The sequence below is a fragment of the Roseobacter sp. OBYS 0001 genome (assembly GCF_019654895.1).
GTDB classification, from domain to species: Bacteria; Pseudomonadota; Alphaproteobacteria; order Rhodobacterales; family Rhodobacteraceae; genus Roseobacter; species Roseobacter litoralis.
Genome location: NZ_BPES01000020.1, coordinates 1 through 57,671 on the forward strand (window position 1 = coordinate 1; position 57,671 = coordinate 57,671).

Annotated in this window: 50 protein-coding genes and 1 pseudogene (1 of these 51 running past the window's edge); 39 read left to right on the forward strand and 12 right to left on the reverse strand. The window is 56.9% G+C overall.

The annotated features are described in order from the left end of the window. Window positions 1–490 precede the first annotated feature (490 nt). Window positions 491–1,174 (reverse strand): helix-turn-helix transcriptional regulator, encoded by a 684-nt coding sequence (locus tag K5Q35_RS21765; RefSeq protein WP_220801344.1) that lies wholly within the window; start codon window positions 1,172–1,174, stop codon window positions 491–493. Between the two features lie 77 nt (window positions 1,175–1,251). Here K5Q35_RS21765 and K5Q35_RS21770 point away from each other — a divergent pair, with 77 nt between their 5' ends. From K5Q35_RS21770 to K5Q35_RS21780, 4 genes and pseudogenes are all read left to right on the forward strand, one after another. Then, complete coding sequence (locus tag K5Q35_RS21770; RefSeq protein WP_013963605.1) at window positions 1,252–1,584, forward strand: NIPSNAP family protein; 333 nt, start codon at window positions 1,252–1,254, stop codon at window positions 1,582–1,584. Continuing rightward, window positions 1,581–2,423 (forward strand): annotated as a pseudogene (locus K5Q35_RS21775) (alpha/beta hydrolase); the annotation flags it as partial. The gene K5Q35_RS21770 and the pseudogene K5Q35_RS21775, both read left to right, overlap by 4 nt. Window positions 2,424–2,516: 93 nt before the next feature. Then, on the forward strand, window positions 2,517–2,861 hold the full coding sequence (locus K5Q35_RS22810; RefSeq protein WP_044025748.1) for an antibiotic biosynthesis monooxygenase: 345 nt from the start codon (window positions 2,517–2,519) through the stop codon (window positions 2,859–2,861). 382 nt (window positions 2,862–3,243) lie between these two features. Further along, the gene (locus K5Q35_RS21780) at window positions 3,244–4,119 is read left to right on the forward strand and encodes a lysophospholipid acyltransferase family protein (protein WP_044025433.1); all 876 of its coding nucleotides are present in this window, start codon (window positions 3,244–3,246) and stop codon (window positions 4,117–4,119) included. A gap of 129 nt (window positions 4,120–4,248) precedes the next feature. Here K5Q35_RS21780 and K5Q35_RS21785 read toward each other — a convergent pair whose 3' ends face one another. Further along, window positions 4,249–4,464, reverse strand: a complete 216-nt coding sequence (locus tag K5Q35_RS21785; RefSeq protein ID WP_220801346.1) for a DUF2805 domain-containing protein — start codon at window positions 4,462–4,464, stop codon at window positions 4,249–4,251. A 242-nt stretch (window positions 4,465–4,706) separates the two neighbouring features. On the opposite strand from K5Q35_RS21785, the gene K5Q35_RS23005 reads away from it, so the two are divergent. Then, window positions 4,707–4,865, forward strand: a complete 159-nt coding sequence (locus K5Q35_RS23005) for a DDE-type integrase/transposase/recombinase (protein ID WP_201766493.1) — start codon at window positions 4,707–4,709, stop codon at window positions 4,863–4,865. A gap of 73 nt (window positions 4,866–4,938) precedes the next feature. On the opposite strand, the gene K5Q35_RS21795 is transcribed toward K5Q35_RS23005, so the two are convergent. Then, window positions 4,939–5,091, reverse strand: coding sequence for a LysR family transcriptional regulator (locus K5Q35_RS21795; protein WP_308443361.1), 153 nt, complete (start codon window positions 5,089–5,091; stop codon window positions 4,939–4,941). A gap of 209 nt (window positions 5,092–5,300) precedes the next feature. Between K5Q35_RS21795 and K5Q35_RS21800 the strand changes: the two genes are divergently transcribed. The 3 genes from K5Q35_RS21800 to K5Q35_RS21810 all read left to right on the forward strand — a co-directional run bounded on the left by K5Q35_RS21800 (window position 5,301) and on the right by K5Q35_RS21810 (window position 8,791). After that, the gene (locus K5Q35_RS21800; RefSeq protein ID WP_259650636.1) at window positions 5,301–6,092 is read left to right on the forward strand and encodes an endonuclease/exonuclease/phosphatase family protein; all 792 of its coding nucleotides are present in this window, start codon (window positions 5,301–5,303) and stop codon (window positions 6,090–6,092) included. A 574-nt stretch (window positions 6,093–6,666) separates the two neighbouring features. Then, window positions 6,667–7,317 (forward strand): hypothetical protein, encoded by a 651-nt coding sequence (locus K5Q35_RS21805; protein WP_220801348.1) that lies wholly within the window; start codon window positions 6,667–6,669, stop codon window positions 7,315–7,317. 1 nt (window position 7,318) lies between these two features. Continuing rightward, window positions 7,319–8,791, forward strand: coding sequence for a serine protease (locus tag K5Q35_RS21810; RefSeq protein ID WP_220801349.1), 1,473 nt, complete (start codon window positions 7,319–7,321; stop codon window positions 8,789–8,791). 537 nt (window positions 8,792–9,328) lie between these two features. Here K5Q35_RS21810 and K5Q35_RS21815 read toward each other — a convergent pair. Beyond that, entirely contained in the window at window positions 9,329–10,972 is a 1,644-nt protein-coding gene (locus tag K5Q35_RS21815; RefSeq protein ID WP_259650633.1) for a DUF6044 family protein, read from the reverse strand. Between the two features lie 315 nt (window positions 10,973–11,287). Between K5Q35_RS21815 and rffA the strand changes: the two genes are divergently transcribed. The 8 genes from rffA to K5Q35_RS21855 all read left to right on the forward strand — a co-directional run bounded on the left by rffA (window position 11,288) and on the right by K5Q35_RS21855 (window position 19,598). Then, on the forward strand, window positions 11,288–12,454 hold the full coding sequence (rffA, locus tag K5Q35_RS21820) for a dTDP-4-amino-4,6-dideoxygalactose transaminase (RefSeq protein WP_220801350.1): 1,167 nt from the start codon (window positions 11,288–11,290) through the stop codon (window positions 12,452–12,454). A 4-nt stretch (window positions 12,455–12,458) separates the two neighbouring features. Continuing rightward, complete coding sequence (locus K5Q35_RS21825; RefSeq protein ID WP_220801351.1) at window positions 12,459–13,481, forward strand: sulfotransferase; 1,023 nt, start codon at window positions 12,459–12,461, stop codon at window positions 13,479–13,481. Beyond that, window positions 13,478–14,431 (forward strand): lysylphosphatidylglycerol synthase transmembrane domain-containing protein, encoded by a 954-nt coding sequence (locus K5Q35_RS21830; protein ID WP_259650634.1) that lies wholly within the window; start codon window positions 13,478–13,480, stop codon window positions 14,429–14,431. Before K5Q35_RS21825 ends, K5Q35_RS21830 begins: the two co-directional genes overlap by 4 nt. A gap of 69 nt (window positions 14,432–14,500) precedes the next feature. Beyond that, window positions 14,501–15,199, forward strand: coding sequence for a WbqC family protein (locus tag K5Q35_RS21835; RefSeq protein WP_220801352.1), 699 nt, complete (start codon window positions 14,501–14,503; stop codon window positions 15,197–15,199). A 7-nt stretch (window positions 15,200–15,206) separates the two neighbouring features. Beyond that, entirely contained in the window at window positions 15,207–16,301 is a 1,095-nt protein-coding gene (locus K5Q35_RS21840) for a sulfotransferase (protein WP_220801353.1), read from the forward strand. A 54-nt stretch (window positions 16,302–16,355) separates the two neighbouring features. Next, complete coding sequence (locus tag K5Q35_RS21845; RefSeq protein ID WP_220801354.1) at window positions 16,356–17,231, forward strand: bifunctional 2-polyprenyl-6-hydroxyphenol methylase/3-demethylubiquinol 3-O-methyltransferase UbiG; 876 nt, start codon at window positions 16,356–16,358, stop codon at window positions 17,229–17,231. Further along, the gene (locus K5Q35_RS21850) at window positions 17,231–18,157 is read left to right on the forward strand and encodes a glycosyltransferase family 2 protein (RefSeq protein WP_220801355.1); all 927 of its coding nucleotides are present in this window, start codon (window positions 17,231–17,233) and stop codon (window positions 18,155–18,157) included. The genes K5Q35_RS21845 and K5Q35_RS21850 overlap by 1 nt, the downstream gene beginning before the upstream one ends. A gap of 376 nt (window positions 18,158–18,533) precedes the next feature. Beyond that, window positions 18,534–19,598 (forward strand): alpha/beta fold hydrolase, encoded by a 1,065-nt coding sequence (locus K5Q35_RS21855; RefSeq protein ID WP_220801356.1) that lies wholly within the window; start codon window positions 18,534–18,536, stop codon window positions 19,596–19,598. A gap of 66 nt (window positions 19,599–19,664) precedes the next feature. On the opposite strand, the gene K5Q35_RS21860 is transcribed toward K5Q35_RS21855, so the two are convergent. Further along, a complete protein-coding gene (locus K5Q35_RS21860; RefSeq protein WP_220801357.1) occupies window positions 19,665–20,435 on the reverse strand; it encodes a FadR/GntR family transcriptional regulator in 771 nt (256 codons plus the stop codon). A gap of 292 nt (window positions 20,436–20,727) precedes the next feature. On the opposite strand from K5Q35_RS21860, the gene K5Q35_RS21865 reads away from it, so the two are divergent. The 8 genes from K5Q35_RS21865 to K5Q35_RS21900 all read left to right on the forward strand — a co-directional run bounded on the left by K5Q35_RS21865 (window position 20,728) and on the right by K5Q35_RS21900 (window position 30,447). Continuing rightward, the gene (locus tag K5Q35_RS21865; RefSeq protein WP_220801358.1) at window positions 20,728–21,708 is read left to right on the forward strand and encodes a substrate-binding domain-containing protein; all 981 of its coding nucleotides are present in this window, start codon (window positions 20,728–20,730) and stop codon (window positions 21,706–21,708) included. A gap of 53 nt (window positions 21,709–21,761) precedes the next feature. Next, window positions 21,762–23,663: a sugar ABC transporter ATP-binding protein gene (locus K5Q35_RS21870; protein ID WP_220801359.1), complete on the forward strand. Its 1,902-nt coding sequence runs from the start codon at window positions 21,762–21,764 to the stop codon at window positions 23,661–23,663. Next, window positions 23,656–24,633, forward strand: a complete 978-nt coding sequence (locus tag K5Q35_RS21875; RefSeq protein WP_220801360.1) for an ABC transporter permease — start codon at window positions 23,656–23,658, stop codon at window positions 24,631–24,633. Before K5Q35_RS21870 ends, K5Q35_RS21875 begins: the two co-directional genes overlap by 8 nt. 12 nt (window positions 24,634–24,645) lie before the next feature. Then, complete coding sequence (locus tag K5Q35_RS21880) at window positions 24,646–26,583, forward strand: hypothetical protein (protein ID WP_220801361.1); 1,938 nt, start codon at window positions 24,646–24,648, stop codon at window positions 26,581–26,583. Between the two features lie 4 nt (window positions 26,584–26,587). After that, window positions 26,588–27,577 (forward strand): D-erythronate dehydrogenase, encoded by a 990-nt coding sequence (denD, locus tag K5Q35_RS21885; RefSeq protein ID WP_220801362.1) that lies wholly within the window; start codon window positions 26,588–26,590, stop codon window positions 27,575–27,577. A 45-nt stretch (window positions 27,578–27,622) separates the two neighbouring features. Continuing rightward, on the forward strand, window positions 27,623–28,591 hold the full coding sequence (locus K5Q35_RS21890; protein ID WP_220801363.1) for a TRAP transporter substrate-binding protein: 969 nt from the start codon (window positions 27,623–27,625) through the stop codon (window positions 28,589–28,591). 72 nt (window positions 28,592–28,663) lie between these two features. Continuing rightward, complete coding sequence (locus tag K5Q35_RS21895; protein ID WP_220801364.1) at window positions 28,664–29,170, forward strand: TRAP transporter small permease; 507 nt, start codon at window positions 28,664–28,666, stop codon at window positions 29,168–29,170. Continuing rightward, window positions 29,167–30,447, forward strand: coding sequence for a TRAP transporter large permease (locus K5Q35_RS21900; protein ID WP_220801365.1), 1,281 nt, complete (start codon window positions 29,167–29,169; stop codon window positions 30,445–30,447). The genes K5Q35_RS21895 and K5Q35_RS21900 overlap by 4 nt, the downstream gene beginning before the upstream one ends. A 56-nt stretch (window positions 30,448–30,503) precedes the next feature. Here K5Q35_RS21900 and K5Q35_RS21905 read toward each other — a convergent pair whose 3' ends face one another. The 4 genes from K5Q35_RS21905 to K5Q35_RS21920 all read right to left on the reverse strand — a co-directional run bounded on the left by K5Q35_RS21905 (window position 30,504) and on the right by K5Q35_RS21920 (window position 35,908). Then, the gene (locus K5Q35_RS21905; protein ID WP_220801366.1) at window positions 30,504–32,138 is read right to left on the reverse strand and encodes a cytidylyltransferase domain-containing protein; all 1,635 of its coding nucleotides are present in this window, start codon (window positions 32,136–32,138) and stop codon (window positions 30,504–30,506) included. 132 nt (window positions 32,139–32,270) lie between these two features. Further along, window positions 32,271–33,287: a polysaccharide pyruvyl transferase family protein gene (locus K5Q35_RS21910; RefSeq protein WP_220801367.1), complete on the reverse strand. Its 1,017-nt coding sequence runs from the start codon at window positions 33,285–33,287 to the stop codon at window positions 32,271–32,273. Then, window positions 33,284–34,345, reverse strand: coding sequence for an N-acetylneuraminate synthase family protein (locus K5Q35_RS21915; protein ID WP_259650635.1), 1,062 nt, complete (start codon window positions 34,343–34,345; stop codon window positions 33,284–33,286). The genes K5Q35_RS21910 and K5Q35_RS21915 overlap by 4 nt, the downstream gene beginning before the upstream one ends. 12 nt (window positions 34,346–34,357) lie before the next feature. Next, entirely contained in the window at window positions 34,358–35,908 is a 1,551-nt protein-coding gene (locus K5Q35_RS21920) for a hypothetical protein (protein WP_220801368.1), read from the reverse strand. A 431-nt stretch (window positions 35,909–36,339) separates the two neighbouring features. Here K5Q35_RS21920 and galE point away from each other — a divergent pair, with 431 nt between their 5' ends. From galE to K5Q35_RS21935, 3 genes are all read left to right on the forward strand, one after another. Continuing rightward, the gene (galE, locus tag K5Q35_RS21925; protein ID WP_220801369.1) at window positions 36,340–37,347 is read left to right on the forward strand and encodes a UDP-glucose 4-epimerase GalE; all 1,008 of its coding nucleotides are present in this window, start codon (window positions 36,340–36,342) and stop codon (window positions 37,345–37,347) included. A gap of 790 nt (window positions 37,348–38,137) precedes the next feature. Further along, the gene (locus tag K5Q35_RS21930) at window positions 38,138–39,442 is read left to right on the forward strand and encodes an amidohydrolase family protein (protein WP_220801370.1); all 1,305 of its coding nucleotides are present in this window, start codon (window positions 38,138–38,140) and stop codon (window positions 39,440–39,442) included. Further along, window positions 39,439–40,218: an HpcH/HpaI aldolase/citrate lyase family protein gene (locus tag K5Q35_RS21935; protein WP_220801371.1), complete on the forward strand. Its 780-nt coding sequence runs from the start codon at window positions 39,439–39,441 to the stop codon at window positions 40,216–40,218. The genes K5Q35_RS21930 and K5Q35_RS21935 overlap by 4 nt, the downstream gene beginning before the upstream one ends. 79 nt (window positions 40,219–40,297) lie before the next feature. On the opposite strand, the gene K5Q35_RS21940 is transcribed toward K5Q35_RS21935, so the two are convergent. Both K5Q35_RS21940 and K5Q35_RS21945 read right to left on the reverse strand, forming a co-directional pair. After that, window positions 40,298–41,524, reverse strand: a complete 1,227-nt coding sequence (locus tag K5Q35_RS21940; protein WP_220801372.1) for a catalase family protein — start codon at window positions 41,522–41,524, stop codon at window positions 40,298–40,300. Window positions 41,525–41,734: 210 nt separating this feature from the next. Next, window positions 41,735–42,928 carry an alpha-D-ribose 1-methylphosphonate 5-triphosphate diphosphatase gene (locus K5Q35_RS21945; RefSeq protein ID WP_220801373.1) on the reverse strand — a complete coding sequence of 398 codons (1,194 nt, stop codon included), beginning with the start codon at window positions 42,926–42,928 and terminating at the stop codon, window positions 41,735–41,737. A 637-nt stretch (window positions 42,929–43,565) separates the two neighbouring features. Between K5Q35_RS21945 and K5Q35_RS21950 the strand changes: the two genes are divergently transcribed. The 5 genes from K5Q35_RS21950 to K5Q35_RS21970 all read left to right on the forward strand — a co-directional run bounded on the left by K5Q35_RS21950 (window position 43,566) and on the right by K5Q35_RS21970 (window position 49,343). Next, on the forward strand, window positions 43,566–44,702 hold the full coding sequence (locus K5Q35_RS21950; RefSeq protein WP_013963591.1) for a sugar ABC transporter substrate-binding protein: 1,137 nt from the start codon (window positions 43,566–43,568) through the stop codon (window positions 44,700–44,702). An 84-nt stretch (window positions 44,703–44,786) separates the two neighbouring features. Continuing rightward, window positions 44,787–46,355: a sugar ABC transporter ATP-binding protein gene (locus K5Q35_RS21955; RefSeq protein ID WP_220801374.1), complete on the forward strand. Its 1,569-nt coding sequence runs from the start codon at window positions 44,787–44,789 to the stop codon at window positions 46,353–46,355. Continuing rightward, window positions 46,352–47,407, forward strand: a complete 1,056-nt coding sequence (locus tag K5Q35_RS21960; RefSeq protein WP_220801375.1) for an ABC transporter permease — start codon at window positions 46,352–46,354, stop codon at window positions 47,405–47,407. The genes K5Q35_RS21955 and K5Q35_RS21960 overlap by 4 nt, the downstream gene beginning before the upstream one ends. A gap of 6 nt (window positions 47,408–47,413) precedes the next feature. Next, the gene (locus K5Q35_RS21965; RefSeq protein ID WP_013963588.1) at window positions 47,414–48,394 is read left to right on the forward strand and encodes an ABC transporter permease; all 981 of its coding nucleotides are present in this window, start codon (window positions 47,414–47,416) and stop codon (window positions 48,392–48,394) included. Between the two features lie 13 nt (window positions 48,395–48,407). Further along, window positions 48,408–49,343 carry an SMP-30/gluconolactonase/LRE family protein gene (locus tag K5Q35_RS21970; RefSeq protein ID WP_220801376.1) on the forward strand — a complete coding sequence of 312 codons (936 nt, stop codon included), beginning with the start codon at window positions 48,408–48,410 and terminating at the stop codon, window positions 49,341–49,343. Here K5Q35_RS21970 and K5Q35_RS21975 read toward each other — a convergent pair. Next, window positions 49,333–52,257 (reverse strand): calcium-binding protein, encoded by a 2,925-nt coding sequence (locus K5Q35_RS21975; protein WP_220801377.1) that lies wholly within the window; start codon window positions 52,255–52,257, stop codon window positions 49,333–49,335. The genes K5Q35_RS21970 and K5Q35_RS21975 overlap by 11 nt on opposite strands. 279 nt (window positions 52,258–52,536) lie before the next feature. Between K5Q35_RS21975 and K5Q35_RS21980 the strand changes: the two genes are divergently transcribed. From K5Q35_RS21980 to K5Q35_RS22010, 7 genes are all read left to right on the forward strand, one after another. Then, window positions 52,537–53,454, forward strand: a complete 918-nt coding sequence (locus tag K5Q35_RS21980) for a hypothetical protein (protein WP_220801378.1) — start codon at window positions 52,537–52,539, stop codon at window positions 53,452–53,454. A gap of 87 nt (window positions 53,455–53,541) precedes the next feature. Next, window positions 53,542–54,498: a MoxR family ATPase gene (locus tag K5Q35_RS21985; RefSeq protein WP_013963584.1), complete on the forward strand. Its 957-nt coding sequence runs from the start codon at window positions 53,542–53,544 to the stop codon at window positions 54,496–54,498. Next, window positions 54,495–55,400, forward strand: a complete 906-nt coding sequence (locus K5Q35_RS21990; protein WP_220801379.1) for a DUF58 domain-containing protein — start codon at window positions 54,495–54,497, stop codon at window positions 55,398–55,400. Before K5Q35_RS21985 ends, K5Q35_RS21990 begins: the two co-directional genes overlap by 4 nt. Next, window positions 55,397–55,768 carry a hypothetical protein gene (locus K5Q35_RS21995; protein ID WP_220801380.1) on the forward strand — a complete coding sequence of 124 codons (372 nt, stop codon included), beginning with the start codon at window positions 55,397–55,399 and terminating at the stop codon, window positions 55,766–55,768. Before K5Q35_RS21990 ends, K5Q35_RS21995 begins: the two co-directional genes overlap by 4 nt. Next, entirely contained in the window at window positions 55,761–56,723 is a 963-nt protein-coding gene (locus K5Q35_RS22000; protein ID WP_220801381.1) for a VWA domain-containing protein, read from the forward strand. Before K5Q35_RS21995 ends, K5Q35_RS22000 begins: the two co-directional genes overlap by 8 nt. Then, window positions 56,720–57,619 carry a VWA domain-containing protein gene (locus K5Q35_RS22005; RefSeq protein WP_220801382.1) on the forward strand — a complete coding sequence of 300 codons (900 nt, stop codon included), beginning with the start codon at window positions 56,720–56,722 and terminating at the stop codon, window positions 57,617–57,619. Before K5Q35_RS22000 ends, K5Q35_RS22005 begins: the two co-directional genes overlap by 4 nt. Continuing rightward, window positions 57,616–57,671, forward strand: partial view of a tol-pal system YbgF family protein gene (locus tag K5Q35_RS22010; protein ID WP_220801383.1) — the start only. 619 nt of this gene lie beyond the right edge of the window; the window shows 56 of its 675 coding nt (coding positions 1–56); the start codon lies at window positions 57,616–57,618; the stop codon falls past the right edge of the window. Before K5Q35_RS22005 ends, K5Q35_RS22010 begins: the two co-directional genes overlap by 4 nt.

Here is a 57,671-nt window from a genome sequence, read left to right on the forward strand (position 1 = left end):
CCAAAACCCGAACAGAGCTAACGTAAATTAGCGGACTCAAAGGGGAGCAGGTCAGCCGCCTTCGCATCCCGCCGTATCGTGAGGCGGAAGTCGACCATCTGGCCGATCGCATCGACAGCCCGCCAAAGATCGCGCCGCTCACTGCCTGGCAGTCGCTACTTGCAGTGAAGAGAAAGGGCCACCCACGCGAATATAGGTTTCATCCACTGACCGACAGGCGATTTGCAAAGCAAACCTGCCGAGAGGGGACATGCAAGTCGACACGCGCTCGGCGCAGATTCTTTTCTGTTGGTTCGGTTAACTCAGGCCCGAATTTCCGGACCCAGCGATAAACCGTGGACCTACCTACACTGGCGCCGCGCTCACCCAGAAGGTCCCCGACATCCTGATAGGACAATAGATACCGCAAATACCGCAAAGGATGATCTCAAGTGGAAAACGTGGTGCTTGAACGGAGATTTGCGGGGCATGCTGAACCTCAAAAGTCCCCTCATTTCATAGCAAACAGACGCTCGAACTCTTGCGCTCCAATTTGCGAAAACGTCACGACCCGAGTTTTCTGATCGCGTGATGCCCATGATAAATCTTCGAAGCGACTCAAGAATGCCCGACCAAGACTGCCAGCTAAATGTGATCTACGCTCGCTCCAGTCCAAACACTCGCGACAAAGTGGCGTTCTGTTGCTGCGTAGACTATCGAGGTCGATATCGAAGCCAGTTGCGAAGTTTGCGCCAGTCGTGGTCAAGATCAGGTCTTCACCATTTATAGCCAGATGCTCTTGCGCCATGAGACTATCGAACAGCTGCGTTCCCATGTCTCCAGCCAGATGATTATAGCAAACGCGTGCTTTGCGCAGTTCGATATCTTTCGGACCAGTTCGTTTGCGAAGATGGCCAGATCCGGCAGCAAGACCCATCAAACCTTCCAGAACATGAGCCACTTCGTCGTTCGCCAGCGAGAAATATTTATGCCGCCCCTGCTTGCGCGGGCGCAGCAAGCCGCCGGCATCCAGCTTTGACAGATGCGAGCTTGCGGTTTGAATCGTAACGCCTGCCTCTTCGGACAATTCACTAACCGTCAATGCTTTCCCACTCATCAGCGCCGTCAACATATTTGCACGGGCTGGATCACCAATCAGCGCGGCGATGTGGGCGATATCAGGACCTTCTTTCATACTTCGAGCGTAGTCGAAGCATTTCCACACAGCAATAGCATAGAATACACACAACAGTCTTTGAAAAGGAAATTGCCGTGCTGACCTGTGTAATCCGCTACCACATCGACCCCACAAAAAAAGCCGAGTTTGGCGAGTATGCTCGCAACTGGGGCCAGGCAATCCCGCGCTGCGGCGCTGATCTGATCGGCTATTATGCGCCGCACGAAGGTTCCAGCACTTTAGCCTACGGTATCTACAATGTGACGAGTCTTGCTGACTATGAGGTCTATCGCGCTAGACTTGCAGATGATCCGCTTGGGCGCGAAAACTACGAGTTTGCCCAAAAAGATAAATTCATTCTCCGCGAAGACAGAACCTTTCTGAAACTCGCCTCCACGCCGCATGGGACTGGGAGCATAACACCATGATATCAATAGATGTTTGTGGCCCGAACGGTCTTAAACTTGCGCTGCACCATTACACTAGCGATCACGGCCTGCCGATTTACCCACCCGTACTTTATATTCACGGCGCAACATTCCCCTGCGCATTGTCCGTAGGCTTCAAGTTCGACGGACGATCCTGGGCCGATGATCTTGCGGATGCGGGGTATGACGTGTGGGGCCTCGACTTTATCGGTTTTGGATCATCTGATCGCGCCAACGACAATCAAGATAGTTCAATATCGGGACGTTTTGGGAACGCAGTTGAACAGATTGAAGCGGCGGTCCAAGAAATTCAGAAACAAACCGCCGCTGAAAGTATATCCCTACTCGCACATTTTTGGGGGACGCTTCCTGCTGGTGGCTTCGCGGCATCCCACCCCGATCTCGTTGACCGATTGATCTTGTTCGGCCCGATATCACGCCGAGACAATCCAGTAACCGAAACAACAATGTCGCCGACGCGAGCCATCACGTTGCAAAGCCAATATGACCGTTTCACCGCCGATGTCCCGGACGGCAAAGCTGCGGTTCTATCTGATGCCCATTTTTCTGAATGGGGCCAGGCTTATCTGGACACAGACTACGACAGCCAAACGGTATCGCCGCCGGCAGTAACTGTGCCTTCTGGTCCCGCTGCAGACATCTCCGCCGCCTGGAGCGGCAAGTTTCCATATGACCCATCACAGGTGCATTGCCCGGTTCTGATTGTGAGGGGCGAATGGGATAGCCTGGTTCCAGACAAAGATGCGGCTTGGCTGTATGATGCGTTTACAAACGCTGCTGACAAACAGGACATCAAACTGGCGCGTGCAACGCATCTTGCACATCTGGAATCTGGCCGCTTTCGACTTCACGATACTACGCGGGCATTTTTAGGAGCCAAATCCGAAGACACCGCCGGTGCAAATACTCAAATTGCAGTTATCTTTGAAGTTGAGCCAGCGGAAGGTCGCAAAGACGAATACCTCGCTATCGCTGCTGAAATGCGTCCTATGCTGAACGAAGTGGATGGTTTCATCTCTGTTGAGCGGTTTCAAAGCCTTACCAACCCACACCGGGTTCTCTCGCTTTCCTTCTTTGAGGACGAAGCGGCAATCGCGCGGTGGCGCACTTTGAGCGCACATCGCGGTGCACAGACCAAAGGCAGGGACGGTGTTTTCGCCGACTACCGCCTTCGGATTGCAAGCGTGGTTCGTGACTATGGCATGTTTGACAGGACGCAGGCCCCGTCTGATAGCCGAAAGGCGCACGCGAAGTGACCACATTCATTTTACGAACAGAACTGGCATTTCTGGCCCTTCGTTACACCGGAAAATTTTGGGCATTGAGCAGTCGTTGACGTGCACGTGGCAAAGGGTAATTAAGTCCGCAACCTGTGAGTTCGCATGCGCTCCGGTTGTGCGGATGCGGCGAATGACCGATCTGGTGAAGCTGCGGCGCTGCGACCGAGATCATCGCAGACGGCAGCTTTGGGCGGGAGAGGCTGGAGACTATCGTACGGACGCTGGATTGTGCTGCAGTGCTGCAGTGCTGCAGGGTCCGGTCAAAACCTTTTGGAACTACCTGTGGCAGACATGGAGCGGAGTGATACGGCCTGTTGTTTTCGATTGGTATTGGCACTGAATCCAGTCATAGAGAACAATGTTTTCTACTTCGCTCAAATCGTTCTTACAGCATGCCAAATACTTCCCTTTGTGGTCGGCGTTGGCCGCTACTCGAATGCGCTCCTTTGACTCCCGGTCTCGAGGGTTGGGGACAACATTTGAAACCGTCATGCGTTGGTTTCCGCCTGCACGTCGCCGATTTGACCGCGAGGCCAAACGGGTTTTTCCCAATATGAAGCGTGGCGCGCGCGCTAAGTTGGGCCAAGATATGGGCCGGCAGATGGGGAGAACACTGTTCGAGATCTACCACGATGCTGAATTTCAAACCCAACACCATAAATTCAATGCTTCAGGTCCAGGACTCGTCGCTCTGAAAGAAGCTCAGGCAGCTGGCAAGGGTGTGATCATCGTTTCCGGTCATTTCGGGCAGTGGGAAGCTGTTCGCGCTGTGCTCAAAATGCATGGGCTCGAAAGCGGCGCAGTATATCGTCCGAACAAAAATCGCCACTATGAGCGTCGCATGCTTGCAGGTATTGAGGCAGGGGGGAAGCCGATCCTGGCCACCGGTCGTATCGGAACCAGAGCCCTTGTGCGCCATCTACGGGATGGCGGCATAGTTTCGATCCTGCTAGATGAGAAATATGCAGAAGGTGTCAGGATACCGTTCCTTGGGCATGACGCCCTCACATCTCTCTCGGCAGCCCAGCTTGCGCTCAAATACGATCTGCCCATGATCCCGGCATATGGCACCCGAATAGATGATGGAAACGCATTTCGTGTGGAGTTCGAAACCCCAATTCCCCACACTGACAGCATCACCATGACGCATGAATTCAACGACAGTCTATCCGCGCGGATCATGGCAAATCCAGAACAGTGGTACTGGATGCTGCGACGATGGGACGGTGCTTGATCGCAAAGGGGACTCGCCAACGACTCCTCTGCGGTACGGGAATGCTGCGCCTTCGACCAACGACCAGTTTGGAGGAGAGCGCTGCAGCGACGGCTAGTTAGACAAAGGTAGGCTCTGGGCCGATGATCCCTATTTATAGTGCGCGCGCCGGTCTGCAAAATCACGCACACGCTTACGCCAAGATTTATAGCTTCCGGGCTTGAGAGTGTCTCGCATGAGCGCTTTCACAGCCTTGTCATCAAGCCCGAAGTCCTGCTCAATATCCGCGAAGCTGACATGATCAGAAAGTGCCATTTGAACGATCTCGCTGATGTGTTCCAGCGGTAGGCTTTGCGTTTTTTTCATAAATTGCTAACTAGCGGATCATGCTTTCAAAGCAAGCAACCTGGTCTCGATTAACCAGAAGGGCGATTGCGTTCGACAGGTCAAGGACTGCTTCTGTCTAGCCGCTTTCTTACCGAGATACGCGCGACCATCTAGTTGAGCGCGGGATCACGGTGGAAGACCGTTGGGTGCAGAAATTCGGGCCGGAGATCCGCAAGCGCGCGTACGGCCAGCACCGCGCATGGCGGTGGCTTCAGTGATATGTGGATGAGACCTACATCCGTGTAGATGGGCGTTCGTGTTGTCTTTGGCGAGCCGTCGATCAACGTGGCCAGCTTATCGATTTTCGATTAACCGCTCGGCGAAACGCCAGCGCTGCAAGGGCCTTCATGCGCCAGGCCAGTGATGCCGTTCGCTGCTAACAGCCGGTCACCATATCCGTCTTGCATGCTCCAGCATGGCCCCACCTGCTCGGGTGAGGCGCATTGGCCTGCTTTACCGTTCAATCAGGACTGTACCCAGATCATCTTCCATCTGTTTGGTCTGTTGGCTCAAGGGAGGCTGCGCCATATTCAGCCGCTCAGCTGCATGTGTGAAATTCAGCTCTTCCGCGACAGCGACAAAGTATCTTAGGTGTCGAAATTTCATCATATGCTCTTTGTTCTCCCATTGCTCTAGCTTACGTTCTACACCTTCAAAATCTCGCTGCATCGCCTTTCTGTATTTGCCGCCAGGGCCCGGTTCGGATTGGACCGTAAGGATGCAATTACAACCAATTAAGAACCCGCATTGCGGATGATTCAAAATCCTGCAAACCTTTCATCTGGTAATTTAATAGGGGTGAAACTGTGGAAATCATGTGCTTGAATGGATGGGGTGGTAAGCTTCACGAAGAGTTGGTTCCCTATGTCGCAGAATCTGCACCTGACGTGCTCTGCCTGCAAGAAGTCGTCCACAGCCCCATTTCTGAAAAAGACTGGCTGACATACCGCGATGGGGATCACATCCTGCCCCAACGGGCAAACTTCTTTCGTGACGTTGCCAGAGCCTTGCCGGAACACACAGCAACCTTCTGTCCCGCCGCGCAAGGCGTACTCTGGGACGAAGACCAGTCGATCCCCTCCCAATGGGGGTTGGCCACATTCGTGCATAAGTCGATACCAATCATCGGGCAGGTTCAGGGGTTTGTGCACAAGAGCTATTCACCTGTCGGGTACGGTGATCATCCTCGATCACGCAGCGCCCATGGCATCCGGGTTTATGACTACAACTCGGATCGCTGCATCAGTGTCACCCATATGCATGGGTTGCGCGATCTGAATGGAAAGATGGACACACCCGAGCGGGCGGAACAGGCGCAGCGGCTTCTTGCGCTGTCACGGCACATCTCTGAACCGGGCGACCTGAGGATCGTCTGTGGCGACTTCAACGTTGAACCGCACAGTGAAACGCTTGAAATTCTTGGGGCGGCTGGTCTGTCAGAGCTGGTGACCGGTCGCGGCTTCACCAGTACGCGAAATACACAATACAGAAAGTCTGGCAAATTCGCGGACTACATGTTGATCAGTGACGCCGATGCGGTGCAAGAATTCAATGTAGTCTACAACCCAGAGGTTTCGGATCACTGCCCCTTGGTGCTTACAATCTGACTTTTTGGCAACCACAGCAGCCCTATCACACCCACCCGAAGCCGATCCTGATCCAGCCTCAGACTTGACCACCACATCTTCGAAAAATGCAGGCCACCGCTTGCGGGCGTCCATAAGTGCATGTGAGACTTGTTCGGTCAAGCTTGAGGGGCGATACCGATTAGCTTGGCGGTTTCGATCAGGGTTTAAGCGATAGCGGCGGCACGGCCGCCGGTCTGTGATCCAACAAACAGGTAGTTACGACGACGGATCGCATCGTCCGTTCAGCAGTTTTGTTGTGCAGTTTCGGGATGGGTGTCCACGACGCCGACAGTAGCTCAAATTGTTGTTTTTGCTTCGTATTTTAGATTAAATTTCTTTCGTTCGGTCATCAACGAGTGCGCTCAGCAAAAAGACGCACTGACCAGATCATTTGCGGGCCTGAGTGATCGTTGGCAGTTTGAGCGGGCGTAAAATCAAGATTCTTCTTGATTTGATTGCTGCTTGCATTCAGCTTTTGGGTGAGCACCACAGAATTTACTTTGCGATTTTACACATTCGTTAACCGACAAGATCTTTTTTATGGAACTTCAAAATGACAGAATCCTCGCAAGCTTGCGATGAGCCGCAACCGAAACCCGGACTTTTGGACTGCCTCTCTGGTTTGGCGCTTGGATTATTAGTCGGCGGCATCGTTGGCTTGTCGGTCTCTCAATTGGCAGGGGAATTCCTCGCTGGGTTGATTGCCTTACTGGCAGCGTTCTTCGGCCTCGGAGGCAAGCTGCCCCTTCAGTCATCGGTTCCGAATGTTCGCCTATTGGCATTTTGTATTGGGTTTGTGATCGGATTGCCGTCGGGTATTGTGACGCGTACCCATGCTTGGCTTGCGCCTTCGTTCAAGCAAACGGTAGAATCGTATACTCTGTCCAGCGGCGACCAAGCGCGCGCAATTGAACTTGCGATTTTTGAAAAGACAGGCTTGCGCACAGGGAGCTTGTCATCGACGCCTGAACCAGAAGACATCCGCCCGGAAACCCGGGGGATTGCATTTAGCGCAGCTACAAGTGCTCAGTGTAATGCGCTCTTGGAGAGCGCCCACGCAAGCCCGCAACTTCGCCTTCAGGCCATGGCAAAGTTTCAGGATCCGTGGCAGCGCGCAGGAAGCTTTGGCTTGTCATTAAGTGACAGTGATCAAGCTAAGTTTGCTGATTATATCTACGATGTCTTTTGCGAGGATGTAAGCTGATATGTTTGATTTACTCGGGCGATTGACCGTTGTTCTGACTTGTATTTGGGCCTTTCCGCTCTTGGCTCAATCGCCTTCAACGCAGATGCTGAGCTCTGCGCGGAGCGATGTTGGGTTTGTTGTAGCTACCAACTGCACCGATGGTCAGGACCGCTCTGGAACCGCGTTCGTTTGGCCCACCTCAAAACAGGTCATCACCGCCAGACATGTCGTGGCTGGGTGCAATACAATAAACATCGTGTTCAAGAACCACGGAACTTTTAGCGCCGGACCGATTAGGGAAATTCGCGCACAAGACTTGATCGCATTAGAGCTGGATAGCCCTACTGGCGCAACTGTTCAAACATTGACCGATGCCTTCCCTCCGTTGCATTCGCAAGTCGCGGTCGTCGGTTTTGCACTGGGGGCTCCCACCGCCGATGACAAACTACTCACCGTCACAACGGGCAATCAGCCACCTCCAGCCAAACTGAGAGACCTTTTACCAAGTGCGGAAAGGAACACTGTTGCTCAAAATGGTCCGTGGGAGCTGGATACAGCAATACTGCGCCTAGATGGAAATTTGACGCACGGCCATTCTGGCGCGCCGGTGTTCGACCACCAAGGTAGAGTCGTTGCTATCGGTGCAGGGGGTCTGAAAAGCGGAGCCACAGGCATAGTTTGGGCAGTAAATGCCAGCTATCTGTTGGACCAGAGCAATTGGAGCAGCGTTTCAGCCGGACAGGTTGTAAACCCGGAGACTAACCTTTCATTTTCTGTTCAGAGCCCGCAGTCCACAATCAACACTGTAAATTGTGGTAATTTTAGTCTCTCACTCTCACGCAAAAGTACATTCTATGAGATCGCAGCGACCGTGGATGATCCGCTTGGATTGCAACAACTACAAAACGCTGTCGGATTTGGATTGCCGCTAAATTTTAACGAACTGGTGTTCGAAGTTTGGGAGGATTTAGTTTCGGGTGCTGTTATCCCCCTCCCACAAGGAAGCGATCTTCGTCCTTCTAGCTCAGGCTGCACTGCCACGGTGGGAAACGGGGTCGCTATTTGGATCAGATCTTACGATGCATCGGGAGACGCAAACTTTCAGTTTTCAATTCAGAATTTCTCCCTTCAGCTTGAAAGTGACTTGGGTTTTGCAATCGGGCCGAATGTATTTGATCCAAATTTCACGTATAGTTACCCTCTTTCCCGGCCAGACGGTTTTATGGCCAATAGGAAAGGTGTCGCTGGGCCCACAGTCCCTGTAGACCACGCGAACATGTATCAAAACTACGGGTTTGTTTCCCACATTGGCCGGGGACCGCACTATGTCGGAGTTGCTGCATTGAGGCGAAGTTCGTTCATCAATACCCCTTTGCTGGCCCAGTGTCAGGCAACTGGAAATTCAACGGCGTGCAGTCAGGCATTACCACCACTCTATGATTGGGCAGTGGCGACGCTGAGTGTCCACATGTCGACGATGCCGCCAATTTAGGAGTCTTCGGGGCCGTCTGACAGCAGACCAAAACTGGCGGAAAACAGAAGCAAAGGCGTAAGTTCACTACCATTAGTTATCTGCCCGCTGAACAGTTTCCGGTTTGAGGTTAGCCTGTTTGCGGAAAATTCGAGCCTCCCGCGTTTTTGAGTTTTCTCAACACAACCGGCTTTAAAGAGACCTCCGCCGCGCAGTGTCTCTAGGTCGGTTGCATCATGTTATCTGCCGAGGTGCTGTCGTCAGGCAATGGACGCGGTCCTATGCATTGGAGAGCAGACGCCCGTTTCCCTGATCGACGAAGGAGTTCAGCAATTTGTGCCGCATTCTGTCCTGGAAATTAAACAGATCTAGCGGGCGGCTGACTTTCCGAGCTAACGGGTAACGACCGCCTGAATATGGGTGCCGGCGGCATCACACCCTGAAACTGACCGCTTAATCTCTACGAGCATACCCCGTAAAAAATGGGGTGATTACCGTCTATTTCGGGGCCCATCATGGTTATCTATCGATTTTCGCGCCCGTCCCTTGAGGGAGTTTTCAATCGACCAGATCATATACATGGACGTCCCAATTACTGTCTGGATGGCGATACACGCCCATCAGGGGTGGCGCGTCGCGCAGTTCTACCCGGGAGAAAATGAACTCGACACCGAGGGCGCGCAGTTGATCAAGGTCGTATTCCGGCATCGGTATCGCGTCGGAGCCGTGTCGACCAAGAAAGTCCCTGCCCAAATCAGCGCTGAAAAGATAAAGACGGTTTCCCCAGTCATCGAAGTAGCGTTTCAGACTTGCTTTTTTCTCCAACTCTTTGGCGATAACCTTGCGCATCGCATGCTTTTTTTCCAGCGGGTAATAGGTCAGATACCAGTCCGCTGTGTAAAACCCGTTATAGGCCGCGATGGCGGGGTGTAATCCAAGGCTGACCACTCGGTATTCCTCGACAGGGCGGGCGATATCCTGCTTGATGTCGGAGAAAAGCGGCGTCGCAAAAAAAGCGGCATAGCTGATGCCATGTTTCTTCTGAGCGAGAATAATTGGGTGGTTTTTGTAGCCAGTCCAATGGGCCTGCAGTGCGATGGCCAGGCAGATGATACCCAGCCCTAAGCGGCGGTTTGGAATTTGACGTTGTATCAGTATCAGCACGAACGCAAAGACCAGGAACCAAAGCAGCGGGTGCAGCCAGTGAAAACGGCTGAAGTTGAACTTCATCAGAAGCGGAACAGAGGTGCGGATCGGTTCCAGGATTACAGAGGACCACAGACCATAAAACAAGGATATGGCTGCGCATAAAACCACTGTGCCGATCAACAGTCCCAGCTGGGTATCCCTGAAATTGCGCTTCCAGACAGTAAGTAACAGAGCCAGAACCAACGTCGGTAAAATGACTTCGCTTTGCAGGCTGTGCACGTGATATTGGCCATGCAGAAAGTTATCCCATGCGCGGTCCATGCCCGCGGCCAAGGACACGAAATTCGGTGAAGCCTCCTGACGGTGCGAGGCGAACACCGGATCCAGCGCATTCAGTACCAGACGGTATTCCACGGCGAGGTACACGACACTCATCAGCGCCATACCGCACAGAAAGGCAAAGCTGAAATATCGACGCACCAGCACGTCGTAAACGAACAACCCGGCCACGAGGCACAGAAAGAAGAAACCGACCGTGATCAGGCTGCTGAAAAAGGGAAAAAGCAGGAGGATGACCCATAGATGCCAATGCCTTTCCCCCTGACGCAGCCCGAGAAACGCATAAAGGACCAGCGGCAACCCCGCGACCCCCAGCACAGCCGGCGTCCAGAACGGCAGCAGCGCATAACACAGGGCAACACCGACACAGACAACGGGCGATCCGCTGCCAATGATGCGTCGCACGAGCAGCATATACATACCAAAAAACGCCATGAGCTGAATGAACAGCGTAAGGACGATATGGACCGTGAGGGGCGATAGAGCCATACTCAGAAGAGTTGGGAGCTGAAACTCGCTGCGCAATGCGCCGCGTGGGATATCATATTGGGCGATGATGCTTGACGAAGGAGCAAAGACCTTTCCGCTATCCGCCAGCACCTTGGCCTTGAGAACAGAACTGTCGAGATAGTCATGAATGGTGAGATAGGCACCGTCCCCCATGATGACATAAGGCGACCAATGCGCCACGATAATCAGCAGTGCACCTGCCACAAGGACGTGGAGGACCGTTATTGAGTTTTTGTCGGGGGAGTTCGGGCGCAAACGTCAGCCTATTATTTGTATGTCCTCAGCACGCATGCTCAGGCGCAAACTACGTTGCTGTATCGTTCGGTACAACAACTTTAACCCTGAATACCTGTGCCGAGCGGTGAGTGGTCGGCTTTCCAGCCATGAAATCGGCTTGCATGGTTTTCGCTATTTCCTATAGACTTTCCGGGCGACTTGCTCCACCGGACCATTGCTAACAGCTGTCTCATCAGTCGTTTCAGAGTAACGACAGCATAAAGTGTCACGATAGGACAACCCATGGAATGGCGTATCCCATTTAATAGACCGGCGCTTGTCGGCACTGAATCCGCCGAAGTGCAGAAGGTTTTCACGCAGGGCAAATTCGCTGGTGGCGGCACGTACAACAAGGCTTGCAACCAATGGCTTCGAGAGCATCTGGATGCCAGCGGAGTGCTGATTACGACCTCCTGTACGCATGCGCTGGAAATGGCGGCGTTGCTGTGCGATTTGAAGCCGCAGGATGAAGTCATTCTGCCGTCCTATGCTTTTACGTCTACGGCAACAGCCTTTGCCCGCTGCGGCGCCAAGTTGGTTTTCGTCGATTGTGACGCGACCACGATGAACCTTGATCCGGATGCAGTTGCCGCAGCGATTACGCCGCGCAGCAAGGTCATCGTTGCGTTGCATTATGCAGGGGTAAGCTGCGACATGCGCGTCTTGCGGGCGCTTGCCGACACACATGGTCTAAAGATCGTGGAGGATGCTGCACAGGCACTCTTTGCCTCCTACGAGGGCAAATCCTGCGGAACGCTCGGAGATTATGGATGTTTCAGCTTTCACGAAACCAAGAATATGCATTGCGGTGAGGGCGGCGCATTGGTGCTCAATCGTCCCGAAGATGTGCAGAAGGCCGAGGTGCTCCTCGAAAAAGGGACGAACCGGATGCAGTTTTTCCGGGGGGAAACATCCCGCTACGAGTGGGTGGGAATGGGGTCGTCCTATGTGCCGAGCGAATTGAATGCCGCCTTCCTCTTGGCGCAGCTCAAGGCAGGTGAGGAAATCACAAACGCGCGTCTCGCAAGTTGGCAGCTGTACAAACGTCTGCTGCGTCCGCTGGAACTGGCCGGTCAAGTGGACTTGCCGAACCCACCATCCGACTGCCAGCACAACGCGCATATTTTTTGGATCAAATTGGCGGACAAACCACAGCGTGATGCGATGATAGCGCATTTGAAAGCGCAGGGCATTGCAGCGGTGTTTCATTACATTCCCCTGCATTCCGCGCCCGCGGGCAGGGTCTATGGCACGTTCCACGGGGAGGATCTGAACACGACCCGTGAAAGCGAACGTCTGCTGCGCTTGCCGCTTTACTACACTATAACGGATACCGAAATCGACGCGGTGGTGCATGCCGTCACCGCCTTTTTTGCCCTTGCCGGAGAGGAACGCAGTGCCGCAGACTGAAGGGATGTCTACACCCTCATTCCAGCCTGTATTCTTGCTGTGTTCCGAAAGGTCCGGCAGCAATCTGTTCATCCGGCTGCTGGATAGCCATCCGGATTTTTGCGGACCGCCGCCCTCCCATCTGATCCGGACACTGGCACTGAACCTGACCAGGCTTGGCGATGTTGCGCAGGACGAACAAGCCTGGCAGCGGCTGCTGGATGTCAGCACACGGGTCATGCAGCATCAACTCGGTGTCTGGCAGTGCTCTATGGACGCAAGAACGCTGTCGCGGTGCGTCGAGGAACGATCGGTTCGCGGCGTCATTTCCGCGATCTATACAGCCGAGGCGCATGCTCAGAACAAGACCAGAAGCGTTATCAAGGAAAACCGCATTCATATCTTCCTGCCTTTTCTAATGCAGGCTTTTCCTGATGCGCGATATGTCTGGGTCGTGCGTGACCCGCGGGACATGGCACTGTCCTGGAAACGGTCATCAAACCATCCGGGCGACGTGAGGCGCGGCACGCAAGTCTGGCTGCAGGATCAGGAGCGCTTCCGACAGATACTCGGGTATCTCGCACCGTCCGGGCGGATCATGCGGTTGCGCTATGAAGATATCGTGCAAACGCCCGAGCCTGCATTGACGACACTCTGTGACTTTCTGCAAGTTGCCTATGATCCTGCAATGCTGAACTTCCACGATAAGGAAGACACTAAGGCCAATGCTGTGCGGATTGCGAACTGGGAAAATCTGGCAAGGCCCCTGATCGGCGACAACACTGGCAAATTTCGCGACGCATTAACGCAAGAAGAGATTTCCTATATTGAAAGTGCCTGCGCAACGGAGATGCGCGCGCACGAATATGCACTTACCAGCGAGCCTGAAGGCCTAAAGGATGCCGAGCACGCGTTGGAGGCACAGCAAGGTAAAGAAGATCTGACGTTGCAGTGGCGCGCGTTGTCACCCGAGGAGCAATCCATACGGGAGGGCCGCCAGAGTGTAATTGATTACATCAATGCGCTTCCCATACGGCTGGCCTCGTGAACGCCAAACACATCTTGAAACTTGCTTTCGGGTTGTCTCTGCTGGCGGCACTTTTCCTCATGGCCGACTTTCAGGCCTTGGCGGTGATGGTGCAGCAGATGCATTGGGGCTATGGATTTGCTGGCTTCGCAGCCTTTGCCGCGACAAGCGCACTGGACATGTGGCGCTTGCGCATGGCCAGCCCATCCGCCGCGCAGATCCGCTGGTTTGCCTTTTGCAGGATGCATATAGAAAGTTATGCCATGGCACCGCTCCTCCCTGGGCACATTGGAGTAGACGCATATCGGGTCGCGACGATCGGGAGGGGCAGTGGAAAAGGTTACGTTGAACCTGCCGTCATTCTGTTTGGCCTCCGCGTCTTCAGTTTACTGACGATGCTTGGTCTGGCTGTTGCTCTCTTTTTGGCGCTGCCGCAATGGCGCGCGCTTTATGCGCCCTTTGTGCAAGGCCTGATGTTATTACCTGCCTGGGGGGCTGCGTTGACGGGTATTGCAACGCTGTTATCGGTCGTGCTGGGATGGCTGGTCTGGCACCGTTTTGGGCAGCGTGTTCAACATCGGCTCGCCGGGGTCCATCAGGCGTGGAATGCGCTGACCCGGTCGCGCTTGATGCGGTTGGTTGCAATGAGCTTCGCCATGATTGTCCTTCGGATCACAACATTCCTGCTGACCCTGCAAGCGTTCGGCATCGAGATGGATATCTGGCTGGGGACCTCAGTGGCGTTATGCGCGGCGCTGGCGTGGTTGCTGCCCCTCAGTCCAGCGGGTATTGGTGTCCGAGAAGGCGTGATTGTCGGCCTCTTGGTCTGGTTGGGTATCGCATATGCGCCGGCATTGGCCGTGGCCCTTCTGGCTCGCGCCTATTTTGTTCTCTTCGCGGGGATCGGAGGTGTATCGTTTCTGCTGCCGAAAACCGACGCCAAGCTGGCTACGCAGGAAAATCATCCGTAGAGAGGCGTTTAAACCGCACGACCATCTGCTCTTCACAGTATGGGAAAAACACAGGAAAGCAGCTTCGACATGTCCAAATCCGTCGCCATTTTGCAGTCCAACTACATTCCGTGGAAAGGTTATTTCGATCTGATACGGAAAGTCGATTCGTTTATTTTCTATGATGATTTGCAATATACAAAGAATGACTGGAGAAACCGTAACAAGATCAAAACTTCTACTGGAGCGAGATGGTTAACGATACCTTGTGGAAGTAGTTGGGACAGGCTGATCAATGAAGTCCGGGTTGATAATGCGCCTTGGCAAAAGAAGCACTTTGACATGCTCAAACAGCATTACGCCGCCGCGCCTTATTGGAAAACCTACACGCCATTTCTCGAAGAAATCTATCTGGGCAAAAACTGGGAATATCTTTCCGACCTCAACCAGACCCTTATCAAACGCATCAGCAAGGAGTATCTGGGAGTAACAACCGAATTCGAAAACTCGGAGCGTTATCAGCTCACTGAAAGTAAGGGTGCGCGTGTATTGCAGCTACTGGAGCGCGCAGATGCCACGCATTACGTGAGCGGTCCTGCCGCTAAAAGCTATCTGCAGGAAGAAGAGTTCGTCAAACGCGGCATCACGCTGGAATTCATGGATTATGGTGGCTACCCGGAATATCCGCAGCTGCATCCCCCTTTTGAACCTGCGGTGAGCATTCTGGATATGCTGCTTAATCTGGGGCCAGCCACGCGGGAATACATGCAGCCGCTGGAAAAGCTGTAATAGTGAAATGACGCCATTCTTCATCACAGGCTTTCTGCGCTCGGGCACGACGCTGCTGGAAAAGTATTTTCACAACCACCCGCAAATGGTGGTGGCGTCGCAGCCGTTTCCCTTCTTGTTCAGGGCGTCGAAAGAGGCTTTCTACCGCAGTCTTGGGATGGCTGTGCCCCATTACCCACTTGGACATCTTTGCGGGGACGCAGGTTATGGCAGGCAAGCATTTCTGGATTTTGCCAGAACGCATTGTTTTAGTGCTTCTGAGGTGACGACCATATTCGAACAGATGCGCGGGTATAGCGGGCAACTGACACCCGGCTTGCTTGACCTGCCGATAAAGGGCGGCACGCTGCAGGAGGTTTTTGAACAATGCGCGGTGCAGTTTCCGACACTCTTTAACAGCCCGACTGCGCGACATGTGGGCGTCAAGGAAGTGTTTTGCGAAGAGTTCATTCCCGTTTTCCTGACAAAACATACGCCGGTCGTCCTTATTCTGCGGGACCCGCGTGCGGTCGTTGCTTCGATCCACTGCGGGCGGGGCGGCGAATATGCCAATGCAGGCCTGAGTGTGCTGCACATCCTGCGCTGCTGGCGGAAATCTGTGGCTTATGCCATGCGCTTTTCCGGTGAGCAGGGGTTCCACTGGATTACCTATGAAGCTTTGGCACAGGACTCCGCCGCATGTCTGCAGCCCATAGCCAAGTCTTTGGGCGCGGCGCCCTTCCCCGAGGCGGTACTGTCGGGTGCACTTATGTCGCAGGACGGGAGCGCATGGCGAGGCAATTCATCTTTCACCGCCCCGGACGCACAGAACCCACGCTTTCGCACGTTGTTGGACGCCGATACGATCGCGTTCATAGATACCCTGTGTCATGCTGAGATGCAGTGGCTGGGCATGGAACATGACGCGCAATCTGCGCAGACGGTGCTGGACCATTTTCGAGACCCGTTTCAGCCGGGCAACGCACCTCTGTCCAAAGAAGATAAACAGACAGAGCACCGTCGCCTTGCTGCCGTGTCTGCAGCGGTCATCACCCCTGAAGATGCGGAAAACTGGTGCATTTTTCCATCGGTGCAACGACAGTTGCATGCGGCCCTACACTGAAAGAGTTTACGCTGATGAAATCGTGTTACGCATGAACCGCTGAAGGAACAGAAAGTGAAGAACACTGCTATGCCTGCCGAACCTGCCATGTCTTCCGCTATACTAGAGAAATTGCGTGCGACGGATTTCCCCAAAAAGGACATCAGCATCGCGGAGGCGCAATTCGGCTTTCGGTATGTTAACGATTATCTTGGCGAGTTGCCTGCAAATGGTAAGGTGCTTGAAGTCGGATGCGGCAGTGGCATTTTCATGGGGCTGCTGAAAGAGCGTTACCCCGGGTTGAATATCGAGGGTGTGGAGCCTTTGCGCGATGGCTTTGCGGCTCTTGGCAGCATCAATCAGTATATCCGCGACCAAGGTATCCAGATCCGGAAGATCGGCTACGAGCAGCTTGAACCGCAACACCGTTACGATCTCATTTACTCTATCAATGTGTTCGATCATCTGGATGACTGGCGCGATTTTCTACGCTTCGTGGAACCCCATCTTACGCCGACTGGCGTGTGCTTGATCCTATGCCCTAACTACGGCTTCCCCTACGAGTCACATTTCAAAATCCCTGTGATCTTCAATAAACCCATCACGGCCTCGGTTTTTCGCAAGACCATCGTCGGACAGGAAGAGCGCAAGGAAAGCCACGGCCTTTGGCGCAGTCTGAATTTCGTGAAGCTCCAGCAGGTTCGCAAGGCGCTGGCACAGACGTCGCTGCGCCTCACTGTGCGTCGTCGCATTATCGAGGATATGATTGTCCGAATTGGCAATGACGCAGAGTTTCGCAAGCGGCAAAAAGTGATAGGCACGTTGGGTAAAGTCGCTTACAAGACGGGCGTGACCAAGCTGTTCCGGTATCAGCTTTTTCAGAATGTGATGCCCTATATGCAGCTTGAGCTTCGTAGTGATGCAACGCGCCAAACAACAAGCGGAACATGATGCAACATCCAGTCTACAGCACCGTCATTCCTGTCTATAACAGCACCCAAACGCTGGGTGATCTGGTGTCGCGGCTGGATCAGGTTTTCGCTGATATCGGCGAGGCGCATGAAGTCGTTTTTGTTGATGATGCATCGCCGAACCCGGAAACATGGCCGATCCTTAAGGCTCTGGCGGAAGAACATGAGCATGTTCATGCAACTCAACTCATGCGCAATTTTGGAAAAGCAGGCGCGGTGCTCTGCGGGCTGCGTCAGGCCAAGGGCGAATGGATCATAACGATTGATGATGACCTGCAGCATGCGCCCGAGGATATCCCCATTCTGCTGGAGAAGAAGAACCACGATGTGGTCATCGGGGCCTTCGCCAACGGCAAAAAACATTCCATTTTGCAGCGTGCAACCAGCCGTTTGAAGAACTTTACCGACGCGAAGATACTTGGCGTGCCGCCGGGGGTTCGTATGTCGCCTTTCAAACTTTTCCATGCGAGGGTGGTGCAGCATATGATAGCGGTTGATACGACCCGTCCGTTCATTCCAGCCCTGATGCTCCAATCAACAAAGGACGTGGTACAGGTCGAAATCACGCATCATCCACGGCAACACGGGCGTTCTGCTTTCGGTCTACGGCGCCGCATACGGCAGTTTTCAAATCTTATTTTCGGCAATGCATCATTGGTGTTGCGCTTCCTTGCAGCGTTGGGCGTGACCATATCCTGTTTGAGTCTTCTCTATGGGGGGTGGCTCGTGCTTTCCTATTTCTGGAAAGAGGAGACCGTGGCCGGATGGACGTCGCTGATGGTCGTTACCTTAACGCTTGGTGGGCTCATCATGTTCTCGCTGGGTGTGATTGGCGAATACCTCATTCGGATCATCGAACGCGTGGAAAACCGCGCCGCCTACCTGGAGCGGGAAAACCTCCGGTAACGGTGGTTGCAAATCCAATTCTTCCCAAAGATCTGCGGTTGCTTTTGGCATGGAGGGCGCCGGAACATCCTGCAAGTTTTATTTGTGACTGGAGACGGCAATTAGAGCCGAAGTAACGACGCAGGCGATGGCAATGAGGTCTACGCACCATTGATGGCGAAAACCGTGCAGGCAGTGGCAAAACGGGCCTGCCCGTGCGCTCTGATATGACTGTCTGCGGCCAGCGCTTAACGTCGCGCTGGGCTTTCACAAGACGACCAACCGCATTCGAAACCTGTAGAACAGTCCTATTGACATCAACGTCAAAAGCTGGACTGTTAATTGGTATGGAGGTCGGACCAGTAGATCTGTGAAAAGCCGACCAAGGGAGGAAAAAATGAATATCAGACATGCACTCGCCTTCGCGGTCCCATTTGCCTTGTCATCAATGGCTGCTCAGGCAGAGACGTTCCCGGAGCCTCAGCGTGGCACCTACGTCATCGAGAACTTTGCCTTTGAAACCGGCGAGGTACTGCCTCAGATGAACGTCAGCTACCTGACCATCGGAGATCCTGCCAACCCGCCCGTTCTGATCACACATGGGACGACGGGGCAGGCAACATCGATGTTGGGGGACGCCTTTGCCGGTAACCTTTATGGTCCGGGGCAACCGCTCGATGCGCAGAAGTATTTCTTGATACTCGTCGATGCGATTGGCTCAGGTGAAAGCTCCAAGCCCTCTGATGGGATGCGCGCAGACTTTCCTGAACAAACGCTGATGGACATGGTCAACGCGCAAAAGATGCTTTTGGAAGATCATTTTGAAATCGACCGCCTGCACCTGAAAATTGGCTTTTCAATGGGTGGTATGCTGACCTGGACATGGCTCACGGAGTATCCGGAATTTATGGACGGTGGCGTGCCAATCGCCTCGCTGCCGGGTCCGATGGCGGGTCGCAACTGGATGATGCGCAGGATGGTGATCGATGCGGTGCGGGACGATCCCGCGTGGAACAATGGCAATTATGAAGAGCAGCCGCCGATGTTACGCTACATGTCCGCGTGGTTTGGTATTGCCACCTCCAACGGTAACCTGCGCCTGCAGGAACTGGGCGCGACGCGCGAAATGGCCGATGCCTTTGTCGATGAGCGCAAGGAAAAGCAAAAGGTGGGTGACGCCAATGACGTGATGTACATGTGGAACGCCTCGCGCAATTTCGACCCGACTCCGAAACTGGGTGATATTCAAGCTGACGTGTTGGTCTTGCTCAGCCAGGATGACGAGCGTAATCCGGTCGAGCTGCCCATGGTTGAGGCGAATATGGCGAAGATCCCCGGTGCGCAGCTGTACATCGTGCCCGAGGACAATGAGACGCGCGGACATGGCACGACCTACAATGCGAGCTACTACGCGGATGTGCTGGCAGAATTCATGGCGCAGCTTCCGAACGCGCCAGAGTAAGCGCAGGTCGCGGTAAAGGCGGCCGAGCTGCCAAAACAAAAGGGGCGTTTGATGCGCCCCTTTTTCCTATTCCATCGCGCTGTCCGCAGAATTCGGCGACGTGCCATCCAGAAAGGCGCGGGTCGTCAGATAAATCCGGGTTGCGTGCCCCACCACACTGCGCTCCGCCATTTCAGGGTTACCATTTTCCATCGCCGTCAGAATGGCACGGTGATCGGACAGGCTTTCTGCGATGGCACCGGGTTTTGCGACAATCCGGCGCCGATGATCAAGCAGGTGATTGTAAAGCGACATCGCCACATCGAAAAAGACATCATTGCCTGCTGCGCGGTAGAGCGTCGCGTGGAAATCCCGGTCGCACAAAAGAAAGCGCACCGGGTCATCGCCGCTTTCTTCTTGCGCCACGATGGATGCGCGCAGCTTGGCCAATCCAACCTCGTTGATGTTTCGCGCGGCATCGGCTGCGATGCGGCGCTCGACCAGCAAGCGCGCCTCGTGCACGCTTTCCAGATCATAGGGGCCCTCGAACCCGGCGGCCTGCACCCCGCGCACCAGTGACCGGACATCCGCCGTTGCAACCGTGGTGCGTGCGCCATGTGCCACGCGCAGGATCCGGTGGGAGGCAAGGATGGCAATGGCGCCGCGCACCGTTTCCCGGCTGACCGACAGGGACGTCGCCAATTCGCGCTCGCCCGGAAGCTCGTCGCCCACCGCAAGAACTCCAGAGGAAATGAGTGCCGCCAGTTTTTCGGCAATAACCTCGCGGACAGAACGGCGCGACACATCCCCCATCAGGGCCTTTGTTTGGTCGGGTGGTAGCCGTTTGACGTGACTCATGTGGTCGCATTCCCTCAGTTCGCGTTCCGAAGCCGCATAGCAGTTCAGCGTTCAACTGCCCAGTGCCCAGTTCAGCCAGCAGGCGTTTGTGCCCAGATCATTTAGCCATGCGGTGGGTCGCGCTGTGCCTTGGTGTTGACGGCTCTGACATATTGGTACACTGTTCGTACCAGTAGTCCAAGCAGGTCCTGAGGTGGGGAGCCCTTGACCGTGTCGGAAAAGCGGATCGATTTTTTTCGGTACGTTGCTGATATGGGCTATTCGATAATGATAACGGGAGGAAACAAAGATGATGAACCGCAGAACACTGGGTACGACGCTATCTGCCGCCTTGACCGCGGCGGTCCTGGCCGTCGGATCACCCGCGCAGGCGCAGGAAAACGGCGAGCTGGTCTATATGACACCGGGCCTTGATCTCGCTTTCTGGCGCTATGTCTCTGAGGGCGTGAAGTCGGTGGCCGAAGAGAACGGATATGGATTCGCAGCGCTCGATTCCACCAATGATCCGCAGACCCAGCTGCAGAATGCGCAGGATGCGATTGCCCGGGGCGTCGCCGGAATCATCTTGTCTCCGACCGACAGTTCCACCGCGCCCGCTGTCTTGCAGTTAGCACAGACGGCCGGCATTCCGGTTGTGATCGCGGACATTGGCACCGATTCGGGTGAGTTCGTGTCAGTGATCGGTTCGAACAACTACGAAGGCGCAAACGGCGTCGGTCAGGCCCTGGCCGCCGCCATGGTAGATGCAGGCAAAACCGACGCGACGGTAGGCATCGTTGGCATCAGTCAGGCCCGTCTGAATGGGCAGGCCCGCACGAAAGGTTTCGTGGATGCCATGGCCGCAGGCGGTGTAAAAGGCGATGCCGGGTTGCAGCAGATGCAGGCCTATACCGCAGAAGAGACGTTCAAATTCACGCAGGATATGATCACGGCAAATCCCGGCATGGGCGGCATGTTTGTTCAGACGGACGGACCCACGCTCGGGGCATTGCGCGCGATCAAGGCGGCTCGCATGGACGGCGATGTTCTGGTCGCGGCCTTTGACGGAATCCCTGAATTTGTACCGCTTTTGCAATCCGGTGAACTGGTCGTGTCCGGCATGCAGCAACCCTATCTGATGGGCGTCCGCTCTGCAGAGGCGATGCTGGATCATCTTGGCGGGGGCACGCCCGAAAAAGAGATCACCGTGCCGATCCTGATCGTGACGTCTGACAACATCGAGGAAATGTTGCCGACGATCAAAGAAACCGTCTTTGCCAACGAAATCGACTGACAAAGTCAGCGCCGCCGGGTGGATATCCGGCGGCGCACCCATTCTGACACATGATGCAATCCCCTTCTGAACGCGACACCCCGGTGCGCGCAGAGCCGCTTTTGGCGGCCCACGGAGTGTCCAAGCACTTTGGCAAGACGCATGCGCTGGTGGATGCGGCATTGACCCTGCGCCCGGGCGAAGTCACCGGTCTGCTGGGGGCAAACGGGGCGGGCAAATCGACCCTGTCGCGGATCGTGTCGGGGCACATCCGTCCCACCAGCGGCACGCTGACATTTGATGGCGCCCCCCTTGCGCTGTCGTCGACGCGCGACGCGCTGCGCCAAGGCATCGCGCTGGTCGCGCAGGAGACGTCTCTGGCGCCGGACCTTTCGGTGCTGGAAAACATCTTTCTGCCTGATCTCGCGACACCGGGCCGTCTGAGTTTTCGCACCATGAGAACGCGCGCCACCGAGCTTCTGGCGGGGTTGGGTCACGAACATGTTTTGCCGCTCGATGCAGAAGTGCGAACCCTGTCAGCAGCACAGCGCCAGTTGGTCGAGATTGCCAAAGCGCTGGCCTTGGACGCCCGCCTCGTCATTTTCGATGAGCCCACGGCGTCGCTGTCCACAACCGAGGTGGATGGTCTGTTTGATATCATGGACCGGCTACGCGACAGCGGTCGCGCACTCGCTTTTGTTTCGCATAGGCTCGAAGAGGTTTTCGCCATCACCGACCGCGTGACGATCCTGCGCGAGGGGCAAGCGGTGGCGGAGGATGTCGCCACCTCCAGCCTGACCCAAGGTGACATCATCCAGCACATGGTGGGCCGTGATATCGGGGCGATCTACGCCAAACGCACGGTGGCTCAGGACGCGATAGGCGATACAATCTTTGACGTCCGTGGGCTAAAAGCGCTTCCTTGGGTGCGGGATATGACGTTTTCAGTGCGTGCCGGTGAAATTCTGGGGCTTGGCGGTCTGGTCGGTGCCGGGCGATCTGAGGCGATGGAGGCGATCTGGGGTCTGCGCGCGCGGCAAGCCGGTGACATCCGCGTGCGGGGCAAAGAAGTCACGCTGCGCAAACCCGCCGATGCCGTCCGCGCCGGTATCGGTTTCGTCGCCGAGGACCGCCGCGCCCAGAATATCGTACCGGATCTGTCCGTGCGTGAGAACCTGCTCTTGGCGCAGATGGGACAACATCGCGGTTTCTGGCGCGGTTACGGGCGCAAGGCCGACAAGGTTGCGGCTCTGATCGCTGATCTGGGTCTGCCGGCGGACCGGCTCGATACCAGCTTGCTCAATTACTCGGGCGGGATGCAACAAAAGATCATCATCGCGCGCTGGCTCTTGACGGAACCTGATATTCTGATCCTCGACGAGCCGACAAAGGGCGTTGATATCGGCACGCGCTCGTCGATCTACCGCCTTCTTCAACGTGCGGCTGACGCGGGTCTCGCCGTTATCGTGATCTCGTCAGATTTCGAGGAACTGCTTGGCCTTGCGGAACGGATTGTCGTTGTTTCCGACGGTGTGAGCACCGCCGATCTGCCCGCAGCGCGCCTGACTGAGGAAAAGCTGACGCTGCTTGCGGCACCGCGGACCTCCACGCGGCGCAATCAGGCCATGTTGCGTGATATTTGCGACGCCTACGGCGGCGATGCCTTCTGGACCCTGATCGACGGGGACGAGACGATTTGCCTTGCGCAAAGCGGTGACGCCTTGTCCGGTCTCGTGCAGGGGCAGGCGGCGACCGCGCCACAAACCCACATCCCGCAGGCGCTGATGGCGCGCTCGGACACCTTTGTGACAGAAGATGACGGCCGTTTCAGCCTGTTGGTGCAGATGACGGATCGACGCGGCCACGATCTGGGCTGGATCGGTCTGACGCTGCCCGCCGGTGCCGCACGGCCAGATGCCACCCAATTCCGCACCCGCATTTCCGATTTGACTAAAACAGAGGCCACAGATGTCTGAAACCACAAACAGCGCCAAAGGCAACGGTACGCTCGCAACGGTTCTGCGCAGTCTTGAGATCAGGATGCTGGGGCTGGCCGTCCTGCTTGCGGTCATCCTGTCATTTGCTTCCCCGTTCTTTCTGACCGAACGCAACATCTTCAACATTCTGGATCAGTCCGTGGTTATCGGCATTGTGGCCGTTGGCATGACATTCGTAATCCTGACCGGTGGTATTGATCTGTCGGTCGGGGCAGTGTTTGGCCTGACGGGTATCATTCTGGCGCAGGCGCTGCAGGTGATGCCGATCCCCTTGGCGATCCCGCTGGGGATACTGGCGGGGGCGGGGATAGGGTTGTTTTCCGGCGTGTTGATCGCGGTTTTCGGTCTGGCCCCTTTCGTAGTGACGCTGGGTGTCATGGCGATTGGGCGCAGCCTGTCATTCATCTTTTCCGGCCAGCGCAGCATTTCCGGTCTGCCGCCCGAACTGGACGCCATCGTGTACACCACGGTGCTGGGCGTGCCGGTCAATGTCCTGTTTCTGCTTGGGCTGTATCTGGTGGCTTGGGGGTATCTGACCTACACCAAGGGGGGGCGCACGATCTATGCGGTCGGGTCGAACTTTGAGGCCGCGCGTGCGGCAGGCCTGTCGACCATGTTCTATTCGATCATGCCCTACGTCGTATCTGGCGCTTTGGCGGCGGTCGCGGTGACCTTTTCATTGGCGCAGATTATGTCGGCTGACCCCCTCGCCGGGAACCAGCTGGAACTGGACGCCATTGCCGCCGTCGTGATCGGAGGGGCCAGCCTATACGGTGGGCGCGGGTCGATCATCGGTACTTTGCTGGGCGTGCTGATCATGGTGATGATCCGCAATGGCCTCAATCTGATGGGCGTGTCGCCGTTCTGGCAAGGGACGGCCATTGGCTCGATTATCATACTCGCCCTTTTGGCGGAGCGCCTGATCAACTGGCGCGCGTCACGCAACTGAACGGAGATCGCTGTGTCAAATCCATCCCGTGCAATCGCCCTCTACGGTACCGAAGAAGAAGTCGCACCGCCCCGTGTCCTGCGTGCGGGCAAGCTGAGCGCGGAACTGGAGGCGGGCAATCTGCGCTATATCCGCTGGGACGGCGAAGAAGTGCTGCGCGCCGTCTCCTTCATTGTGCGCGACCACGATTGGGGCACCTATGCACCGCAGATATCCGGGCTGACCGTGCAAGAGACCGAAGACGCGTTCCACGTATCGCTGCAGGCCGTGGCGACCGGTGATGGCGAAAGCTTTGCCTATGACGCCCGGATCGAGGGCCGCGCGGATGGCACGTTGGTCTTTCACGGGCGGGGTACGACGCAAACGGGATTCGAGACGAACCGCACCGGGTTTGTAATCCTGCATCCCATCGACGGGGTGGCCGGTGCGCCGGTGACGATCACCCACACCGACCGGCGCGTGGTCGAGGATCGCTTTCCCGAAATCATCGACCCGGTGCAGCCGATGATGGACCTGCGCGCCCTCGCGCATACGACCCCCGGGGGTGTGGCGGTGAATGTGCTGATGGAAGGCGACACGTACGAGATGGAGGACCAGCGCAACTGGACGGATGCGTCTTACAAGACATATGTGCGCCCGCTTGCCCTTCCATGGCCCTATCAGATCCCCCCGGATGAGGTGGTCGACCAGACGATCACGGTGACTGTAAAAGGGCACAGTCAAAACAATGCAGCCAGCGGGGCAATCGCGCTGCAACCCGGCGCACCTGAGGGGGATATACCCCCCATCGGCATCGGGCTCAGGCCAGAGGATGTCGCAACTGCGCGCGGCGCGACCGAAACGCTCAAAGCACTCGGGCCTGCGTATATGGTGCTCCATCACGACCCGCGTGCCGGGCATGACTGCGCCACTTTGAAAGCGATGCTGGATGTGGCCGAAGCCATTGGCGCTGCCCCTTGGCTGGAGGCGGTCATCCAAAGCACGGATGATATCGGGACCGTGGCAGAGATCGCGGCACTGGGTCAGATGGCAACAGATCTGGGGGATCCGTTTGCCACGGTGCTTGTCTCGCCTGCGCCGGATCTGAAATGTACTTTGCCCGGCTCGGTCTGGCCCGATGCGCCGGACGCGGCGGCGCTTTATGCCCGCACCCGCGATGCCTTTCCACAGGCGCGCATCGGTGGCGGCATGTTCAGCTATTTTACCGAGCTGAACCGCAAACGCCCACCGTTGGAGGCGCTCGATCTTGTGACATTCACCACATCACCGATGGTCCATGCGGGTGATGACCGATCCGTCATGGAAACCCGCGAGGCGCATGCCGCCATTGCCGCGTCAGTGTCGGGGATCGCCGCAGGCACGCCTTGGGCCGTTGGCCCCTCGGCAATCGGGGTGCGCGACAACCCCTACGGTGCTGCAGCCAAGGAAAACCCCACAAACATCCGTCAGGCGATGAACCGTAACGATCCCCGGCAACGCGGGTTGCTCGGGGCGGCATGGGCCTTGGGATATATCGCGGATTTCGCCAGCGGGGGCGCGTCAGCCATCGCCTTGGGCGGTGCAACAGGGGCTTTTGGTGTTGTCTCGGCCCCCGGCGATGACCCGGACCCTTGGTACGAGGGGAACGGCGCGGTCTATCCGGGTTTTCATGTGCTGCGCGGGCTCGCACGGTTGCGCGGTGCCCCGATGCGCCCGCTTGGCCTGCCGGCATCCGGCCCCTTGGCGGGGGTTGCCGCGCAGACTGATGCAGGTGTGGAAATATGGGTCGCCAATACCGGCCCGGACCCGGTTGACATGTCCGTTTCGAGCGCTTGTCAGGTGGCGACGCTGGATGCGGCTTGCTTTGCGACGGCAGCAAATGCGCCCGACCATCTGGACGACCTTGTGGCCCATGACGGGCCCCTGACACTCGACGGTTTTGCCGTTGTTCGCATTTTGATGAAAGGCTGATCCCATGCATATCGCAATCATAGGCGCGGCGGGCATGATCGGCCGCAAACTCGCAGAGCGCATCGCGGATACGGGCGAGATCGGGGGGGCAAAGGTCGACGCGTTGACCCTTGTTGACGTTATCCTACCCGAAGTCGCGCAGCATTTCGCAGGTAAAAGAACAGCCTTGACCGTTGATTTGTCACAACAGGGATCAGCCGGGCAACTGATCGCAGAAACCCCCGACGTGATCGTGCATCTTGCGGCCATCGTCTCGGGCGAGGCTGAGGCGGATTTCGAGAAAGGGTACCGGATCAATCTGGACGGCACGCGGGCTTTGTTTGATGCTATTCGCTTGGTCGAAGGATACACGCCCCGCGTTATTTATGCGTCGTCCCTTGCGGTCTTTGGGGCACCCTTTCCGGCGAAAATCAGCGATGATTTCCATCTGACTCCACTGACCAGCTACGGGGCGCAAAAGGCGATGGGCGAATTGTTGCTGGATGATTATTCCCGTCGCGGTTTCCTCGATGGCGTTGGCATCCGCTTCCCGACGATCTGCATCCGCCCCGGCAAGCCCAACAAGGCAGCTTCCGGCTTTTTCTCTGGCATCTTGCGCGAACCGCTGAATGGGCAAGAGGCGATCTTGCCGGTAGGGGACGATGTGCGCCACTGGTTCGCAAGCGCGCGCGCCGCCGTCGGTTTCATTGAACACGCGGCAACGATGGACACATCCGAACTTGGACCGCGCCGCAACATGACCATGCCCGGGGTTTCCGCCACCGTGGGGGACCAGATTGAAGCCTTGCGTACGGTGGCCGGTGACAGTGCCGTTGCGCTGATCCGTCGTGAACATGACCCCACCATTGCCCGCATTGTGGCAGGCTGGCCGCGCGATTTCGATACAGCGCGCGCCCTCAGCCTTGGGTTCCGTGCAGAGACAGAGTTCAAGCAGATCATCGAAGTTTATCTGGAGGATGAAATGGGCGAAAACCGCCCTAACTTCCCGGGCTGACCCGAGCATACAAGAACTACAATTCCAAACCTTAGGGAGAACAACATGAAACATTCACTTACGGCTCTTATCGGCAGTCTGGCGCTTTCTGCTGGCGTGGCGCAGGCTCAGCAATCCTTTGTGGTAGGGCATTCGCTGTCGCCTGAATCGCACTACGGGATTGGGGCCGAGGCGTTTATAACCACGCTTGCGGAACTGTCAGGCGGTGAGTTTGCCGGCGAACAGGCCCCTGCGGGTCAGCTGGGCGGCGAGCGCGACATGATTGAGGGCTTGCAGATCGGGTCACTTGATGTGGTGATCACATCGACCGGCCCGCTCGGTAATTTTGTACCAGAAGTATATGCGCTCGATCTGCCGTTCCTGTTCCGGGATTATGACCATGCACGTGCGGTGCTGGACGGTGACATCGGGCAGGAACTGCTGGGCAAGATCAACGAAAATCAGCTTGTCGGCCTTGCGTGGTCCGAAAACGGCTTTCGCCATGTGACCAACTCGCAGCGGCCTGTGCGCACGCCCGAAGACCTTGCCGGTCTGAAACTACGCACCATGGAAAACCGCGTCCACATGGAGGCCTTCTCCGAAATGGGTGCTGCCCCCACACCAATGGCCTTCCCAGAACTTTTCACAGCGCTGCAACAGGGCGTGGTGGATGGGCAGGAAAACCCCGTAACCGTCATTACCGCGTCAAAATTCTGGGAGGTTCAGGGCCATGTCTCGCTGACCGGGCACGTCTATTCACCGGCTGCTGTGCTGGCGTCCCCCGTGCTGTTTGACAGCCTGACCGAGGAGCAGCGCGGCTGGTTCTATGAGGCCGCCGCCGCCTCAGCCGCCGCGACCCGTGCCGAGGTAAACCGGCTTGAAGACGCTGGCGTGGCTGTCATGCGCGAAAACGGTATGGAAGTGATCACCGACATCGACAAAGCGCCTTTCGCAGCACTCGCCCAACCAGCCTATGCGGTCTACACCGATCAGTATGGCACGGATCTGGTTGAACGCATTCAGGCGGTCGAATAAGGGACCCCTTGGGCTGGCACTGCGACTTCTGCGCCAGCCCATTCACGTGATTTCACAAAGGACGACCCAGCGATGCGGCAGTTTTTGCGGTTTGAAGATATCACGACAGGCATCGCGTTGCGGCTGTCCATTGCATTTCTTGTGATTGCGGCGGGGCTGGCCCTCTATCAGGTCATCACCCGATTTGTTTTTGGCGTTCCCTCCACGTGGTCAGAGGTCATCACCCGGTCGGCAATGATCTGGTCCGTGTTCCTTGGCGTGGCCGTGGCGGTGCGGCATGGCGCCATGATTTCGGTCGATGTGATCCAGAACGCCCTGCCGCGGCGGCTGGGTCTTTTGTTGTTCGTGATCGCCAATAGTGCATCCTTGATTTTCTTTACCGTCCTGTTCTGGCAGGGCTGGCTGATGACCGAACGGGTGGTGCCGCAACGCCTTGCTGCGCTTGAGGTCTCTATCGCCTGGGTCTATGCGGCCTTGCCTGTTGGTTCAGTCTTTATCCTCATTGCGACGATGGCCGCGATCGTACGTGCCTTGCGCGGTGACTGGAACGATGCCCGCGACGCGGAGGCCGACGCATGAATACCGCACTTGGCCTGTCCTTGGCCATTCTGTTCCTCATGGGCGTCCCCATTGCGGTGGCCATCGGCTTGGCGTCGATCATCGGGATCGAAACCAATGGCCGCCTGCCGCTCTTGCTGGTGGCGCAAAGGATGTTCACCGGGATTGATAGCTTTCCGCTGATGGCGATCCCGTTGTTCATTCTGGCGGGCAACCTGATGTCGGCTGGTGGCATCTCACATCGTCTGGTGGAACTGGCCAAGTCGCTGGTGGGCGGTATTCAGGGCGGACTGGCCTGTACCTGTGTATTGACCTGCATGCTTTTCGCGTCGGTTTCGGGTTCTTCGGTTGCGACGACATTTGCGATTGGCGCGATCCTGATACCGGCGATGGTGCGCCACAATTACCCCAAACCGCTGGCCGCTTCGATACAGGCATCCTCTGCTGAACTGGGCGTTTTGATCCCACCGTCCATCCCGCTGATCCTTTATGGCGTGTCCACCGACACCTCTGTTGGCAAGCTGTTTGTGGCGGGTCTGGGGCCGGGTCTTGTGGTTGCCATGTCGTTGATGGCGCTGGTGCTGTTTATCTGCCGCAAACGCGGGATCGGCAAGGAAGACGGGCTTGATCGCGCGCGTCCCGGTGCGGCGTTTAAATCCGCACTGCCTGCGTTGCTTGTGCCTGTCGTCATTCTGGGCGGCATCTATTCCGGTATCTTTACGCCGACCGAGGCAAGTGCTGCCGCCGTTGCCGCCGCCCTGATCGTCGGCATGGGGCTTTACGGCGAATTGAAATTTCGGGATTTGCCGGAAATTCTTAAGAAAACCGTGATCTCAACCTCTGCAATCATGATTATCATCTCTGCAGCAGCGTTATTTTCGTTCCTGATCGCGCGATCAGGCCTGCCCAACGAAATCGCCGCATGGTTCCGCGAGATTTTCGAAAGCAGAATTGCGTTCCTGCTGGCGGTGAATTTCTTGTTGCTGATCGTTGGGATGTTCATTGAGACATCTGCCGCGATCCTGATCCTCGCGCCGATCCTGACGCCGATCGCACTGGCCTATGGGGTCGACCCGGTTCATTTTGGGCTGATCATCGTCGTGAACCTTGCCTTGGGTATGATCACGCCGCCGCTGGGTGTGAACCTGTTCGCCGCCTGTTCTGTCGCGAACTTGCCCGTTGAGAAAATCATTCCCCAACTGATCTGGTTCGTGCTGACGGTGTTTGCAGCACTGATGGTGATCACCTATGTTCCTGCCATCAGCCTCGCGCCGGTATGGTTGATTTACGGAGGCTGAGACCAGACTTGTCTGTATCCGTCGTCAGTATACCAATGCCACGGTGCCCGGATGCGTCAGAAATCCAGACGCTCCAGCATGCGCGACACGATGGCTTTGTTGCTTCTGCCAGCGGTCTCATGCAGCCCTCTTTCGCGCAGCAGACGCCGCAGGTCAGGCGTGTCGATCAGGGTCTGAATATGGGCTGAGATCGTCCCGGGCCCGGCCAGCGAGCCCATCCCGATACTGACCACACCAAACCGCGCGGAGGCATGTGTGTGGGTAAGTTCCTTGCTGTTCTGGCACATGCACAGGACGGGAACGCCGAGGCTGACAAGCTCCGTGATCGTCCGACCGGCGCTTGAAATGGCCAGATCAGCGGAGCGCATGACGGCAGGCATGAATTTAAGGTTCTGATGTATCGTACCCTTTAACCCGTAGTCGTCCAAGGCAAGTGGACGTCCAAAACCGGGGCCAATGACGACCGTGCACTGCCCGCCGTAGTTCACATCCCGCAGCGCTGCCAAGGTTTTTTCCGTCAATTGGGATGGATCCGTACCGCCGAACAGAACCAATATGTTCTCCACCGTCTCACGAAAAGGGGCAGCACCGGTTATTGTCTCGAAATTTGGCGCAAGGATCGCATTGGACAGGCCCGAAAGTTGCCGCGCATCTGGCACATTGAGGTTTTTGTAAAGGTCAGACACGACCAGATCGGCCTCCATCGCCCCGTCACCGAGGTCTTCGAAGGTCACGACACGGTGGCAATGTGCCTTTACGGCGCGGACATAGGGCACATCGGTATCAAGTTGGTCGAGTATGACCAGATCGGCTGGATTATCCTGCAGCCACGCCAGAAAACCGCTGTTGCCATCCACCTGAACCACGTCAAAGGGCGATTGTGACAGCAGGCCAAAGGCAATCGCCTCGGCTTTCTCAGTGACGATCCGCACGCGGTGTTGGGCAAATTCCTGCGCCAGCGCCAAGGCGCGAAACACATGACCCATGCCCAGTTTCTTGCCCGCGTCCGCGCGGATCACGATGTCGCGGCGACCGATAAAATATTCCGCAACCACCCAATCGGCAAAGGTATCAATATCAAGCGCTTCCTGCTTGCTGACCTCAAGCAGGTGAATGGGTTCAATAATACGCGTGCCTTGCGCGGCCAGTTCCCTGATCCGGCAACCGATCACGGCCCCGGTTTCACGGTACTGCGGGGGCAGCATCTGGCGGTTAACGCGTGCTTCGTAATCCGGCGTCGGCGATCCCGCTTCGTCAATCTGCCAGCCCAGATGGCGGTCATCGACAACCGTGACAACAGAGCCTGCACCGTCCCGGAATTTCTCGACCGCTTGCGTTATCCGGTCTGACTTGATGAGGGGGCAAGTCGGTTGCACCGTCAGGAATATGTCGCCCTCAGCGGAGCCAAGCGAGCGCAGAAGCGGCAGGACTTTGGCGGCCACATCATCAAGGGTGGCCTTGCCGGTGGTTTGCTCTTCGCGCATCACCCGCACGGAGGCCTCGGTCGCGATGGCGTCTATTTCGTCATCATCCGTCACGACAATGATCTGCTCGGCTGGGACAGCTTGCAAACAGGCGTCGATCACATGGCGGATCAAAGGCCGCCCGCCCAAAAGACGCACATTCTTGCGCGGCAGCCCGCGCGATCCCCCGCGTGCCGGGATCATGATCCATACGTTGTCATGGTTCATAACCGTCACCTCCGTTTCGCGTGATATCTGCATCCAGCCAGCGATGCGCTGTATCGCAGGGGCGTTTGCGCAAAGATGTCCGATGGAACTTTGAAATGATTCCTTGCGACATGCAATCGCCGGGATTTGGCGTCAAATCGTTGCAAGAAACTGTTTCATGACGGGATATGTCTCTCGCATGGTTTCTATGCTGGTCTCGATATTGGCCCCTTTAGAAACAAAGTGTTCTTCGACCGCTGCCTTGATGTGTTCGATGTCGCCTGACTTATCCATGTTGAGACTCGGGGCGTTCAATGCCTTCGCCTGACCCTCGCCACGTGAATCCTCGTTGATCAGGATCGAGGCCTTGCGTTGTGACAGGCACAACAGATGGGCATGAACACGATATCCGACATGCATATCTGCACCAGCATAGAGCGCTTCCATCTTGTCAAGATTTCCCCCAAGGGAGGACATGGCCCAGCCTTTGAGGCCCGCGGCCGCGGCAAACTTCAAGAACCCTCTGGCGCGCTTGAACCCTGCCTTGTCACGCGTTGGGAGGAAACCGTGATGCAGGCTCGCTATTTTGCGCGTGTTTGGAAACCGCTTCGACAGCCATGTCATCAGATCGAAAAGACCGGGCTGTATCTTTGGCGGCATGCTGAGAATGAGCGTCTTGGGGGTTTCCTGGAACTGATAGGTTTTTTCAAAGTGCTCTAGATCATACCAAGCCGGGCATCCGGTCATCAGAACGTTGTCGACACCGTTGGCCGCCAGAACGGTCTTGGTCAGCGGGTCCCGGACACTTGAGGTCTCGATATTCGAATGTATGGCCTGAACGAAGGCTTTGGCCTGCGGTTCAAAGGAAAACGCATCGCTTTGGATGTCCAAATGTGCCTTCCAGCCAAGCCCATAGGGGATAATCCGGCTGGAAACCTTGTCGCGATCAATGGGGTAAATGTCGGGATAAATGCCGATCTGATAAGCAGGCCCCCCCGTCAACAGCACCGCGCGCGCGTCATTGAAACGGGCATAGTGTTCAGGTGTGATCGCCTTGCGGTCGACGACGAGAATATCCTGTTCCACATGTTCTCTGAGCAGCGATCGGGCACGCGCGCCGATCAGGTGGTCGCCGCAATTCACATAGGCACCGCAGACAGTGACGATCATGACAGGTCCTGCCACTGCAGAGGTGTACCTTCTGCGACGTTCCGGGTGAGACTGCAGCCTATCACACGGTCCCAATGTGCGATCTCGACCCCATCGTCCGATCTCAAGGCGATCAGATCGTTTTCTGTCAAAGTTGTACCGGCGGTCAGGGGTCTGGCGGCCACAACCCTGCGGCGGGCGTTCTTGATCGCGGTTGCTTCTCCGGAGATGTCACGCTCTGCGCTGCCGTAGAGATCCCGGTAGACTGCCAGCTTGTTCATGAAGGCAGTGCAATCCGCCTCATCCATGGCGTGGTAATGGTCATTTCCGACACCGGATTTATCATCCGTAAAGTGTTTTTCGATCACGACCGCGCCCATCAGGGCAGCCATTTCCAGAGCGGGCATGCTGCCGTCGTCGTCAGGCTTGACGTGATCTGAGTAGCCGATGACACAGTCCTGAGCAAAGGTCTTTTGCAGTAATGGAATCTGCGCCAGTTGGGCATCTGCGGGCAGTGTCGGGTAGTTCAACACACAGTGCAGCAGGGCGATCTGTCCCGCGCCCGCGGCTTGCAATTCCGCGCAGCCGGTGGCGATTTCATCCAGACGGGACGCGCCGGTGGACATGATGGTTGGCAACCCTCTGGCCCCGATCCGGCGCAGCAGGGGGATATTCGTCAGGTCAGCAGATGCGACCTTAATGACCGGAGAGAGCTCAGCCACCATATCAACGGCTTCCAGATCGAAGGGGGTGGACATGAAATCAATACCGCAGTTGCGGCACTCGTCCGCCAGCGCCTGATACTCTTTGGGTCCGAAGTTGTCCCACCTCTGGAACAATTCATGCTGGCTGGATGCCGCTTCCTTGGTGCGATCCCAATAGGCGGGGCTGGAGGTGCTGGTGGCCAGTAAATCCGCCTTGTAGCTTTGGAACTTCGCTGCATGGGCACCGCTTTTCGCGATGCTCTGGATCATCGACTTGGCGCGGTCCAGATCACCTTCGTGGTTGACGCCGATCTCGGCAATCACATAGGGCGACAACACGCCGTAGCTGTGTGAGTTCAGCAAAAACTGTTCCATGGTGTCTCCATCCTATTCTGATCGCGCGGCGCGCGCCTTCGCCATCACTGATGCGACAGGTGCCGCGTAGTAATAGGAAGGATCCTTGGCATGGGGTGCGTCGTCTACGTGCTGCACCAACTCTTCGAAAGACTGAACCATCAGAACGTCCCCGCGGTCAATGATCGGTTTCATGTACTCTATTCCGGGCAGGTTAATGACGATCGTCCGACAATCGAGAACCATACCCTCCAGAAGCGTCGTCGAGAAGGCCCCGACCAGAATCTCGGTTCTTGCAAGTACCTCGAAGATAACGGGCGTACGGTGCGAGATTTCAAAATTCTCAGGTGCGGCGTCATAGGTTTTGAGCGCCTGCTCATAATCGTCCAGACTTTCGCTGGGGTGCAGTCGGAACATGACGTGTTTGTCTGTTCGTGCCAGCGCAAAGCGCACCGCCATATCGAAAAGCTGGCGACCGACCACGCCTTGCGACGTAAAGGTTACTAGACCTTTCACAGTCTCTGTCTTGGACAGGGCCGCCATATCCTTGACGTAGGGGGCGCCAATGGTGACCGCTGTCATATCCGCTGGCAAAGGGGTCACATCTGGCCAGTAGTCTCCGAAGGTCAGCAACGTGTCGGCCATATACGGCACATGATCCGTACCCGGCCAGCTATATCCAAGATGAAACTGTGAGATAAACCCATGCTGAAGCTCGACCACCTCGATGCCTCTGCTCTGGGCGGCAGCCAGCGCAGCGCGCTCCCTGAAGCCGTACCCGTTGGTTAGAAAGAGCGTTTCAACCGGATGCGCTTGCCAGAACAGATCGAACCCTTTGTACACAGAGAGGAAGGTCTGGACACTGCGCCGGAGCGCTGTGGATAAATCACCGATTTCCAACCCCAGACGGCGTTCAAAGAGCTCTCGCAGGTTGTCCAGTGTTTCCAACGCGTTTGCCTCGATCACCAAATCACGAGAGTTTATCCTGTATCGCTTGAACTCGGTCAGCAGCGCGTCGAAATCTATCGCACCCGCCATAACATCCGCCCCACTGTGGGAGTCCAGAAGCAACGCTTGCGCGCCTGCTTCCTCTCTGAGGGCCTTGGTATATGTATCCTCGCCCTTTAACTTGCGTGCGTTCATGATCACGGCGATGGTCTTGTCAAACTGTTGCCGCCCCGAAACCGCATTATCACCGACGACCTTCGCGCACCGCTCGAGAGCAGCAGCAGTCAATGGGTCAGTGGTTGGTTGTTCTCTCTGCCGCTTCAGGTTCGGGTGTGGTGCATCGTAGAGACCGAGTCGCTGTGCTGCGTCATAAAAGACGTTCATCCGGACAAGCGGCCAGGCAAAGACCCCTTCGATTTTCAATTCCAGCAGCGACAGTTCTTTTTCCGCATCCCAGAAGCACTGGCACAAGCTGGTGATATCAATCGTCTGAGCCCGCTGGATATGTTCCAGCCGTGAAGACGTGCGCCGCGTCTGCATGAGCGCGAACTTCAGACGGGCTTGTTCATTGCGTAACCTTGGGTTTTCACGGTCACGACCCAGCGCGCGTGTAACGATTTCAAGCGCTTTATCCACCTTACCCGCCTGTTGCGAGGATTCCGAACGGCGCAGTGCGAGGTAACACATGATGCGCGGCAAAGTTCCGGCCGGGAAGCGCTTTGGTTTTAGCCTAGCGTTGATGTTTGGGCCCATCCGAGATGCACCCTCTGCCTGAGCGTTGTGGTCCCTGTGTGTCATACGTAACGCCTAAGGTTTTCGCACGAGGTCATCCCCGGAATGAACGTTTGGGCTGATAAACCATCCGCACCAGAAAGCTCTGCGTGACGTGGCGCAAACGTCATATGGCTCGGTTCATAAATCGGGGCATCCGCTGGTCGCCCTGACGCAATGCTATCGAGGGGGGCACGCATGAGAGAGCAAGACGGCGACCTTTTGTCTGGCCTTCGACCGCGTGCCTGTTCATGGTAGTCAGGAATGCAGCACAGACGATTAAAGGGACCTCTGCTTTGAACATATTACTCACAGGTGGGGCTGGATATATAGGATCGCATACTTTCATAAGCCTGATCGATGCGGGTCACAAGCCGATTGTCGTTGATACCTTTGACAACTCTTCCCCGCAGGTGCTGGATCGGTTGCACGCGCTCACGGGCCAGAAACCTGTGTTTTATCAGGCTGATGTGCGTAATTCAGACATGATCGCAGACATTCTCATGCGCGAAAGTTGCGATGCGGTCATCCATTTTGCCGGCCGCAAATCGGTAGGCGAAGGTCAGTCCGACCCCGTTTTATACTTTGACCAGAACGTCGGCGGGACAGTCCAGCTTTTGCATGCGATGAACAAATCTGGCTGTAAGAAGCTGATTTTTTCCTCTTCGGCGGTGGTTTATGGCAATCCGGAGTATTTGCCCATCGATGAAGAGCACCCGCTTTCAACCTGTAATGTGTACGGTGACACGAAACGCACTGTAGAGGACATGCTGCGCGCGCTGTCCGCGTCCGATCCGGAATGGTCCGTCGTTCTGTTGCGATATTTCAACCCGGTGGGTGCGCATAAATCGGGTGATATCGGCGAATACCCGCGCGGCATTCCCAACAATCTGATGCCTTACGTCACACAGGTCGCTGTTGGGCAGTTGGAACAGCTTTCCGTATTCGGGGGCGATTATGATACGCCAGATGGCACGGGCGTCCGTGACTTTATTCACGTTTGTGACCTTGCCGATGGTCATGTCAGCGCAATGAAGCTTCTGGATGACACCGGGTGCACGGCGATGAATTTGGGGACGGGCAAAGGGTACTCGGTGCTCGATATCATCCAGACATTCGAAACGGTTAACAAAGTGCGCATCCCCTATGAGATTACGGACCGCCGCCCCGGTGATGTCGCAGCCTGTTATGCCAACCCGTCCTACGCAAGAACCTTGACCGGCTGGCAGGCCAGGTTGGATCTCGCGGATATGTGCCGGGACGCGTGGAACTGGCAACAAAAGAACCCCATGGGGTTCGACTGAGCCGGATCGCAGGCCGTGTCAGGCGTATCTCAAGGCTCTGTCACGGCATTCGAAACGGGGTCGAGACTGCTGGAGAGCGAGTGGAGCGATCACGGCAAACAGATAGTCAGATCTACGTAAGACCAGAAGAACTGGAGGGGTGCCGCAGTACTGTGGGGCGCCAAGATGTATTCAGGTTTGAAGGCACGAAGATCAAAGCGATTATTCGTAACTTTCGGGGCCTGCGAACCCGATCACGATCACGAGCACGAGGGCCAAGCCTGCGGGCGCAGCCAACCAGTTAACAAAAGCGATGACGGCATTCATGCAGGCCTTTCGCGATCATGACGGTAATCAGCTGTTTTTTGATCGACGTGTGTCGACGCCCATTTGGAATGACGTTCAATATGTAAAGAGCAGCCGTAGTAAATAACGGCAAGTTCGCAATAGGAACGTGCCTCGCAAGAGGATGGTCGGCGTCACCGGAATGTAGCGATGCCTGCGCTGTTCATTCAGCGTTTCACACTGTAACCAGTCGAACCATTGCTGTCGCATGTTGCGACGCAAAGGGGCACTATGCTGTCAGATCCTTCTCGCGACATCCTACGTGTCCCGCCGTCTTGCTCAGGAAACCTCCGCGCCGATTAGCACAGCCTATATCGGTGTCTGAACGTGACTTCGTTCAGTCCATCAAGGTGTGGAACGTCATTCGCAACCGCGTCTTGACGGGTGGCGTCCGGACGGGTTTGTTAAACATGGCGCAGCGAGCCGTGTCTCGTGCAGGCTGAAAATTCGAGGACCGGAGATTGATATGCGAGAAACCCTCATCTGCAACGCCATGATCTTTGATGGCTCCGGCGCCAAGCCCTTTCCCGGTCACCTGCGTCTTCGTGGAAACCGCATTGCGCAGGTGATGAAAGGGTCGGATGCGGTCGCGCAGGACGCTGACGAAGTAATTGATGCGGGCGGAGCCTTTCTGATGCCGGGGCTGATCGAGGGTCACGGGCACATCTCTTTTATCGATCAGGCAGATCTGATGGACCTCGCGATCATCGGTGTGGAAGAGCACACGCTGGCGACGATGCACAACGCGCGCAAACTGCTTGATGCGGGCTTTACCAGCGTCAACAGCGCCGCCTCTGCCAAGGTTCGCCTTGATGCCGTCATCCGTGACGAAATCGAGGCCGGGCGGATCCCGGGGCCGCGCCTGCGCGCCGCCAGTCCGGAAATCACGGTGACCAGCGGTCTTGGCGATGCCAACAAGATGCATGTCAAACTTCATACTTTCGGCATGGTCGTCGATGGTGAGGATGAGGTCGTATCGGCGGTGCGGCTCTGTATCCGCGAGGGCGTAGACAACATTAAACTGAACATCTCGGGTGATGTGTTCATGCCGAATGCGGATTCGTTTTCCACCGTGATGGCCGAAAACGAAGTCCGGGTCGCGGTTGAGACGGCCCATGCCCACGGCAAGCGCGTGGCGGCCCATTGTCGTGCGGCGGATTCAATCAAACGGGCTGTGCGCAATCGTGTCGACATGATTTATCACTGCGATCATGCGGACGAAGAGGCTCTGGATATGCTGGAAGCGGCCAAGGACTGGGTGCTGACGGGACCTGCTATTGGCGTGATTATCAAATCTATCGAAGCGCTGCAAGGTGCTGACGATCCCGTGCTGCAGCCCCAGATTGACGAGTTGAAAAAACTCTACGACGATAACTGCTGGACCCATGCGGAAATGCGCAAACGCAATATTCCGATCGTGATCGGCGGGGATTACGGCTTTGCGGTTAATCCGCAGGGTACCAATGCCAATGACCTCGTTTACTTTGTCGAGCACTATGGCTTCAGCCCTGCCGAGACGCTTCACGCGGCCACGATGATCGGTGCGCGCGCCATGAACCGACCGGATGAACTGGGTCAGATCCGTGAGGGGTTTCTGGCTGACCTGCTCTTGATCGACGGTGATCCCCTGGACGATATAGCGATCCTTACCGATCCCGCGCATTTCAAAGCGATCATGAAAGACGGAAAATTTCACCAGCAGCGCCGCGATGGCGCGATAAATACTGACCAGGAAAACAGCGGGCGCGGTTGGCTGGCGGCGCAGCAATGACCTCCTTCCATGCTCTTTTGATGCAAGAACAGCTGCCAATCGGCACCTACCTCGGAGAGTTCGCAACACCGGGTATTGGCGACATACTGGCCGCTGCGGGCTGCGAATTCGTGTTTGTCGACATGGAACACAGTGGGTTTTCTTTTCAGACCAGCGCACAGATTTTACGCAACCTTCATGGGGCCGGTCTGGCTACCATGCTGCGCGTCCCGTCCAAGGCGGCTCATCATCTTCAGCGCGCGGCGGATATCGGCGCACAGGGTGTCATCGCGCCGATGGTCGGCACCGCACAAGAGGCCCGCGACTGTATTGCCGCGCTGAAATATGCGCCTGATGGTCAACGCGGCGTGGCGCTTGGCATCGCACATGATGACTTTCGCAAGCGATCTGTCCCTGATGCGATGCGACATGCCAATCAAAAAACCGGTTTCGTGGCGCTGATCGAAACGGCCGAAGGTGTCACGAATTGCGAGGAGATCATGTCCCTCCCAGGGGTGGACGCGATCTGGATCGGTCATTTGGATCTCAGTGTATCCTTGGGCATACCCGGTGACTTCAATAATCCGCTTTTTCTTGATGCGGTCACAAGAATAATGGCGGCAGCCGCTGACGCAGAAACTCCCGTTGGCCGGTTGGTCGGCAGTGCGGAAGAGGCCGCCCGTTGTCACCGCGAAGGGTGCCGCCTGATGTGCTATCTTGGCGACATATGGCTTCTTCAAAAAGCCTTGGGGGAAGGGATTGCAACAATTCGATCCCAGCTTGGCAACAACTCTTGAGAGCTTGCCTTTAAATGGAAGGCTAGAGCATCCAGTTCGCGCTATTTGTTGACCGGAAGGTCTGATGCATCCGTCCGGTTCAGACGCTTCGCCTGAAAGCTGCTGAGGTCGAATACACCGGCTTGCGCAACCGGTTGATCCCACCGAGTGGTTCGAAATCGGCCACTGCATGCCAAGGTGTAAACAGCAGCGGCTTACAGGTATCGACAAGATCTGTTGGCTGGCATTGTGGGTTTATCGTGACTTGCGCAACTTCGGTATGCGTGAACTGATCTTCGTCCCACGCGCGCGCGGCATTTTCGATCATCCCATCGATATCGTTCTTGATGTCTTCGCTCTGCGCGACCTGCACGCGAAAGCTCAGCTTTATGGGGTCATTTTCTGCAACGGATAAAGCCAGCGCTTGCAACAGATAGTCGTCGCCGAAATCTTCGAACGCACTGATGTCCGCCTGCGACGCCATCGCATCAGAATTTATTGGGACCACCGAAAACCGCATCACACGATCATTTCCAAACCGAAACGGTGCTGCGCTGAAATAGGGCGCAAAAAGCGGGTTTCTGACCGGTGTCGCCTGTATTTTCCCAACAACGGCAGCAGCGCTGATCACGCCCTGCATGTCCTCTTCGGCAAACTCCGCAAAGAAGTCGCTGTTCGTTTCGAAAAGCGCGCGCAATCCGGCATTTTGCGGCGGCTCATTTGCGGGTGCGGGCAACAGATTGCCAGACATGTCCATCATGCCCCTTTTCAGCAGTTCGCCGGGCAGAAAGAAAAGAAGCGGGTCTGCACCATCCGCAGAGGCGCAGAGGGCTTGCGTCAGGCGCCGATAATCCCGGACATTGCGAAACGCAAATTCTGGTGTGTTCACCATCAAGAAGTCCTGATTTTGAGCACAACCATCGTCCAAAAGAACGGACTCGCCAACATCAAGAACCTTGATCGCCATGCCGCGGCTGCCATGTTTCAGTAATCTGGCACCAGTCGGATCGTGGCCTTTCTCCAGATCAGCGCGCTTCAGCACATCTGCGTTCGAATATCTTATCTTTGCCTGAAAGCACTTGCCCGGATGCGCAAAAAGCCCAACCTGCAACTCAGCGCTGATGTCGCAGTTCACCGTAAACTCCGCATCGAGGCAGCCATGAGACTTGGGATGGACACCGCGCAGAATTTCATCGTTCTGGATCGACTTTCGCTTGTCCTGTAATTCGACGGTCATGGCGGTGATTTCCTTGCGCCATTTGTCTTCCATTGCGGGAATGCGTTCAAAACTCAGGGGTTCAGTTGAACATCCATCGCGGCGGTCCATAACCTTATCCTCCAAAAAAATTATATAGTTTTCAAAATGAGCGGTCATTTAACACCGCCAGAATACCATCCGCAGGCGTATTTACCAAACGGACCCGAGAACCGGTCTTTGGTCCGGCAGAAAACACCGGAAGTTTTTGGGAACAACGCGCCGTTGCCTCCGCGCATGCTTTTGCCACCTGCGGAGCAGACGACGCCAGCTCAACGGGGCTTAGCTGACCCGGTGGCCCTGAGACCAAACGCCCCGGATCAATGGCGCGTCCCCCGCAAGGGTCACGCGCAACACGTCGCCGCGCAGCCCCAAAGCCAGCCGGCCACGATCAGTGAGCCCGACCGCCATTGCCGGGTTAGCCGTCACACAGGAAACAGCACGCGGCAGGTCATTCCAGACGTCGGACAGCCGAAATGCCGATAGCAGCAATGCCGAGGGCACATAGTCCGATGAGACGATATCCAAGAGACCTTCTTTGGCCAGTTCCATTGCCGATACATTCCCTGAATGCGACATACCCCGGATGATGTTTGGTGCGCCCATCATCACCGCAAGCCCAGAGGCACGGCAAGCCAATGCAGCCTCATACGTTGTGGGAAATTCGGCGAAATGCGCCCCGAGTTTCTGCGATGTCTCAACCTGTTCCGCAGTGGTGTCATCGTGGCTGGCCAGCGTGGCACCATAGCGGTTTGCCTCTGCCACAGCACCGGCCTGATGCTTGGCCCCATAAAGCCGCTGCAATCGTTTCAAATTGGCAACGTGTTCGTCAAAATCGGCATCTGACAAGCCGCGTTTCTTGGCCACATAGGTTTTGAGTGCGTGCAGGTCTCTGAACTGGCGCTGCCCGGGTGTATGATCCATGAGGCTGACGATGCCAACGCGGTCCTCGGGGCCAAATTCCGCCATCTCTTCCAGCAAGGTGTCCGAACAGGTTTCGGCGCGCAGATGCAGGAAATGGCTGATGCGAAAATAACCTGCATCGCGCGCTGCCAATAGTTCAGTGGCGAGGTCGCGGGCATAGGCTTTGTACCTGGCCTTGTTGTTATGGATGGATCCTACGCGCAAGGCGTCAAAGACTGTCGTGATTCCGGTTGATGCAAGTTCGGCATCATGCGCGACAAGCGCTGGTAAATGCGGCCAGTTCACTTCCGGGCGCGGTTCGATATGACGCTCAAGGTTGTCAGTATGCAATTCAATCAGGCCGGGCAGCACATAGTCGCCCCGACAGTCGATTGCACCGGGTGGCACGTCGTCACCTTCCAGAATGTCAGTTACCACACCAGCCTGTACAATTATGCGCCCTGTCAGAACCTGATCCGTCAAAACGAGTTGCGCGTTGGCAAGGCACAGCGGTGCGTGCCCGTCAGGGTGTGGATGCGATGCACCGACCTTTCCTACCAAGGGGGGATTCATGCCATAAGACCGTTTCATTGCGCTGTGGGTTGGGCGTGTCACTATCGGGTGAGATGCCAGATTGCTACCTGAAACGGTGATTTTCGCCAAGCATTCAGGGTGAGGTGATCCAAAGAAAACGGGTGACATTTTGTGGGGTTGCCAGTGTTCTGCAAAACGCCAAGGGTGCATCCAAAACCAGTTTCCTTAAACGGTTTCTTCACAAAGAGCGGTCTTTAAGTCTCGGTCGGGTGAACCTATGAAGTGTCCTGCCGATTTCATGATGATACTGTTTTGGCACCATGCTGATCCGTAGGGTTGCCATTGACAAGGGCATTGATCGTGTCCGGTATCAGTGTACTATCTATCTGTATAACAACGATTCCTTTTTTGATTGAGAGCGAAGCTCGACGAAATCATGGCGAAAAGACAAGAACGTATCAGCGCCGCATTCGCTTGTGGATCCCCGCCCAGCAACAGACTTTCCTGCGGTACATTGGGCATCAACAATGCGCTTCTGACGGGGGTAAAACACGATCGCGATTTCGAATGATGGATCACGCGGCAGCGCAGCACGAGGCGCCGCTGTTGGTCGTGTCAAAAAAAGGCGACTTTCCAAATAAAAATAACCAAAGCTACATCCTGGGAGGATATTGAAATGACACTTAGTCACTACAAAAAAATGTTTGGCGCGGCGAGCCTTGTCGGCGGTCTGCTGCTATCGACCGCTGCGTTTGCAGGGCCGGAGTTCGTGTCTGGCCCGGGTCATGACCCGGTGTGTTTCACGCCTTGGAGCGATGACATCAAATTCATGCAATGGGAGCCGCGCGAAGGGCCGCATAAGGTTGCAGTGGTCAACGGATTTGTTGGCAACACGTGGCGCATTCAGATGATCCAGACCGCAAAAGCCTTTGCTGAGCAGCCAGAGATCGCAGCCCAGTTGGAAGACTTCAAGGTTGTGTCCACCGGAACGGATGTTGCCGCGCAGCTTGGCGCCATCGAAGATTTCATCAATCAGGGCTACGATGCCATTGTCACGATCGCCGTCTCTCCGGAGGGGTTTGACCGGGTGATCCGTCTGGCAGATCGCAACGATGTAGTCGTGGTTCCCTTTGACAATGTTCTCGACACCGACAAGGTCATGCAGGTCAATCAGGACCAACTTGAAATGGGCCGCATGTACGCGCGCTGGCTCATGGAGCAGTTGGGCGATCAGAAATCCGGCAAGATTCTTGAGGTGCGCGGCCTGCAGGGCAATTCCGTTGACCGCGACCGTCACATTGGTTTCCGTGAGCTGATGGAACCATCAGGGGACTGGGACATCGTCGAAGTTGTCGGCAATTGGGATGACGGCACCGCTCAAAAGGTGACCGCAGATGCGATCGCAGTGCACAAGGAATTTGACGCGGTTGTCGTTCAGGGCGGCACGACAGGGGCCGTGCGGGCGATGCTGGATGCGGGTCACCCGCTGGTGCCGATTGCTGGTGAAAGCGAAAACGGGTTTAGAAAACTGCTGGCGGAATACGGCCCGCAGGGCCTGAAGGGCAAATCCATCGGCCAGTCGCCTGGTATGGTTTCAATCGCCATGAAGGCTGCGCTTGCGGCGCTGGATGGTAAGGTGATGCCGCAGTTGGTTTCGGTGCCTATTCCATTCGCTGACTATGACGAACTGGAAGCGGGCAAGAACTACTGGCCCGATCTGACTGACAACTTCTTTACCGTGAATGAATTCCCACCCTGCGGCGTGAACATCACCGCGCGGGAAATCATGGCAAAGACTGCTGACAACGACTGATCTACCTTACAAAGGTGATCTGCTGCATCGCGATGTGACTTCGCGATGCAGCGCTGAAAGACGATGACAGGGTTGAGGGCACGCATGACATCACACGGCCAAGCGGATTTGGGCATGCAGGCGGGGCATTCCAGATCGCATATGTCCTTGACGGGGATCACAAAACGATACGGCGGTGTTACGGCGTTGGAAAACGTGAATTTTTCCTGCGACCTCGGCTCGATCCATGCTGTGCTGGGGGAAAACGGTGCCGGTAAATCCACGCTGATCAAGATCATGTCCGGCGTCGTCACGCCCAATGAGGGGGTGATCAATCTCGCGGGCAAACCTGTCTCCTTTCCCGGCCCATCCGCGGCAAATGCTGCGGGCATTGTGTGTATTTTTCAGGAACTGTCGTTGCTGCCGGACCTGAGCGTTTCGGATAATATCTCGATCGCTGATCCGCCGCGCCGCTTTGGCCTCATCGACAAAAGGGCACAACGCCGCCGCGCCGAAGAGCTTTTGGCAAGGATCGGCTGCGAAGATGTGAACCCTTTGAGCAAAGTGCGCGACCTTGCGTTGTCGCGCCGCCAAATGGTCGAGATTGCCAAGGCGCTCGCAAAAGACCCGACGGTTCTGATCCTTGATGAGGCGACCTCAGCCTTGACCGCATCGGACGTGGACCGCGTCTTTGATATCCTGCGCAAGCTGCGCGATGACGGGATTTCAATTCTCAGTATCTCGCATCGAATGCACGAAATCGAAGCGGTGGCTGACATGTGTTCCGTCTTCCGTAATGGAAAAAACGTCGAGACGTTCAAACAGGGCACGCGATCCGCCGATGAAATCGTGCAAATGATGATTGGTCGCGAAATCTCCGCGCATTTCCCGCCGAAGCCCATGAAGGAACCAGTGCAGGCAGACGCCGCGCCGCCTGTTCTGCAAATCCGGGACTACGGCTGGGAAAACACATTGCGCGGCATCAGCCTGTCGGTGCGCAAGGGCGAGATTGTGGGTCTGGGGGGCCTTGATGGTCAGGGCCAGAAAGAGCTGCTGCTTGGCCTGTTTGGGGTTCTGAAAAACACCACCGGCAGTGTCGAGATTGACGGCAAGCCCGTGCATATCCGCTCGCCCAGAGATGCGAAAAAAGCGGGCATCAAAATCGCGCTTGTACCAGAAGATCGCAAAACTGAAGGGTTGATGTTGCCGATGTCGATCTCGGACAACCTTGCCATTGCATCGCTTGATCGCGTGTCTCAGGGCGGGCGGCTGAACCAAAAAGCGCTTGATACGGCGGTCGGCAAAGCCGTGGAGCGGATGCAGATCAAGATCGGTGCTGAGGGGGATCCGGTGTCCACGCTTTCCGGGGGCAACCAGCAAAAGGTCGTGATCGCAAAGTGGCTTATGACCGAACCGCGCATCATCCTGCTGAATGATCCGACCCGCGGGATCGACGTCGGCACCAAACAGGAAATCTATCTGCTGTTGCGCGAATTGGCCGCCGAGGGGGCCGCGATCATCCTCTATTCGACCGACTATGAAGAGTTGATTGGCTGCTGTGATCGCGTCGACGTCATGTACGACGGGCAGATTGTGCGCGAACTGGCGGGCGATGACATCACCGAACACAACATCATTTCCAGCGCCCTGAACATCAAGGAAGCCGCCCAATGACGCCAACCCGCACGTCCGATCTGGCCATCATCCTGCGACAGCGTGCGCCTTTGCTCACGGTGATCGCGATTTTCCTTCTGTTTTACATCTTTTACAACGCCAACCATCCGCGCGGGTTTTCAACGGCGGTCTATATCCAAAACTCGAACGAAGTCTTTGCCCTTGTGATGGTTGCGATGGCCCAGACCGTGCCGGTGCTGCTGGGGGGGCTGGATTTATCCGTGGGCGCGGTCATGACGCTGGTGAACACGCTTGCCAGTCATCTGTTGTCTGGCAGTCCGCTCCAAATCGCAATGGGGTTTGTCATCTGCCTCGCTACGGGGGCGCTTTGCGGTTTTGTGAATGGGTGCGTTGTGGTCTATGGCCGCATTCAGCCGATCATCGCGACACTGGCGACCGGCGCTATTTTCATGGGTCTTGCGCTGTTTCTGCGGCCCTCTCCTGGCGGAGATGTGGATGGCGATCTGGCTTGGGCGATGACGAATGACCTGTTTGAAATCGCGGCAACTTATGGGTTGTTTGATGATGGCAAGGCGGCGTGGTTCGTGCCGATATCATGGATACCGGTGCCTGCGATCCTTATGGTCGCAGTGGCGGTTTTCGTTTGGCTGCCCTTTGCGCGCTCTGTCACGGGGCGGACGGTCTATGCCATCGGGTCGGGCGAAAGTGCTGCGTATATGTCAGGCCTCAATATAGATCGCGCGAAAATCGCGGCCTTCACATTGGGCGGTTTCTTTGCGGGGATTGGGGGGATTTACCTCACGCTGCAAACCTCTTCCGGGAACGCGGATATCCCGCAGGCGGGGGCCTATACGCTGAACTCCATCGCAGCCGTAGTGATCGGGGGGACATCGCTGCTGGGTGGTGTTGGTACAGCCATCGGCTCCATCTTTGGGGCGCTTGTATTGCGTACCATCTCATTTAACTTTCGCATCTTTGAAATAGACCCTCTGTTGCAGCCTTTGTTCGAGGGCGTGGTATTGCTGGGGGCGGTCAGTATTGGCGCGCTTGGGGTCATACGCATCAAAAACAAACTCGAGCTTTTCCGGTAGGTCCCAATGGCAATAACAGACAACAACCCCCAAGAAAAAAGCCGCTGGCTCTCGCCTGAAAACAAACCGATTGTGATCGCCTCGGGCTTTATCGTTGTGATCCTCGCCATCGGGACAAGCTACACGCTTGCGACGCAAGGCACCGCGACGTTGCTGTCGCCGACCTATCTGCTGCAACAGTTGCAGGTGGGTTCCTTTCTGGGAATCGTTGCGGCCGGCATGATGCTGGTCATTCTGTTGGGTCACATTGACCTCTCCGTCCCGTGGACGGTGGCCGCGGCCGCTATGATGGCCACGGCCGTGGGGGGACCTGCCGCCTTGCCTGTGGGTCTGAGCGTCGGGCTGGCCGTTGGGTTGGTCAATGGCCTCGGGGTTGCCTACCTGCGCATCCCTTCGATGATTTTCACCCTTGGCGTCAATGCGGTGATGCGGGGGTTGATGGTGGCTTATACCGGTGGTTTTGCCCCCCAGACAGCGGCGACACCGCTGATGCAATATCTTGCCGTGGGCAAATTCCTTGGCATACCGGTTGCGTTGTTTGTCTGGGCGGCGGTGTCCGTTGCCGTCGTCTTTATCCTGCGCAAGACAGCAACCGGGCGCTACATCTTTGCCATCGGCAACCGTGAATCCGCGGCCTATCTGGCGGGCGCACCGACGCGCGGTGTGATCGTGATCGCGTTTGGTCTGTGTGGTATGATGTCGGGCCTCGCAGGCACCTTGCTCGCGGGATATTCCACCAAGGCTTATCAGGGCATGGGCGATGCGTTCTTGCTGCCCGCCATCGCGGCGGTCGTGATTGGTGGGACCCATATTCTGGGGGGCAAGGGGCGCTATCTGGGCACGCTTGTTGGTGTCATCCTGATCGTCCTGCTCAATTCCGTTCTGTCGATCATGCAGATGCCCGAAGCGGGGCGGCAGGTGATCTACGGCGCGGTCATTATCCTGATGCTGCTGTTTTACGACCGAGGCGTGCAGGACAGACAATAAAAAGGAAAACGTCATGCTGATGCCAGAATTCGAGGTGATCGACCCGCGTTTCAAACGCTATGTGATGCCTAATGTGCATATGGAAACCCTCTATACCGGGACCCGCTGGGCCGAGGGGCCGGTGTATTTTCCAGCCGCGAAATACCTGTTGTGGTCGGACATCCCGAATGACCGGATCATGCGGTTTGATGAGGTCACGGGTGATGTGTCTGAATTCGCCAAAGGCTGCGGTTTTCACAATGGCCACACGATGGATCCGCAAGGGCGGTTGGTCTCTTGCGAGCATCAGGGCCGCCGGGTCAGCCGCGTGGAAGTCAATGGCTCGGTAACCACATTGGCGTCAGAACATCAGGGCAAGAGGCTCAATTCGCCCAACGATGTGGTCGTAAAGTCAGACGGCAGCATCTGGTTCACCGACCCCACCTACGGGATCGACAGTGAATACGAAGGGGATCGCGCTGACAGCGAGATCGGGGCGTCCCATGTGTATCGCATCGACCCTCAATCCGGTGAAGTTGCGGCGGTGGCCACAGACTTCGTGAAGCCGAACGGCCTTGCGTTTTCGCCTGACGAAAGCCTGCTCTATATTGCGGATACCGGGGCCACACATGTGGAAAACGGACCCAAACACATTCGGGTTTTTGACGTTGCGGGTGATGGCAGCCTGTCGGGTGGCGCTGTTTTTGCGGAATCGACCAACGGACTTTTTGACGGGTTTCGCGTTGATCTGGATGGTAACATCTGGACGTCCGCCGGGGACGGCGTGCATTGTTATGCGCCGGATGGTGATTTGATCGGTAAAATCCTGACGGGTGAAGTCGTAGCCAATGTGGAATTCGGCGGGATCAAGCGCAACCGTCTTTTTATCTGCGCGACCACCTCGCTGAGGGCCGTTTACCTGAACACGCAAGGATGCAGTAATATCCGCCAAAGACGGTTCAGAGGATAAAGTCGCTGGCGCTGTAGTCATTGAATGAGACCGATGGACCATCTTCAATCCACACAACAAAGTCGATTGTTTTGTCATCATCATCCAATGCAAAGACGCGCGTCTGACCACCGAAAAACGAGACCCAGAGCGCACCAGCGCCAAACGCAAAGCCATCTTCACGCGTCGCAACCCCGAGGAAAGTAAAGCTTTGATCTCCATTGCCTGCCACGGTGATGTCCGCGTCAATGCCGGACAGATCAATCACGTCACCGACAGCGCTGCCAGCCCCTTCGAAGTCTTTGATGACATCCACGGACAACTGTTGGGAATCGGACGTGTCATCGAACACAAATGTATCGTTTCCTGCGCCACCGTGCAGGATATCGCGGCGCGCGCCGCCAGTTAACACATCATCGCCCGTGCCGCCCCACAGCCTATCATTGCCATCGCCGCCCAAAATGAGATCGTCGCCGTCGCCGCCGAAAAGAACATCGTCGTCATTCAGCCCGGTGAGGAAATCATCCCCGTTACCACCGCGCAATGTATCGTTTCCGTCACTGCCAACGAGCGTATCTGCGCCCTCTGATCCGACAAGCAAATCATCACCGGTGCCGCCAAAGACAAAATCGTCGCCATCGCCACCATAAAGCTGGTCGTTGCCCTCACTTCCATCGAGGTTGTCGTTGCCAGCCCCCGCATACAAGGCATCATCCCCCGCGCCACCGGTCAGGAAGTCATTTCCGAAGTTGCCCAGAATTATGTCATTTCCGCCGTCTCCGACGAGGTTGTCATTGCCTGCCTTGCCGACAATCACGTCATTCCCTTCACCGCCGGAGATTTCATCGTTACCCTTCCCGCCGAAAAGACGGTCGTTGCCGTTGCCGCCCTCAAGGGTGTCGTTGCCGTCCTCGCCAAAGAGGATGTCGTCGCCATCCTCGCCGAAGAGGGAGTTATCCCCCCCACGTCCGAAAATCTGATCGTCCCCCGCACCGCCGCCGATGCGGTTATCAACGTCCGTACCAGACAAAACGTCATCACCTGACCCGGTGAACAGGTTTTCGAAGCCGTCGAAGATGAATAAGTTGCTCTCCAAATACCCATCGTAAAGGTCAATGGTGAAGTCAAAGTCGCTTGCTGAGGCGTCTATCGTATCAACACCTTCGCCCCCTCTGATATAAGAGGGAAGTCCACTGCTGATAATGACCGTGTCGTCGCCGGATTCTCCGGCAGCGAAGTCATTGCCGGACGTTATGATCGTGTCGTTCCCTGATCCGCCATTAACGTGATCTGCGCCGGCACCGGCGAAAACGGTATCATTGCCCCACTCGGCCAAGATCGTGTCATTTCCCGCGCCCGCGTAAATTACATCGCTACCCGCCCCGCTAACAATGAGATTATCACCGTCAGTGCCGGTAATCGTGTCACTGCCTACGCCCGTGAAAATGTCTTCGAAATTGATAAACGATTCAACCGGCACCGCCGGTGCGCCCGCGTAATCTGTTTCACCGGTAATGAGGTTTACCGTGTAATCCCCGCGAAAACTGGTCGTATATAACCTGTCCCTGCCGCTTCCCCCATCGAGGAGTTCAAAGTCGCCGACGAAGGTATTCGCACTGGCATACAACGTGTCATTACCGCCGCCACCGAAGAATGAACCGCTGCCGGATGAAATAATTACATCTCTGGCGGACTGGCCTAAAACCGTATCGCCTTTTTCCCCCGCACGTATGTTTGTGTCATCTGTGGGACGGGACGTGAACAGATCGGTTTGAAGGAAATTGGCCCTGATGACGTCGGGGGCACTTGTCTCAATCACGTTGGGGCGCGGATCCCAGATTGATGCGAAGACTTCGGAATCTGATCCGAGCCAGGCAAACAAGAGGCGGCCGTCGGCGGTCAAACTGATATCGAGGTGGCTGGTATTGGTGTCCTCAATGGTAAAGGCAGACCCCTCAGTGCCACCATTAGCCCAAAAATTGCGGGCGATCACATTGCCGGTTGTGTCGTCGTTCCAAGCCACGACAAAGCCGCCGTTTTTCAGTGCTGCAATGACAGGTTGGTTCTGCTCTGCTGACCCGGAAGCGACGGTAACCGTGCGTTCAAGCACGCCAGCGTTCGAAAAAATATTCGCAAACACATCGCCGTTAAGCTCGTAGGTGACAACAAAACGGTTGCCGCCGAGGCTTGCGACGGACGGATTCGTCGCATTAGCGGCAATGGCACCGCCAAGAAGGACATTGTCCCCCAAGGGATTGGTGATCGAAAGCGCAAGGCCAGTGTTTCCGGCGTCGCTCTCTTCGTAAACAGTAACAAAATTACCCTTTCCCAGCACCGCAGAATCGCCCAGCTGCGTGACACCCGCGCCGTTCTCGGCTGCGGCGAATTGCGATCCAAGCACGCCGTTCTCATCAATGATGCGCGCGTTGACGTCTGTGTCCGCGCCGATGGCGTCTTCGTAGGTTACAAAGACGCTGTCCTCGGAGTCGATCAGATTGGCAATGATCTGCGGGTTGCGCAGGGCACTCTCGGATGCGATGGTGAGTGCGCTGCCCGCATCGGGGTGGGGGTCGCCGTTAACGTCGAACCGCTCAAAGACAACGGATGAGTGATCGGGGGACGAGAGGTCATTGACGAGGTAGGTCATGACAAAGCCATCATGGGTCGCCGCCAGATCAAAATCGGTCTCATCGTCTGACGTCGAAAACTGGTTCAGCTGAAACGCCTCGCGCACGATGTGGCCTTCGACATCAAATATCTTGGCAACGATATCTGTTCCGGGGTCCGTGCTAATCAGGCCATCGGCGCTTTCTGTCCACGCGACGACGAAACCGCCACTGGCCAAGCCCATAATTTTTGGGCTTGCTTGAGAGCCGCTCCCGGCGGGACCCGTGTTGACTTGAAATTCGTTTAACCACTCTGTTGGCGTCGGCATAAATAAAATCCTGAATTGGTTAACACACTGTGGTCCGGCGCAGGCTGCTTAGTCAACGATGCTGTCTTTTTTAGTGAAGCGGGCCGGGTCGTCTGCTACGCTGGCCCAGGGCAAAACCGCCTACAGGCGTTCTTTTGCGCATCCACATTAGTCAAACCTGCAAACACCGGTTAGGCAAAACCCTCAGTCCGGTCGTGATCGCATCTGCAAAAAAAGGTCAAATTATTGGACGGCAGGGGTCTCGAGCCTTAGGTTCCTCCGAAACCAAGGAGGAAATATTTGCGTTTTTGGATCATCAGCATCTGTCTGACCCTTTTTGTCGTGACACCTGTGGCGGCGGACAGAGCCGCCTATGTCCACCTTGCCCGGCTTGGTTGGAATTACGAATTGCGCACCACGATGATTGGCAGGGACATGTCCATCCCGATCCATATTCATGGCCGCGATCTGGCCGGGGCCAGTCTGTGTATCGTCGGTGAACAGCCTCACCCTCATTCTCTCGCGACGATCAACGCATTTCGCGATCTGTCCGAACATGTCTTTGGCAAACCGCTGACCATGCGCCACGCAGGGAACGACGCCAGTGGCTGCGGGTCTGGTCGCACGGTTGTCTTGCGGCTCTATTCCGGGCATCCGCCAAATCGCGCCTTGTCCTCTGACCTGAGCTGGATGAACCAGACCTACGAACTGGGGTTGCCGGAACGACGGCAATACGCAGTAAGCTCCCCGGCCATGGCGCAAACATTCTTCGGCCGGCGCGGGCAGGGGACCCATATCATGGTGAAACAGCCTGCCCGTACCCGCCCCGGTATGCTGGAGGCTGCGTTCTACAAATCCATTCTGGTTGAGGAGCTGTTTCAATCCTTCACCTTCGGGATGGATATCCTGCTCTTTGATCCCAATGCGGGCTTTCAGTCGAAGCTGCAGGAAACGCCTTTGCGGATGGACCGGCTGTCGTGGGAATCGTCTGACTTCATGCGCGCCATGCTGCGTTCAAACCCCGCAGGCCTATGTGCGTTCGATGTTTTCATGATGCACGCGGTGGCTCAGACATCGGTTGATCAGACGGTTGACCCACTCTTTATCGAATTTATTGACCGTGAGTACGAAGTGTTGCTTGCGCAGGCCGAATTGACCATGGCGGATGACAGGTTTGCCGCCGTTCTGGCACCGGGCTGTCAGCGCAGCCCGATCTGAGGTTAATACCTTCGGGGGTATTTGCGGGCAGGGTCTATGCCGCTACCGTGATGATCTGAGGACCGCGCACAGCGGTCGGGAGACGACATGGACAAAAGACCAGACCCTTCACAACCGGGCGTGGCGGCGCTGTCGTCCTATCTGGCGAATGGTCTGGTGGGCCATGAAATTCTTATTGAACGGCTCTTGGTGGCGCTGCTGGCGGGGGGGCATTTGCTCGTTGAGGGGCCGCCGGGCCTCGCCAAGACCCGCGCGGTCAAATGGCTGTCGGACGCGGTCGAGGGCAGTTTCGCGCGTATTCAATGCACGCCCGATCTGATGCCGTCGGACCTGACTGGCACACCGGTTTACAAGCCGCAGGACGGCAGTTTCGAGTTTGTGCAGGGGCCTGTTTTCAACAACCTCGTGTTGGTGGATGAGATCAACCGCGCGCCGCCCAAGGTGCAATCTGCCCTGTTGGAGGCGATGGCCGAGCATCAGGTAACCGCAGGTAATGAGACGCACGCCTTGCCCGATCCGTTTCTCGTGGTGGCCACGCAAAACCCGATTGAACATGACGGCACCTTCCCCCTGCCCGAAGCGCAGCTGGACCGGTTCCTGCTGCATGTGGTGCTTGAATTGCCGGGGCTGGAGACCGAACGTCAGATCCTTGATCTGGTCGAGGCCGAAGCGCAAAGCGGCGCGCCAAAAATACAGGCGCTGACGCTGGACGCACTCGCCGATGCCCGCGCCAGTGTGAGCGCCGTGCATCTGGCCCCTGAGTTGCGCGATTACATCGTGCGGCTGGTGATGGCGACGCGGGAAGGGCCGCAGGCACAGGATATCGAACATGCGGTTTCGCCGCGCGGCTCGCTGGCGCTGGCGGCGGCTGCCAAGGCGCGCGCGTTTCTAAAGGGGCGCGACTATGCCATGCCTGAAGACGTGGCGGCACTGGCCGGGGATGCGCTGGCGCATCGCATGGTGCTCAGTTGGCGCGCGGTCGCGGATGGGCGCAAGGCGCGCGATGTCGTGGCGGATGTTCTGAACGCTGTTGAGCCGTTGTGAACGCGGCGCTGGAAGCCCCCGGCGTCGCTCTGGGCTCCGAAGCCTTGATTGCGCTCAGGCGCGTTGCCCTCAGTTCTGACGCGGCCCCGGTGCTGGCCGCCTTGCCGGGTGGTTTTGCGACGCGCCGCAAAGGTCACGGGCTGGAGGTCGCCGATATGCGCGAATACGTGGCGGGGGATGACATACGCCACCTTGATCGCGGCACGACGGCGCGCACGGGTCGTTTGCATGTGCGCCAGTTTCAGGAAGAACGCGACCGCGTCACCCTGCTGGTCGCCGATTTCCGGCCTGCGATGTTCTGGGGGTTGCGGCGCGCCTTCCGCTCTGTTGCGGCGGCGGAAGCACTGGCCCTGATCGGCTGGAACGTCGTGGAAAGCGGGGGGCGTGTAGGTCTGCTCGCGGTGACGGCGGATGAAACGGTAATCGTGCCACCGCGCGGGCGCACGCGCGGGATGCTGGATGTGATCGGCGGCATGGTGCAGGCGCACAGCACGGGCCTGTCCGCGATGGCGGCGGGGCAGGGCACGGACCCGCCGCTTGATATGGCCTTGTCGCGCGCCGACAGGCTGGTTCCATCCGGTGCGGAACTGGTCATTGCCTCCGGCTTTGATACACCGGGTGAAGGCTTGGCGGATCGGCTGGATGCTTTGGCGCGCCGTCGCACCCCGCGTCTGGTCTGGATCACCGATGATGCTGCGTCCCGCATGCCGCAGGGCCGCTATCCTGTCAGGCTGGCAGATGGGCGTCGCATCCGGCTTTTTCTGGGGGCGAAGCAGCCTGAGCCTACGGGCCACATTCGCCAGATCATGGGCCGGCCCGCGCTTGTGCTGGATGCGGGCGACACGGTCGAACAAACAGCGCGCCGCATCGTTGCGGCCTTTCCGGCGGAGCGGGCGGCATGACAGACCGGGCGCTGAGCGAAGCGGCGATGCTGACCAGCCTGCGCGACATTCGCCTGCCCGCCGAGGCGACGGGGGGCATGGGCGCAGATCTGGCTGCAACCGTGGCGCTGGCAGGCTGCGCGGCCTTGTTGATCGCGACCGCCCTTCGACTTCTGAGCTTGCGAAAACGGTCTGACACTTCCGACACGCTGGCCGATCAACTCGCCCGGCTCAGCGCATTGCCTGAGGCGGACAAACGGGTCGCATTGCTGCATGTGTTGCGCGCGCATGCGCCGGAACGGTATCGCGCCTTGCGCGGCGCGCTCTACCAGCCGACGGGGGGCGTGGCGACCACGACGCTGAAGGCGGAGGTCAAGCGCCTTGTTTGAACTGGCCGACCCATGGTTTCTGCTTTTGTTGCCGCTGCCTTATCTGGCGGTGCGGTTCCTGGGGCCTGCGCAGATGGCGGGCGGTGCGATCAAGGTGCCCGACCGGGTGGGCGAGACGTTACTGGCGGCTGGGCGGCATCGTGCGGCTCAGTCTGGCCTGCATCTGCAACAAGGTATCCTGTGGGCGATCTGGGTGCTGCTCTTGCTGGCCGCATCGGGTCCGCGCGATCTGGCACCGGTTTCGGCGCTTAAGGTCACGGGGCGTGATCTGGCCATTGTGCTGGATCTTTCCGGCTCCATGGTGCGCGATGATTTTGATCTCGATGGCCGGCAGGTCACGCGGCGCGAAGCGGTCGCAACCGTAGGCGCGGATTTCGCGCGCCGTCGCGGCGGGGATCGCGTGGCATTGGTCGTCTTTGGCTCGGAGGCGTATTTTGCCGCGCCCTTCTCATTCGATGTCGAAGCGATTGCGCGCCAGATTGAGGGCGCGCAGATCGGCGTATCAGGACGTGCGACCAGCATATCGGACGGGCTGGGCATCGCGCTCAAACGCATGGAGAACAGCGAGGCGGCTTCACGGGTGGTGATCCTTCTGTCGGACGGGGTCAACAATGCGGGGGCCACCAATCCGCGCGGCGTGGCGGAACTGGCCGCACAGATGGGCGTGCGGGTCCATACCATAGCGCTGGGCCCCAAAGATCTGAGCAGTGCCGATCCCGGTGAACGCGGTGTCGTGGATGCCGCAACCCTGCGCGCGATTTCCGAAATTTCGGGGGGGGAGAGTTTTCGGGTCAGAACAACCGAAGATCTGGTCGCCGTGGGCGAAGCACTGGATGCACTGGAAGCCACAGACAGCGATGGCTTGGCCGCCGAAGTGTTCCACGACTACTGGATGTGGCCTGCGGGTTTGGCGGCCTTGCTTGGCCTCGGCTACGGCTGGAGGGAACTGACGTGAGCGACCTTGCGCTGACCCTGCTGCGCCCCTGGTGGCTGCTGGGGCTGCCTGTCTTGATCGCCGTCGGGTGGTGGATGTATACGCGGCGCGGCGGGTTGGGTGACTGGCAAAAGGCCACCGATCCGGCGCTGATGCGGGCCATGATGGCGCTGGACCGGGTGGACAACAGCGCCAGCTGCGCACCCCTTCTGGCGATGCTATCCGCAGTTGGCGTCACGCTTCTGGCACTGTCCGGACCAGCGGTGGAGCGGCGTGAAGCACTGTCGTTTCGCAATCTTGACGGGGTGCTTTTCGTCGTCGATACCTCGGCCAGTGTCACCGAAAACGCGCGCTGGCCCCAGATGCTGACCATGGGGCGCTTTGGTATCGCGGCATTGGGCACGCGTCCCGGCGGGTTGATCGTTTTTGGCGGTGACGCCTATGTCGCGACCGATATGACGCTGGATCATGTGCAACTGGGACAGACGCTCTCGCTGCTGGATGCGCAGACGGTACCGGACCCCGGCTCGCGCCCCGAACGCGGCTTGTCGATTGCACTGGATATCCTGCGCGAGGCTGAGGTGATCGCAGGGGATGTCATTCTGTTCACGGATGGCGAAGGTCTCGGGCCGGAGACACTGCAAGTGGCGGCGCAGATTTCTGACGCGGGCGCGCGCCTGTCGCTCGTGTCACTGGACGCGCCCGCGCCCGCTTTTGAAACCCACGCAGCGGCTGGCAGTGGTATGGTTTTCACGCTTGCGGATACTGATGTATTTTCGCAATGGCTGGCAGAAACTGCGCGCACCCGGTTGGAGGCGCAGGATTTTCCACTGCTGTTTTGGAAAGATATGGGTCGCTATCTGTTGGCCCTTGCCCTGTTCCCCCTGTTGTTGCTGTTTCGCAGGCAAATCGCATGAGGGTGCTCGCGCTGATCACCTTGACGGCTTTCGCGCTTGCCTTGCTGCTTGG

Coding starts and splice junctions, on each gene's coding strand:
- K5Q35_RS21765 (WP_220801344.1), bottom strand. CDS start 1,174: ATGAAAGAAGGTCCTGATATCGCCCACATCGCCGCGCTGATTGGTGAT.
- K5Q35_RS21780 (WP_044025433.1), top strand. CDS start 3,244: ATGTTTTCTACTTCGCTCAAATCGTTCTTACAGCATGCCAAATACTTC.
- K5Q35_RS21785 (WP_220801346.1), bottom strand. CDS start 4,464: ATGAAAAAAACGCAAAGCCTACCGCTGGAACACATCAGCGAGATCGTT.
- K5Q35_RS21795 (WP_308443361.1), bottom strand. CDS start 5,091: ATGAAATTTCGACACCTAAGATACTTTGTCGCTGTCGCGGAAGAGCTG.
- K5Q35_RS21800 (WP_259650636.1), top strand. CDS start 5,301: ATGTGCTTGAATGGATGGGGTGGTAAGCTTCACGAAGAGTTGGTTCCC.
- K5Q35_RS21805 (WP_220801348.1), top strand. CDS start 6,667: ATGACAGAATCCTCGCAAGCTTGCGATGAGCCGCAACCGAAACCCGGA.
- K5Q35_RS21810 (WP_220801349.1), top strand. CDS start 7,319: ATGTTTGATTTACTCGGGCGATTGACCGTTGTTCTGACTTGTATTTGG.
- rffA (WP_220801350.1), top strand. CDS start 11,288: ATGGAATGGCGTATCCCATTTAATAGACCGGCGCTTGTCGGCACTGAA.
- K5Q35_RS21825 (WP_220801351.1), top strand. CDS start 12,459: ATGTCTACACCCTCATTCCAGCCTGTATTCTTGCTGTGTTCCGAAAGG.
- K5Q35_RS21835 (WP_220801352.1), top strand. CDS start 14,501: ATGTCCAAATCCGTCGCCATTTTGCAGTCCAACTACATTCCGTGGAAA.
- K5Q35_RS21840 (WP_220801353.1), top strand. CDS start 15,207: ATGACGCCATTCTTCATCACAGGCTTTCTGCGCTCGGGCACGACGCTG.
- K5Q35_RS21850 (WP_220801355.1), top strand. CDS start 17,231: ATGCAACATCCAGTCTACAGCACCGTCATTCCTGTCTATAACAGCACC.
- K5Q35_RS21855 (WP_220801356.1), top strand. CDS start 18,534: ATGAATATCAGACATGCACTCGCCTTCGCGGTCCCATTTGCCTTGTCA.
- K5Q35_RS21860 (WP_220801357.1), bottom strand. CDS start 20,435: ATGAGTCACGTCAAACGGCTACCACCCGACCAAACAAAGGCCCTGATG.
- K5Q35_RS21865 (WP_220801358.1), top strand. CDS start 20,728: ATGAACCGCAGAACACTGGGTACGACGCTATCTGCCGCCTTGACCGCG.
- K5Q35_RS21870 (WP_220801359.1), top strand. CDS start 21,762: ATGCAATCCCCTTCTGAACGCGACACCCCGGTGCGCGCAGAGCCGCTT.
- K5Q35_RS21875 (WP_220801360.1), top strand. CDS start 23,656: ATGTCTGAAACCACAAACAGCGCCAAAGGCAACGGTACGCTCGCAACG.
- denD (WP_220801362.1), top strand. CDS start 26,588: ATGCATATCGCAATCATAGGCGCGGCGGGCATGATCGGCCGCAAACTC.
- K5Q35_RS21890 (WP_220801363.1), top strand. CDS start 27,623: ATGAAACATTCACTTACGGCTCTTATCGGCAGTCTGGCGCTTTCTGCT.
- K5Q35_RS21895 (WP_220801364.1), top strand. CDS start 28,664: ATGCGGCAGTTTTTGCGGTTTGAAGATATCACGACAGGCATCGCGTTG.
- K5Q35_RS21900 (WP_220801365.1), top strand. CDS start 29,167: ATGAATACCGCACTTGGCCTGTCCTTGGCCATTCTGTTCCTCATGGGC.
- K5Q35_RS21905 (WP_220801366.1), bottom strand. CDS start 32,138: ATGAACCATGACAACGTATGGATCATGATCCCGGCACGCGGGGGATCG.
- K5Q35_RS21910 (WP_220801367.1), bottom strand. CDS start 33,287: ATGATCGTCACTGTCTGCGGTGCCTATGTGAATTGCGGCGACCACCTG.
- K5Q35_RS21915 (WP_259650635.1), bottom strand. CDS start 34,345: ATGGAACAGTTTTTGCTGAACTCACACAGCTACGGCGTGTTGTCGCCC.
- K5Q35_RS21930 (WP_220801370.1), top strand. CDS start 38,138: ATGCGAGAAACCCTCATCTGCAACGCCATGATCTTTGATGGCTCCGGC.
- K5Q35_RS21935 (WP_220801371.1), top strand. CDS start 39,439: ATGACCTCCTTCCATGCTCTTTTGATGCAAGAACAGCTGCCAATCGGC.
- K5Q35_RS21940 (WP_220801372.1), bottom strand. CDS start 41,524: ATGGACCGCCGCGATGGATGTTCAACTGAACCCCTGAGTTTTGAACGC.
- K5Q35_RS21945 (WP_220801373.1), bottom strand. CDS start 42,928: ATGAATCCCCCCTTGGTAGGAAAGGTCGGTGCATCGCATCCACACCCT.
- K5Q35_RS21950 (WP_013963591.1), top strand. CDS start 43,566: ATGACACTTAGTCACTACAAAAAAATGTTTGGCGCGGCGAGCCTTGTC.
- K5Q35_RS21955 (WP_220801374.1), top strand. CDS start 44,787: ATGACATCACACGGCCAAGCGGATTTGGGCATGCAGGCGGGGCATTCC.
- K5Q35_RS21960 (WP_220801375.1), top strand. CDS start 46,352: ATGACGCCAACCCGCACGTCCGATCTGGCCATCATCCTGCGACAGCGT.
- K5Q35_RS21965 (WP_013963588.1), top strand. CDS start 47,414: ATGGCAATAACAGACAACAACCCCCAAGAAAAAAGCCGCTGGCTCTCG.
- K5Q35_RS21970 (WP_220801376.1), top strand. CDS start 48,408: ATGCTGATGCCAGAATTCGAGGTGATCGACCCGCGTTTCAAACGCTAT.
- K5Q35_RS21975 (WP_220801377.1), bottom strand. CDS start 52,257: ATGCCGACGCCAACAGAGTGGTTAAACGAATTTCAAGTCAACACGGGT.
- K5Q35_RS21985 (WP_013963584.1), top strand. CDS start 53,542: ATGGACAAAAGACCAGACCCTTCACAACCGGGCGTGGCGGCGCTGTCG.
- K5Q35_RS21995 (WP_220801380.1), top strand. CDS start 55,397: ATGACAGACCGGGCGCTGAGCGAAGCGGCGATGCTGACCAGCCTGCGC.